This window comes from Anaerotignum sp., assembly GCF_030625865.1.
Classification (GTDB): Bacteria; Bacillota; Clostridia; order Lachnospirales; family Anaerotignaceae; genus Chakrabartyella.
In genome coordinates this window covers 1-57,671 of the sequence record NZ_DAOUQB010000011.1, presented here as the reverse complement: position 1 = coordinate 57,671, position 57,671 = coordinate 1, and the positions used below count along the sequence as shown (strand labels likewise).

The 57,671-nt window shown below is 37.6% G+C and carries 57 protein-coding genes and 1 tRNA gene (1 of these 58 running past the window's edge); 9 read left to right on the top strand and 49 right to left on the bottom strand.

Annotated elements, in window-relative coordinates:
- The 4 genes in view from P9Q65_RS04910 to P9Q65_RS04895 are tightly spaced (at most 58 nt apart) and all read right to left on the bottom strand, a layout consistent with a single transcriptional unit that may run on beyond the window.
- Window positions 1–963 carry the 5' portion of a GerMN domain-containing protein gene (locus tag P9Q65_RS04910; RefSeq protein ID WP_304508256.1) on the bottom strand. Its footprint begins 45 nt before the window's first position, so only the first 963 of its 1,008 coding nucleotides appear in the window; it begins with the start codon at window positions 961–963; its stop codon lies off the left edge, out of view.
- Window positions 964–1,021: 58 nt separating this feature from the next.
- A complete protein-coding gene (locus P9Q65_RS04905; protein ID WP_330695220.1) occupies window positions 1,022–2,518 on the bottom strand; it encodes a sensor histidine kinase in 1,497 nt (498 codons plus the stop codon).
- A complete protein-coding gene (locus tag P9Q65_RS04900) occupies window positions 2,466–3,155 on the bottom strand; it encodes a response regulator transcription factor (protein ID WP_304508254.1) in 690 nt (229 codons plus the stop codon). The genes P9Q65_RS04905 and P9Q65_RS04900 overlap by 53 nt, the downstream gene beginning before the upstream one ends.
- 14 nt (window positions 3,156–3,169) lie before the next feature.
- A complete protein-coding gene (locus P9Q65_RS04895; protein WP_304508253.1) occupies window positions 3,170–3,565 on the bottom strand; it encodes a ComEA family DNA-binding protein in 396 nt (131 codons plus the stop codon).
- A 294-nt stretch (window positions 3,566–3,859) separates the two neighbouring features.
- Here P9Q65_RS04895 and P9Q65_RS04890 point away from each other — a divergent pair, with 294 nt between their 5' ends.
- Entirely contained in the window at window positions 3,860–5,221 is a 1,362-nt protein-coding gene (locus tag P9Q65_RS04890) for a D-alanyl-D-alanine carboxypeptidase family protein (RefSeq protein WP_304508252.1), read from the top strand.
- A gap of 307 nt (window positions 5,222–5,528) precedes the next feature.
- Here the strand turns inward: P9Q65_RS04890 and P9Q65_RS04885 are convergent, their stop codons facing one another.
- Both P9Q65_RS04885 and P9Q65_RS04880 read right to left on the bottom strand, forming a co-directional pair.
- Window positions 5,529–6,638, bottom strand: coding sequence for a C40 family peptidase (locus P9Q65_RS04885; RefSeq protein WP_304508251.1), 1,110 nt, complete (start codon window positions 6,636–6,638; stop codon window positions 5,529–5,531).
- A gap of 575 nt (window positions 6,639–7,213) precedes the next feature.
- The gene (locus P9Q65_RS04880) at window positions 7,214–8,623 is read right to left on the bottom strand and encodes an aminotransferase-like domain-containing protein (protein ID WP_304508250.1); all 1,410 of its coding nucleotides are present in this window, start codon (window positions 8,621–8,623) and stop codon (window positions 7,214–7,216) included.
- 312 nt (window positions 8,624–8,935) lie between these two features.
- Here P9Q65_RS04880 and P9Q65_RS04875 point away from each other — a divergent pair, with 312 nt between their 5' ends.
- Window positions 8,936–10,375 (top strand): MATE family efflux transporter, encoded by a 1,440-nt coding sequence (locus tag P9Q65_RS04875; RefSeq protein ID WP_304508249.1) that lies wholly within the window; start codon window positions 8,936–8,938, stop codon window positions 10,373–10,375.
- A 205-nt stretch (window positions 10,376–10,580) separates the two neighbouring features.
- Here P9Q65_RS04875 and P9Q65_RS04870 read toward each other — a convergent pair.
- The 9 genes from P9Q65_RS04870 to P9Q65_RS04830 all read right to left on the bottom strand — a co-directional run bounded on the left by P9Q65_RS04870 (window position 10,581) and on the right by P9Q65_RS04830 (window position 18,097).
- Window positions 10,581–10,664: transfer RNA gene (locus P9Q65_RS04870), tRNA-Leu, on the bottom strand.
- A gap of 117 nt (window positions 10,665–10,781) precedes the next feature.
- Window positions 10,782–12,587: a sensor domain-containing diguanylate cyclase gene (locus P9Q65_RS04865; protein WP_304508248.1), complete on the bottom strand. Its 1,806-nt coding sequence runs from the start codon at window positions 12,585–12,587 to the stop codon at window positions 10,782–10,784.
- Between the two features lie 679 nt (window positions 12,588–13,266).
- Entirely contained in the window at window positions 13,267–13,623 is a 357-nt protein-coding gene (gene spoVAE / locus P9Q65_RS04860; protein ID WP_304508247.1) for a stage V sporulation protein AE, read from the bottom strand.
- Entirely contained in the window at window positions 13,623–14,654 is a 1,032-nt protein-coding gene (spoVAD, locus tag P9Q65_RS04855; protein WP_304508246.1) for a stage V sporulation protein AD, read from the bottom strand. Before spoVAD ends, spoVAE begins: the two co-directional genes overlap by 1 nt.
- Before the next feature lie 7 nt (window positions 14,655–14,661).
- Window positions 14,662–15,108, bottom strand: coding sequence for a stage V sporulation protein AC (gene spoVAC, locus P9Q65_RS04850; protein ID WP_304508245.1), 447 nt, complete (start codon window positions 15,106–15,108; stop codon window positions 14,662–14,664).
- A gap of 209 nt (window positions 15,109–15,317) precedes the next feature.
- A complete protein-coding gene (locus P9Q65_RS04845) occupies window positions 15,318–15,743 on the bottom strand; it encodes a stage V sporulation protein AB (RefSeq protein ID WP_304508244.1) in 426 nt (141 codons plus the stop codon).
- On the bottom strand, window positions 15,740–16,366 hold the full coding sequence (locus tag P9Q65_RS04840) for a stage V sporulation protein AA (RefSeq protein WP_304508243.1): 627 nt from the start codon (window positions 16,364–16,366) through the stop codon (window positions 15,740–15,742). The genes P9Q65_RS04845 and P9Q65_RS04840 overlap by 4 nt, the downstream gene beginning before the upstream one ends.
- Window positions 16,367–16,475: 109 nt before the next feature.
- Window positions 16,476–17,180 (bottom strand): MgtC/SapB family protein, encoded by a 705-nt coding sequence (locus tag P9Q65_RS04835; RefSeq protein WP_304508242.1) that lies wholly within the window; start codon window positions 17,178–17,180, stop codon window positions 16,476–16,478.
- A 119-nt stretch (window positions 17,181–17,299) separates the two neighbouring features.
- Window positions 17,300–18,097 carry an undecaprenyl-diphosphate phosphatase gene (locus P9Q65_RS04830; RefSeq protein WP_304508241.1) on the bottom strand — a complete coding sequence of 266 codons (798 nt, stop codon included), beginning with the start codon at window positions 18,095–18,097 and terminating at the stop codon, window positions 17,300–17,302.
- 315 nt (window positions 18,098–18,412) lie between these two features.
- Between P9Q65_RS04830 and P9Q65_RS04825 the strand changes: the two genes are divergently transcribed.
- A complete protein-coding gene (locus P9Q65_RS04825; RefSeq protein WP_304508240.1) occupies window positions 18,413–20,029 on the top strand; it encodes a DEAD/DEAH box helicase in 1,617 nt (538 codons plus the stop codon).
- A 261-nt stretch (window positions 20,030–20,290) separates the two neighbouring features.
- Here the strand turns inward: P9Q65_RS04825 and adhE are convergent, their stop codons facing one another.
- Together adhE and P9Q65_RS04815 are read right to left on the bottom strand one after the other, a co-directional pair.
- Window positions 20,291–22,933, bottom strand: a complete 2,643-nt coding sequence (adhE, locus tag P9Q65_RS04820) for a bifunctional acetaldehyde-CoA/alcohol dehydrogenase (protein WP_304508239.1) — start codon at window positions 22,931–22,933, stop codon at window positions 20,291–20,293.
- 742 nt (window positions 22,934–23,675) lie between these two features.
- Window positions 23,676–24,611 (bottom strand): LysR family transcriptional regulator, encoded by a 936-nt coding sequence (locus P9Q65_RS04815; RefSeq protein WP_304508238.1) that lies wholly within the window; start codon window positions 24,609–24,611, stop codon window positions 23,676–23,678.
- A 264-nt stretch (window positions 24,612–24,875) separates the two neighbouring features.
- On the opposite strand from P9Q65_RS04815, the gene P9Q65_RS04810 reads away from it, so the two are divergent.
- Both P9Q65_RS04810 and asnB read left to right on the top strand, forming a co-directional pair.
- Window positions 24,876–26,255, top strand: coding sequence for a citrate transporter (locus tag P9Q65_RS04810; protein ID WP_304508237.1), 1,380 nt, complete (start codon window positions 24,876–24,878; stop codon window positions 26,253–26,255).
- Window positions 26,256–26,274: 19 nt separating this feature from the next.
- Window positions 26,275–28,125 (top strand): asparagine synthase (glutamine-hydrolyzing), encoded by a 1,851-nt coding sequence (asnB, locus tag P9Q65_RS04805; RefSeq protein ID WP_304508236.1) that lies wholly within the window; start codon window positions 26,275–26,277, stop codon window positions 28,123–28,125.
- Window positions 28,126–28,228: 103 nt separating this feature from the next.
- On the opposite strand, the gene P9Q65_RS04800 is transcribed toward asnB, so the two are convergent.
- The 6 genes from P9Q65_RS04800 to P9Q65_RS04775 all read right to left on the bottom strand — a co-directional run bounded on the left by P9Q65_RS04800 (window position 28,229) and on the right by P9Q65_RS04775 (window position 34,260).
- The gene (locus P9Q65_RS04800; protein ID WP_304508235.1) at window positions 28,229–28,924 is read right to left on the bottom strand and encodes a superoxide dismutase; all 696 of its coding nucleotides are present in this window, start codon (window positions 28,922–28,924) and stop codon (window positions 28,229–28,231) included.
- Window positions 28,925–29,077: 153 nt separating this feature from the next.
- Window positions 29,078–30,103 (bottom strand): hypothetical protein, encoded by a 1,026-nt coding sequence (locus tag P9Q65_RS04795; RefSeq protein WP_304508234.1) that lies wholly within the window; start codon window positions 30,101–30,103, stop codon window positions 29,078–29,080.
- A 1-nt stretch (window position 30,104) separates the two neighbouring features.
- A complete protein-coding gene (locus P9Q65_RS04790) occupies window positions 30,105–31,703 on the bottom strand; it encodes an MBOAT family O-acyltransferase (RefSeq protein ID WP_304508233.1) in 1,599 nt (532 codons plus the stop codon).
- A gap of 20 nt (window positions 31,704–31,723) precedes the next feature.
- The gene (locus P9Q65_RS04785; RefSeq protein ID WP_304508232.1) at window positions 31,724–31,951 is read right to left on the bottom strand and encodes an acyl carrier protein; all 228 of its coding nucleotides are present in this window, start codon (window positions 31,949–31,951) and stop codon (window positions 31,724–31,726) included.
- 19 nt (window positions 31,952–31,970) lie between these two features.
- Window positions 31,971–32,762 carry a GNAT family N-acetyltransferase gene (locus tag P9Q65_RS04780; protein WP_304508231.1) on the bottom strand — a complete coding sequence of 264 codons (792 nt, stop codon included), beginning with the start codon at window positions 32,760–32,762 and terminating at the stop codon, window positions 31,971–31,973.
- Entirely contained in the window at window positions 32,743–34,260 is a 1,518-nt protein-coding gene (locus tag P9Q65_RS04775) for an amino acid adenylation domain-containing protein (protein WP_304508230.1), read from the bottom strand. The genes P9Q65_RS04780 and P9Q65_RS04775 overlap by 20 nt, the downstream gene beginning before the upstream one ends.
- Before the next feature lie 574 nt (window positions 34,261–34,834).
- On the opposite strand from P9Q65_RS04775, the gene P9Q65_RS04770 reads away from it, so the two are divergent.
- Window positions 34,835–35,308 (top strand): YbaK/EbsC family protein, encoded by a 474-nt coding sequence (locus tag P9Q65_RS04770; protein ID WP_304508229.1) that lies wholly within the window; start codon window positions 34,835–34,837, stop codon window positions 35,306–35,308.
- A 10-nt stretch (window positions 35,309–35,318) separates the two neighbouring features.
- Window positions 35,319–35,756 carry an RrF2 family transcriptional regulator gene (locus P9Q65_RS04765; protein ID WP_304508228.1) on the top strand — a complete coding sequence of 146 codons (438 nt, stop codon included), beginning with the start codon at window positions 35,319–35,321 and terminating at the stop codon, window positions 35,754–35,756.
- A 198-nt stretch (window positions 35,757–35,954) separates the two neighbouring features.
- Here P9Q65_RS04765 and P9Q65_RS04760 read toward each other — a convergent pair whose 3' ends face one another.
- From P9Q65_RS04760 to P9Q65_RS04690, 15 genes are all read right to left on the bottom strand, one after another.
- Window positions 35,955–36,377, bottom strand: coding sequence for a DUF2000 domain-containing protein (locus tag P9Q65_RS04760; RefSeq protein WP_304508227.1), 423 nt, complete (start codon window positions 36,375–36,377; stop codon window positions 35,955–35,957).
- Window positions 36,370–37,284, bottom strand: a complete 915-nt coding sequence (locus P9Q65_RS04755; protein WP_304508267.1) for a DMT family transporter — start codon at window positions 37,282–37,284, stop codon at window positions 36,370–36,372. The genes P9Q65_RS04760 and P9Q65_RS04755 overlap by 8 nt, the downstream gene beginning before the upstream one ends.
- A 27-nt stretch (window positions 37,285–37,311) precedes the next feature.
- Window positions 37,312–38,127 carry an AraC family ligand binding domain-containing protein gene (locus P9Q65_RS04750; RefSeq protein WP_304508226.1) on the bottom strand — a complete coding sequence of 272 codons (816 nt, stop codon included), beginning with the start codon at window positions 38,125–38,127 and terminating at the stop codon, window positions 37,312–37,314.
- A 308-nt stretch (window positions 38,128–38,435) separates the two neighbouring features.
- Complete coding sequence (locus tag P9Q65_RS04745; protein ID WP_304508225.1) at window positions 38,436–39,644, bottom strand: BTAD domain-containing putative transcriptional regulator; 1,209 nt, start codon at window positions 39,642–39,644, stop codon at window positions 38,436–38,438.
- A 234-nt stretch (window positions 39,645–39,878) separates the two neighbouring features.
- Window positions 39,879–40,952, bottom strand: coding sequence for a type IV pilus twitching motility protein PilT (locus P9Q65_RS04740; protein ID WP_304508224.1), 1,074 nt, complete (start codon window positions 40,950–40,952; stop codon window positions 39,879–39,881).
- Between the two features lie 14 nt (window positions 40,953–40,966).
- The gene (locus tag P9Q65_RS04735; protein WP_304508223.1) at window positions 40,967–41,419 is read right to left on the bottom strand and encodes a hypothetical protein; all 453 of its coding nucleotides are present in this window, start codon (window positions 41,417–41,419) and stop codon (window positions 40,967–40,969) included.
- On the bottom strand, window positions 41,412–41,813 hold the full coding sequence (locus P9Q65_RS04730; protein WP_304508222.1) for a hypothetical protein: 402 nt from the start codon (window positions 41,811–41,813) through the stop codon (window positions 41,412–41,414). The genes P9Q65_RS04735 and P9Q65_RS04730 overlap by 8 nt, the downstream gene beginning before the upstream one ends.
- Before the next feature lies 1 nt (window position 41,814).
- Window positions 41,815–42,294 carry a DUF4860 domain-containing protein gene (locus tag P9Q65_RS04725; RefSeq protein WP_304508221.1) on the bottom strand — a complete coding sequence of 160 codons (480 nt, stop codon included), beginning with the start codon at window positions 42,292–42,294 and terminating at the stop codon, window positions 41,815–41,817.
- 8 nt (window positions 42,295–42,302) lie between these two features.
- Window positions 42,303–42,611, bottom strand: coding sequence for a hypothetical protein (locus P9Q65_RS04720; RefSeq protein WP_304508220.1), 309 nt, complete (start codon window positions 42,609–42,611; stop codon window positions 42,303–42,305).
- A 12-nt stretch (window positions 42,612–42,623) separates the two neighbouring features.
- A complete protein-coding gene (locus tag P9Q65_RS04715; protein ID WP_304508219.1) occupies window positions 42,624–43,667 on the bottom strand; it encodes a type II secretion system F family protein in 1,044 nt (347 codons plus the stop codon).
- A gap of 68 nt (window positions 43,668–43,735) precedes the next feature.
- On the bottom strand, window positions 43,736–44,761 hold the full coding sequence (locus P9Q65_RS04710; protein WP_304508218.1) for a transglutaminase-like domain-containing protein: 1,026 nt from the start codon (window positions 44,759–44,761) through the stop codon (window positions 43,736–43,738).
- 293 nt (window positions 44,762–45,054) lie between these two features.
- On the bottom strand, window positions 45,055–46,251 hold the full coding sequence (gene coaBC / locus P9Q65_RS04705) for a bifunctional phosphopantothenoylcysteine decarboxylase/phosphopantothenate--cysteine ligase CoaBC (protein WP_304508217.1): 1,197 nt from the start codon (window positions 46,249–46,251) through the stop codon (window positions 45,055–45,057).
- A 93-nt stretch (window positions 46,252–46,344) separates the two neighbouring features.
- Window positions 46,345–47,145: a DUF4397 domain-containing protein gene (locus tag P9Q65_RS04700; RefSeq protein ID WP_304508216.1), complete on the bottom strand. Its 801-nt coding sequence runs from the start codon at window positions 47,143–47,145 to the stop codon at window positions 46,345–46,347.
- A gap of 214 nt (window positions 47,146–47,359) precedes the next feature.
- The gene (locus P9Q65_RS04695; protein WP_304508215.1) at window positions 47,360–47,872 is read right to left on the bottom strand and encodes a ferritin; all 513 of its coding nucleotides are present in this window, start codon (window positions 47,870–47,872) and stop codon (window positions 47,360–47,362) included.
- 50 nt (window positions 47,873–47,922) lie between these two features.
- Window positions 47,923–48,825: a hemolysin family protein gene (locus P9Q65_RS04690; protein WP_304508214.1), complete on the bottom strand. Its 903-nt coding sequence runs from the start codon at window positions 48,823–48,825 to the stop codon at window positions 47,923–47,925.
- A 220-nt stretch (window positions 48,826–49,045) separates the two neighbouring features.
- Between P9Q65_RS04690 and P9Q65_RS04685 the strand changes: the two genes are divergently transcribed.
- Window positions 49,046–49,747: a hydrolase gene (locus tag P9Q65_RS04685; protein WP_304508213.1), complete on the top strand. Its 702-nt coding sequence runs from the start codon at window positions 49,046–49,048 to the stop codon at window positions 49,745–49,747.
- Between the two features lie 124 nt (window positions 49,748–49,871).
- Here P9Q65_RS04685 and P9Q65_RS04680 read toward each other — a convergent pair whose 3' ends face one another.
- From P9Q65_RS04680 to P9Q65_RS04665, 4 genes are all read right to left on the bottom strand, one after another.
- On the bottom strand, window positions 49,872–50,054 hold the full coding sequence (locus P9Q65_RS04680; protein WP_304508212.1) for a FeoB-associated Cys-rich membrane protein: 183 nt from the start codon (window positions 50,052–50,054) through the stop codon (window positions 49,872–49,874).
- Between the two features lie 12 nt (window positions 50,055–50,066).
- Window positions 50,067–51,221 carry a radical SAM protein gene (locus P9Q65_RS04675; protein WP_304508211.1) on the bottom strand — a complete coding sequence of 385 codons (1,155 nt, stop codon included), beginning with the start codon at window positions 51,219–51,221 and terminating at the stop codon, window positions 50,067–50,069.
- A gap of 247 nt (window positions 51,222–51,468) precedes the next feature.
- A complete protein-coding gene (locus P9Q65_RS04670) occupies window positions 51,469–52,389 on the bottom strand; it encodes a pseudouridine-5'-phosphate glycosidase (RefSeq protein WP_304508210.1) in 921 nt (306 codons plus the stop codon).
- Window positions 52,386–53,486, bottom strand: coding sequence for a PfkB family carbohydrate kinase (locus P9Q65_RS04665; RefSeq protein WP_304508209.1), 1,101 nt, complete (start codon window positions 53,484–53,486; stop codon window positions 52,386–52,388). The genes P9Q65_RS04670 and P9Q65_RS04665 overlap by 4 nt, the downstream gene beginning before the upstream one ends.
- A 137-nt stretch (window positions 53,487–53,623) precedes the next feature.
- Here P9Q65_RS04665 and P9Q65_RS04660 point away from each other — a divergent pair, with 137 nt between their 5' ends.
- Window positions 53,624–54,205 (top strand): polysaccharide deacetylase family protein, encoded by a 582-nt coding sequence (locus P9Q65_RS04660; protein WP_304508208.1) that lies wholly within the window; start codon window positions 53,624–53,626, stop codon window positions 54,203–54,205.
- A 33-nt stretch (window positions 54,206–54,238) separates the two neighbouring features.
- Here P9Q65_RS04660 and P9Q65_RS04655 read toward each other — a convergent pair whose 3' ends face one another.
- The 7 genes from P9Q65_RS04655 to P9Q65_RS04625 all read right to left on the bottom strand — a co-directional run bounded on the left by P9Q65_RS04655 (window position 54,239) and on the right by P9Q65_RS04625 (window position 57,488).
- Window positions 54,239–54,406 carry a hypothetical protein gene (locus P9Q65_RS04655; RefSeq protein ID WP_304508207.1) on the bottom strand — a complete coding sequence of 56 codons (168 nt, stop codon included), beginning with the start codon at window positions 54,404–54,406 and terminating at the stop codon, window positions 54,239–54,241.
- A 127-nt stretch (window positions 54,407–54,533) separates the two neighbouring features.
- Window positions 54,534–54,785, bottom strand: coding sequence for a helix-turn-helix domain-containing protein (locus tag P9Q65_RS04650; protein ID WP_304508206.1), 252 nt, complete (start codon window positions 54,783–54,785; stop codon window positions 54,534–54,536).
- Window positions 54,786–54,896: 111 nt separating this feature from the next.
- On the bottom strand, window positions 54,897–55,658 hold the full coding sequence (locus P9Q65_RS04645; RefSeq protein WP_304508205.1) for a DNA adenine methylase: 762 nt from the start codon (window positions 55,656–55,658) through the stop codon (window positions 54,897–54,899).
- A gap of 128 nt (window positions 55,659–55,786) precedes the next feature.
- A complete protein-coding gene (locus P9Q65_RS04640; protein WP_304508204.1) occupies window positions 55,787–56,176 on the bottom strand; it encodes an ATP dependent DNA ligase in 390 nt (129 codons plus the stop codon).
- Complete coding sequence (locus P9Q65_RS04635) at window positions 56,098–56,427, bottom strand: hypothetical protein (protein ID WP_304508203.1); 330 nt, start codon at window positions 56,425–56,427, stop codon at window positions 56,098–56,100. Before P9Q65_RS04635 ends, P9Q65_RS04640 begins: the two co-directional genes overlap by 79 nt.
- 134 nt (window positions 56,428–56,561) lie before the next feature.
- Window positions 56,562–56,837, bottom strand: coding sequence for a CD3324 family protein (locus P9Q65_RS04630; RefSeq protein WP_066050855.1), 276 nt, complete (start codon window positions 56,835–56,837; stop codon window positions 56,562–56,564).
- A gap of 201 nt (window positions 56,838–57,038) precedes the next feature.
- A complete protein-coding gene (locus P9Q65_RS04625) occupies window positions 57,039–57,488 on the bottom strand; it encodes a helix-turn-helix transcriptional regulator (protein ID WP_304508202.1) in 450 nt (149 codons plus the stop codon).
- Window positions 57,489–57,671 lie beyond the last annotated feature (183 nt).

Genomic DNA, 57,671 nt, shown 5'->3' with positions numbered 1-57,671 from the left:
CACATTTTGCGTCGTGTTTACAGTTTTTAAGCTTTTTACAGGTACAAAAGGTGTACTAAAATCAACATGTCCTTTAAAGGCATCCATCTTTTCCCCTTCGATTAAAAACTGGACTTTATTAACATTTTCCATTTCTGCCAGAGAATTCACAATGGAATAGATGGTAAGTAATTCTCCCGTGGAACCGCCATTATGCTTTGTTACAAACTCTTGACTTAAGTTTACATAACAAACACCATCGCTGGTTGTGGTGATATCCATGATTTTTGTTTCCGCAGGTATGGTTGCATAATGACCTGCTTCCTTAGGTCCCGAAATCAGTTGCTCCAATATGGTTCTTTCTCTGGGTTGATTTGCATTAACCTCAACCACACGGTCTTCCACCACCAAATCAGATGCATCTGCATTGGAAAAATACAATTTTAAAATAGCATATTCCGTTGTCGTAGATGAAACTACCGGATCTATTAATACATTTTGCCGGCTCATTACTCCATAGGCTTCTCCATCCTTTGACTGCAAAGGCATGCCTTCCACAGTAAATACAACAGAATCCAAAAAGTCCAAGGAGGTTAACGACCATACAATAGAGGAACGACAAATCACTTCCTCCACACTGCTTAGTCCATAATATCTGGAACTAAAATCTATGGTAACGATATTATCCATTGTTTCAACAGTATTAATCTTAATATTTTCAGGAATCGTGGGCTTTATTCCATCCGCCTTCATTCCCGATTGCAATTCTTCCAAAATAGAGTTTATCATATCCAACTGGGAATCTGGCTGAACCTCCAACTGAATGGCTTTCATTTTTCCATTAGCGCCCATAAAATAAAGTTCAGCAGCACTTTTACCACCATCTAAAAAATGATCCTTTAAGAAAAACCCTCCCGGAATTATTATCAACAACGTGAATATAATTAAAATAAAACTCACAAAAATTTTCTTTTTTCTTGCCAAAAGACAACCTCCTTTCTTTTGTTTTGATGATTGTAAAAGAGGATCACGCTTGACATATTTATAAGATATTTTGACGTATAGGAATACGCACCAAAATGGTCGTTCCCTCGTCCTCCTTACTGTAAACCTTAATGCTTCCATTGTGCATCATAATGGTACTATGGGTAATCGAAAGTCCAAGCCCCGTACCACCTGTTTCTCTATCCCTTGTTTTGTCTACACGATAAAACCGTTCAAAAATCCGGGCAACCTCGTTATCAGGAATCCCAATCCCCGTATCCGCAACACTGATAAAAGCATTTTGATGATCCGCGTCCAAATTAATCTCTACCTTGCCATCTTCTGGCGTGTATTTTATTGCATTGTCCACCAAATTTGCAATGGCTAATGTCAATTTCATTTCATCAGCCATAGCCGTAACATCTTTTCCCTTTTCATACTGAATACTGATATTTTTTGCTTGAGCCAAAGGAAGCAATCTTTTTATGATACCTTCCACTACACCATTTAAATCTGTTTCTTTGAAATTCAAAGGTATCTCTTTTTGATCTAGTTTAACCAATGTTAAAAGGTCATTGATGATGGCCGCCATTCTATCGACCTCAGAATTAATATCGTGGAGAAACTCCACATACATTTCTTTCGGCACATCTTCCTGAAGCAAAATAGATTCACTTAATACCTTGATAGAACTTAACGGTGTTTTTAACTCATGGGAAACATTGGAAACAAATTGCTGCCTAGTTGACTCCACTTTTTCCAACTGATCCGCCATATGATTACACGCCAATGCCAAATCCACTATCTCATTATGGATTTGAGAATGAACCTGCACCCTTTGCTCAAAATGCCCCTCGGACATTTTTTGAATTACCTTAATCATTTTTTTGATAGGCTCAGTAAAAATTTGAGAAATAATAATCATCATAATTATAACGATGATGGCCAGACCTGCCAAAAGCAAATTACCTTTTCTTGCAATATCAACAACGGTATCTGCAATATCCTGCATATCATCAGAAACTAAAACAACCCCAACACGAGTATTGCTACTTCCGGAAATGGATACGGCTGCATAAACCATGCCGTCTTCCTGCGTTCTTGCAATATCTTTATTCTCCAAAGCTTCAAAAACCTCAGGGATTAAAACTGTTTTTCCAACATCGCTATAACCTGTATCGTATACAACCAAACAGGAAGAATCCAAAACCAAAACACGAAAATCATGTTCCTGGCTCATCTCCAGCATTGTTTCTTCTAACGCATCTCTATTTGCTTTGTCACTCATATACTCATGAGAAGTGATCTGCCCGGAAATTACATTTGCCTGACTTAACAATTCTTTTTTTCGTTCCTCAATAAAGTAGTCCTGTACAGAGTGCAAAATAGTACTGGCAATTAAAAGCAGAGGAACAATCCCTACCACAACATAAGTTGCCAAAAGAATCCATCTTAAGCTAAGAAAATGGGAGCCCTTTTTTTTGATTGTTGGCTTTTCGCTTTTAATTAAAATAATAACCAACTCCCCATTTTGTAAAAATATATTTGGGCTCACTGGGATTAGCTTCAATTTTTTCTCTCAAGCGGCGCACATGAACATCAACCGTACGCACATCCCCCGGATAGTCATAGCCCCACACAGTATCAAGTAATTTTTCACGACTGTAAACCTTCCCCGGGTTCTCCATCAAAAGCTCTAATAAATCAAACTCTTTTGCGGTTAAATTCACTTCTTTTTCCTGAACAAACACACGTCTGCTGTCATAGGAAAGTTCTAAATCTCTTGCTTTCAAAACATTTTTGTTTGCGCCCTCTGCAGGGACCTTTTTCACGCTGCGACGCAAAATCGCCTTGATTCTGGCTTTCAGTTCCAATATATTGAAAGGTTTTGTAATATAATCATCTGCACCATATTCCAATCCCATAATTTTATCCATATCTTCCCCTTTTGCGGTAACCATGATAATAGGTATTTGCGAAAACTCTCGTACCTGTTGGCAAACCTGTAAACCGTCCATCTTGGGTAGCATGACATCTAAAACAACTAAATCGAAATTAGAATTTTTAATCTGCTGCAATGCCTCTTCCCCATCATATGCAGGGGTAACCTCCATACCATCCTGCTCTAAAGAAAACTTAATCCCTTTTACAATAAGTTTTTCATCATCTACTACCAAAACCTGAAATGCCATATTTTCCTCCTATATTATTCCACTCTAATAAACTCTTTCATCTGATTTAATTTCTTAATACCAATGCCGGAAACTTTTACAATTTCATCTGTTGTTTGAAAAAGACCATGTTTCTCCCGATAAAAAATGATTTCCTGCGCAATTTTTTCTCCCACACCAGGCAAAGCCTCTAAATCTTTTTGGTCTGCCGTATTTATGTTTAACTTATCTACCATACCAGGTAAACATAATTTATACTCCTGGGACCATCTTGTTTCCAACATTTCTGGACTAACAGCTGTACCCATCTGTAAAGAATTGTTCTCCTTCACAGATGCAAAAGCTAGTCCCAAAATGAAAAAAAATACGATTACTAACATAATTTTCAGTGTTTTTCTTTCATTCCACAAATTTTCCCGTTTTCCATTCAAGTTGATTGAAACCCCTTTTGTTTTACGTCCATATTTGCTATAATCAGAAAGTATGCAAAAACCAATTACATAACTTTGTAAGATTTTTTCTTATCTTACGTCAGAACGCTTTCATTTATTTCTATTTTATCACAAAAATAGGGAGTAGGATACAAATTCCAGTTGGCATTTTAGCCTTGCTGGAACAAGAAATGTTGTAGCCTAAACTCATTTTCTTATAATGCTTAACTCCCTTGAGGCTTATTACATTTTAACACAATTTTTAGAAAAGTAAAAGTTATATAGGAGATGCCAATGAAACAAACAATTTTAGTTTTTCTCTTGTCTTTTTTCTTAACCATGCCTTGTTTTTCTGCTTTTGCCCAACCCCTTCAAGAAATGGAATCAAATAATACAACCACAAATAATATTCCTCCTGAAATTTGTGCCGAGGCTGCCATTCTCATGGATGCAACCACCGGAGAAATACTATATGAAAAAAATAGCAGGAGTAAAATGTATCCTGCCAGCATAACAAAGTTAATGACAGTTCTTTTAGCCTTGGAAAATGGAAAATTGGATGATACCATTACCTTTTCCCACGAGGCAGTTTACAGCATTGAGCCAAACAGCGCTCATATCGCTATGCAGGAGGGGGAGCAAATCACGCTTGAACAGGCATTATATGGTATTATGCTCCGTTCTGCCAACGAAGTTGCCAATGCCGTTGCTGAATATGTTGACGGTTCCGTTACTGCATTTGCACAACATATGACCAAAAGAGCGAAGGAATTGGGTTGCGAAACAACAAATTTTGTAAATGCCAATGGACTTTTTCACGAAAATCATTATACTTCAGCCTATGATATGGCTTTAATCGCCAAGGAATTATACAAACAAGAGGCATACCGTAATATGATGAGTACGACATATTACGAAATTCCTCCCACAAACAAACAGACTGAAATTCGTTATTTACATGGACAGCATCAGATGCTAAATCAAAACTCCATTTATTACTATGAGTATGCTACCGGAGGAAAGACAGGCTATGTGACCGAGGCACTAAACACACTTGTCACCTTTGCAAAAAAAGGAGATACTCAACTCATTGCTGTTGTTTTGAAATGCAATGGTGCGCAACACTATATTGATTCAAAAGCATTATTTGAATATGGCTTTCAAAATTATCAGACAGTAAAAGTTTTTTCTGCCAAGGATTACACAAAAGACGTTGAGGTAGAAGAAACCTATAAAAATAAAACATCACCCTTAGGAAGCGTTACCATTGTACCAGAGGAAGATATCTACAAAACGATGCCTATTGATACAAACTTAGCCGATATTAAAATTGATGCGGACTATCCAGAGACAGTCACCGCACCCGTTACACAAGGTCAGGAAATTGGTACCCTCACAGTGAAATCTGGAGATGAAACGATTTCCACGGTTTCCCTTTTGGCTAATTCCGCCGTAGAAGAAACCTCCCAAGAGGCTCACTTAGCCCAAGAAAAAGAAGCCCGAATAAAGCTACTGAAAACCGTAGGTACAATTTTTATAGGTATTATCCTTGCTTTCCTGCTTCTTCTTTTTGTCACCCGTACCATAGGCTATATCAAAAGAAAAAAGCGAAGAAAACAAAGACTTTTGCGCAGAAAAAAACATAGAAGATACTAAAATAAAAGCTGATTAACATGCACTTTCCCTTAATACATGCTCACTAATCTTCAAAATAATACATTTAATTTATTCCCAAACCCTTATACAAGTTCAAAAGGTTTTTCCACAAGCTAAGAGGTTATTGAAGATATTTGATGCCTCTTTTTTATTTATAACAAAGAGATTTCCTCCTAATCTACATCGTATAAATTTTAAAACACTTATCATTTGCAAAACAACACTATGCTTCTGTTTTTGCAACATAAAAAAGGACAGATCACAAAATATAAATCTGTCCTAAAATTCTTTATTCATTTAATTCTTTCTATCTTAATACTCGCCGTGCTGTTACATAAGTTCTTGCGCTATAACTGCTACTTAAAGAAGTGATCGTAACACCATAAGCCGCGCCATCTGTAGAATGAATGTAATCACCATCACCCATATAAATACCTACATGGCAAATACCACTATTTCCACCGCTGTTAAAGAAAACCAAATCTCCAGCCTGTAATTCCGCCTTAGAAACTTCTATGCCATTAGCCACCATAGAAGAGGAAGATCTATTCAAATTAACACCGAAATTTTTCATAACAGAATAAACAAACCCAGAGCAATCTACGCCTTTTGATAGATTAGTTCCACCCCAAACATAAGGGGTTCCAATAAATTGTTTTGCATAATCAATTACCTCTGCGCCTTTTGAAGAAGCATTGGATCTGTTGGTACGTTCTCCTTTACGGACGGAAAGAAACTCTGCACTTACATATCCCTTCACACCATCATCGGTGATAATTCTTACCCATTCTTGACCAACACGATCAATGTTAACTTCTGTACCATAGGGTAAAACTGTTAAAACAACGGAAATCATAGATGCTTCCTTACGAAGCTTTAAACCTGTAGTTGCAGTAACTACACCATATGTATTTTCAATATCCTGTCCCGCATTCTCCGCCGCCACAGAAGCAACCGCAGTCAGAAGTTCCCCTGAAATAAAATCCTTACTTACATAAGCCACTTCTCCGTTATAAGAAATACGATACCAATTTCCATTCTGCCCTGTTACAACAACAGCTTCTCCTTCTTTTAACTGACCCAAAGAATCCCCATCAGTGGAAGGAACTTTTCTCACATTCACATCGTTGCCTATCGCCACTGCATCCGTTTTTGTTAATTCAAAAAAATCAGCAGAAACAAAAGCATTTTCACCTTCGTAAGAAATTTGATACCAATCTCCGTTTTTTCCTACTACCGTATATTCAGATCCTTTATCAATTTTGCCAACTACATCGGCACCCGCACCGGCTTTTCCTCTAATATTAACGTTTGACCCAGTAGCCTGTCCCGCATCCGCAGCAAAAGCAAGGCTGGAAGCAGCCATTACCATTGTTGTTGTGATACAAACCTGTCTCAGCGCTTTGGAAATCATCATTACAAAATCTCCTCCGTAACTTTTTAAATAAAATTGTTACATAATTGTTAACTTAAGTATAAATAAAATTAACAATTTTGTCAACTCAAATCTTTCAAAAATACGCATATTTTTTATAAAAAAACATAGAATAGATGTGTTTTTTCTTTTTTCTGCAGGAATTCAAATAACACTGCATCCTTCTATAAAAATGTACATTATTTCGTACAAAATTATTAAGAAATGAAATTGTTTTTAAGCCTTCTTGTGGAAAACTTCCGGTCTTCTCTACCTATTTTAACCTAATTCTGTTCATGATATTGAATCAAGACAACAAAAAAAGACTGGATACAACCAATCTTTGTTCGTAAGTTCAAGTCCCCGCATACGTAATAGCTATTTTGTACAAGAAATATTCTACTCTAGCATGCATTGGCTATTTTCTTTTTATTTTAACAAGTTTTTTTTGCCACAAAACGATTCCCTCAAAGCAACGTCCAATTTTGCACCTCATTCTGAACACAAAGATTGTATAATTGAAATAGCGTGCCAGGAATGATGTAATATGTACATAATCTACATTTTATAATTCATACTCAAACAATAAATTCTTCCTGGGGAATAACCGTCTGATTTTCCTTTATAAGTTGTTGTATGATTTTCAAACCGCTTTCCAGTTCGGCCATTGTATGAGGGGAACAGGTAGCTATACGGATTGCAGAAAGTTGTGACGAATTTCCCACAGCAAATCGGTCTGAACATAGTACCTTTACGCCATGATTTTTTGCCTGCACTTCAAACCGGTAGCCGTTACAGCCTGCGGGGAGCAATAGCCACTGAAAAAAGCTGTATGGATTTTGTGCTGTATTGTCTGGAAAATACTTTTGATACAATCGATTCCGTTCTTCCGACAGCATACATTTCTTTTTTATGATTTCCCTTGCAGTTCCTCCCCCTATCAGCTCACTTGCAATCTCTGCATTGAGCAGCGGAATTTTCAAGTTAACGTTGTTCGCTGTGTTCATAAAAGCTTGCTGTAAATGGTGTGGAAAAACCAAATATGCAATGCGTAATCCGGCAGACAGGGATTTTGACATACCATGCAGGTAAACGGTATGTGCAGGTATCATTGCAGCCATAGGGGGAACCTTATTGTCCGCAATAAAACCATAGGTATCATCTTCAATTAAAATCAAGTCTTGTTTTTTTACAATATCACTGATTGCTTTCCTGCGATTTAATGGCATTGCAATTCCCGTTGGATTGGTGCAGGACGGCATTAAATAAACCCCTTTCAAGTCAAGCAGTTTGCATTGTTTTCCCAACTCTTCCGGCAATATACCCTGTTCATCGGTTCCTATGGGAATTAACTGAATGTGAAGCTGTTTGGCAAGACTAATAAAATTTGAATAGGTAAAGGTGTCCGTAGCAATCTTATCCCCACCTCTGAACAATGACACTAATGTAATGGCAAGGGCATTCTGTGTGCCGGAAGTCAAAATAATATCCTCAACCGCAGCCTGAATATGAAACTCCCAAAGCCACTTCTGCGCTATTTGTCTGTGCCTGCGATTTCCCAAAGTGTAACTGAACTCAAACAACTTATCAGCATTGGGGCCTTGCAAAATAGCCCTCGCCGTGTCCGATACAATAGAATTAAACTGATAGTAGGGCCGAATTGGACCAAGCTCTATGAAAGCATCCGTGTCAGGTGTGCCGGGATTTGGCAGAGCGGCATTGGGTGAAACAAACGTCCCTTTTCCGATTGTTGCATATATCAATCCCTTTGTTTCGCACAGCTTAAGGGCGCGGGTAATTGTGCTTAGATTTACGTCCAAATAGTCCGCCAACTCACGCTGAGGCGGCAACTTTGTATTTGCTGGCAATCTGCCGCTTACTATATCCTGCTCCAACAACTTCGACAGAGAAATATAGATAGGAAACTTTAACAGCGCCTTACTCGGTTTCCATGACATCGGATAATCTTCAAAAGAATTTACCGGCATGATGTACCTCCTTAAAACATTGTCTTGCATACAATATTAGCATTGAAAGCACACAAAGTCAATGCTATTGTAATGATTGTATTAGAGCAAGAAGTCAAACATATCGGAATATGCTCCATATGTTATATCTGTGCCCCTTATATTGCATCCATGACTCCATCTGTAAAGTATTAAGTACCGTCAAAAACACATCGTAGCAGAGTACAAAAATCAATCTGCTATTACGTTCCACCCAGCGCTTACAGATAATTTAGAAATCCATAATTTTTTTGTCAAAAATGCTGGAAAATATAGCCAATTGGGAGGTTAACAATGAAAGATTTAACGCAGGGGAATGAACTGAAAACTATATTTTTCTTTTCACTTCCAATATTGGTAGGAAATTTGTTTCAACAGCTTTACAACGTGGCAGACAGTATAATTGTGGGGAATTTTTTGGGGAAAGAAAGTCTGGCAGCGGTAGGGTTCAGCTATCAGATTAATTTCCTGCTGATTGCCCTTTCCACTGGAATTTCTTTAGGTTCAAGCGTTCTGATTTCCCGTTATTTTGGGGAAAAGGATATGTGTCTGGTAAAAAAAGTGATCGACACCGGCTTTCTTTTTTCGGCAATGCTGTCCATTCTCATAGCGATTGCCGGCGTGTACTTCTCGTACAATATTTTAGTGTTATTTCGTGTGCCGGGCAATGTACTCACCATAGCGAGTACATATCTACGGATTATATTCATCGGTGTAGTACCCACCTTTGCGTACAATGCCCTGACAAATATTCTGCGGGGCGTCGGAGATTCCAAGACGCCAACCTATATTCTGATAGCGGCCACGCTTATGAATATCGTTCTGGATATTTTCTTTGTAACAGGTATTAAGCTGGGCGTCGCTGGAGCAGCAATCGCAACGGTCATTTCCCAGACCTTTTCCTTTGTAACCTGTATGATTTACATGAGGCAGCACTATCCTGACTTGTTCATCAATTTTGGACATTTAAAGCTCGACCGACACGAGCTAAACAAAAGCCTTGTGATCGGCACACCCGCCATGCTCCAGCAGGTATTTGTCAGTGTGGGATTTATGTCCATTCAGTTTTTAATCAATGGCTTTGGAACCGACTGCATGGCCGCCTATACCGCTGCGTCAAAAGTGGATTCCTTTGCAGTAATGCCCGCTCTGAATTTGGGGCAGGCCATGACAAATTTTACAGCGCAAAATTACGGAGGGAAAAAATTAGATCGGGTTGTAAAAGGCGGAAAATCGGCTCTGATGATGGGCATAGGCGTTTCTGTACCGATTTCCGTCGTAATTTGCCTATTTCCCGCGTTCTTTATTTCCCTGTTTAACCGCGACCCCGCCGTTGTCCTAATCGGCAACAGCTATTTGCGTACTGTATCAGTTTTTTACTTGATTTTTGCCGCTATGCAGATATTAAATGGCCTGTTGCTGGGATATGGAAAAGCTTTTGTTCCTATGATAGCGTCTATTGCTTCCCTTTGTCTTTTACAGGTACCAACCGCCATATTGCTTTCACATACGAGTTTAGGCTATAACGGCATTTGGATTGCCGCGCCGATTGGCTGGTTTGGGGGCCTGCTGATACGATTCTTATATTTCAAAAAAATTGCAAGGAAACAACGCACATTAACAAAACATAATGAGGAAAATCATGCAGCAAAATATGACACACAGAAAACCCCTGACAATATTGATGAGATTTCCCCTGCTGTTGCTCATGGGGAGCCTGATACAGAATCTTAATATAATTTTGATACTGCTATCGTTTGGAATGTTTTAGGAAAATACACGCTGGCGGCAATAGGAAATTCCTATGTACCAACGCTCATTATCAAAAGTATTATTATTCCCTTTACCCATAAAGGCACCACCTCCATAAAAAAGAGATTCTTCTGGAAATAAAAAAAATCAGTACAAAAAGGATATCCTTCTGTACTGAAAATTAAAGTGCGGATGGTGGGACTCGAACCCACACGATATCACTACCGCCAGATTTTGAGTCTGGTGCGTCTGCCAGTTCCGCCACATCCGCAAGGAAAACTGCTTGACTATATTAACATGTTTTCCACTTAAATGCAAGTATTTCTTTAAAAAATTCTTATTTTTTTACAAATTTTTAAATTACAGACAATGACTGAAGCTAATGAAATCAGTCCACAATGCAATAATTGTTCTTGCCTGTTCCTTTCACTTTATATAAGCCTCGGTCTGCACGCTGATAAAGCTCATTAAAATCGATCCCATCCTTAGGAAAACAGGCTATACCAATACTGCAGGTTACCATAGCCTCATTAGATTTCATTTCGGCTCGTTCAAGAGCTTCACAGATTTCTCCTGCTTTTTTTGCAGCCTGCTCTTGACTTACACTCTTCAAAAACACTGCAAATTCATCCCCGCCCAAACGTCCTACATAATCACTGTTTCGCACACAGGTCTTCAAAATCGCAGCTGTTGTAATAAGCGCATGATCCCCTAATACATGCCCATATCCATCATTTATCTGCTTAAAATCATCCAAATCCAATAATAACAAAGCATGGCAGTCCCCTTCCAATTCTCCGCTAAAACAATGATTCGCGTAAATCTCAAATGCCATTCGGTTCAGTACACCGGTCAAAGGATCTTTCTCTACCTGCATTTGCAATTTTGAAATTTCTTTCATTTGCTGATCAATGGGAATAATCATCCCATAACATTCCTTAGGTAACCCATGTCTATCAAACCATACACGATATACAAACTGATGCCAGTGGATACTTCCATCCATAGCAACGAACCGATATTGTGCATTGCCCTTTTCTTTCCCCGCAATTAATTCTCCGCCCATCTTTAAAAAGACCTCTTGATCTTCCTGTAAAATAAAAGGATGCGGTTTGCCTAAATCACTTATTTTCGCTGCAAATGGATCTCTTCCAAACAGTTCGAAATAATTACCGTTAATCACAAAGGTATCTTTTTTGTAATCCCCCCTAAATGATATTGCCCCCGCAACATCCTGGGCCATTCTTAAAAACTCATTTTCCTTTTTAAGTGCTGCTGCATTTCGAAAAAATAAATAAACAAAAATAACCCCTGCAGCAAAAACAAGGAGCATTTTCACAAGAAAATCAGTCCCGAAAGAATCAAGTTCACCTTGAGCACTTCCTATTGCGTTATTGGGTGTCATACAAAATACATACCAGTCATTTATTCCAAGGGGCATGTATGTAGTGTTCCAGTTTTTTTCTCCGTCATAATAAGTAAATGAATTATTCACATGATTGTTCATGTTCTCCATGATTTGCGCTGCGTTTACATTCTGTGCATTAAAATATACAAAAATATTATTTTCGGCTAAAAAATCATCATACCGATAGCTTAAAATATTCCCTTGATTATCTGTTAAAAAAACAAAATCGTTTTCCCCATGAGAATTAAAATTGATTTGTTCTTCCAAAAAATTCCCACTAACCGTGGCAATTAATACATCCTCTATATCCCCGTCATTAAAAATAGGTGTTGCAAATATCAAGGTGCTGGTTGTGTCCATGTCCTCTAAAAAATAATCAATGCTGGGATTTCCTTGCAAGGCATTTTGATAATACTTTTTATTTGAAATATTGATGCTACTGCCATCACTAAATTTCACTATTCCCGTTTTGTTATTAGCAATGCCCATTTGCTCAAAATCGTGTGTTAAATTAACATCTTCTCTGAAGTCAGAATCCAACTCTATTGAAACTTCATCTTCTTTTGCGACGTATTCTGCGAAAGAATCCAATAATAGCAATCGCTCTTCCAATCGTTGACGAAAATCGTTGCGCACCATTTTTGCCTGCTCCTCAAGGGATACATAAGTTTGCTCTTGAATGAAACTTTTACTATGCCCAGTATAGTCAACCACCAGAAAAAAGGTTGTCACAAAAAAAACAATTATAATGAAGAAAGTTTTCCAAAAAATCTTGTTGCCCTGCATATGCTGTCCTCGCTAACTAGTGTTTTGAAATAAGCTATTTGTATCTAATATAATATACCTTCTTTTTGCTTTGAAAACAAGGAAATGTTAACAGAAAACACAAAGTAAATTTTCAATGCTTTTACAATTACTTTTATTGGAAATTCAGTGAACCAGATTTTCTCATCGCTGTTTCTCATGAATCATTTCATTGTAAAAAAATCCCTTCCGAGTCAGCTTAATCTGCCGCTATTTGTTCATCGCCACAAAAGCAGTGATTTTTAAGCTAACTTCGAAAGGGTACAAAGGAGTTTTTCTTATAGGCAATTATTCTTTTTGTTAAGCCCCTACCAAACTTACAAGAAATTTCTACTTTTATTCTGTTTTGTCTTTTTCCTTCCTTTCTTCTGTACTTACTTCATAATATGCTTATCCAAGAATATCCGTTCATTCTTGTCCTATAAAATACAATTTTTTTCAGAAAATGAGTAAAGTAATTGAACTATTAAGAAAAAAATCTAAACATACGGAAATCTTTTTCTGCCATGTGTAAAATTTAATTATTACTTTTGCATACAAAAACAAGTGGTTTGTGGATAGTTCAAATCATTGATTCCGGCTAAAAAACCACGCGTCTAACGCGTGGTTTTCTTTTCCACAACAAAGCCTTATCTTACGGATAAGACTTCACAAATACAATTTACTTTTCCTTAGGATTTGCAACCAGCGCAACAAGGAAGGCAAACACCACTGCCGCCGTTACGCCACCCGCTGCTGCTTTCATTCCTCCTGTAAAAATCCCCAAAACACCCGAAGAGTCGACTTCTTTCATAACTCCATCTGCCAAGCGATAACCAAAACCAGTCAAAGGTACTGTAGCTCCGGCACCTGCAAAATCTTTCAGAGGCTGATAAATACCAAAGCCGCCTAAAATACATCCCAAGCAAACATATATCACTAAAATTCTTCCGGAAGTCAACTTTGTTTTATCAATTAAAATTTGTCCAATCACACAAAGAAGTCCGCCTACAAGAAAGGCTTTTAAAAAAGAAACCATTATTTATCCTCCTTTTCGCCACACCCCTCAATAACAACGCCATGGGCAATCCCCGGAATATTTTGCCCTTGCTGTGAGGAAGTTGTGCTAAGCAAGGCTCCAGTAGGAATAAAAAGCATACTGCCAATTTCTCCCGACATTAACCTGGGATAGAAATGTGCACAAAATGTAACTGCGGAGCATGCGCATCCACTTCCACCACTATGCGTATCCTGAGTGTTTTTATCAAAAATCTCAATACCACAGTCGGTAAACCGCCCATCCATGGTAAATCCTTCTTTTTTCATCAAATCTACTACCAAACCACGGCCAATCTCTCCCAAATCTCCCGTGGCAATTACATCATAATCTTGAGGTTTTCTTCCTGTATCCTGAAAATTATTTATCAATACATCAACAGCCGCTGGTGCCATGGCAGCTCCCATGTTGTTTGCATCGGTAACTCCCATATCCATAATTTTCCCTGTGGTGATTTCTGTGATACAAGGGAAGTTCCCCTTCTTTCCTAAAACAACCGCCCCGTCTCCCGTTACTGTCCATGTAGCAGAAGGCGGCCTTTGATTTCCCAAAGATAAGGGAGCGCGAAACTGTTTCTCTGCACCACAAAAATGGCTGGAGGCTCCCACTAACGTATGGTTTGCAAACCCACCATCAATTAGCATGGCTCCTAAACACATGGACTCACCCATTGTTGAGCAAGCGCCATATAGACCAAAAAAAGGAATTTGAAAATCCATAATACCAAAGGTCGAAGCAGTACATTGGTTTAACAGATCTCCGCAAAGCAGGTAATCCATATCGTTCATCTTTAAACCTGCTTTTTGCACCACAAGCTCCATATTCTCTCGAATAAAACGACTCTCTGCCAGTTCCCAGCTTTTCTCACCAAACGTAGAATCCTCGACGATTTTGTCGAAATATTTACCCAAAGGACCCTCGCCCTCTTTTTTGCTAACAGTAGATGCTGCCGCCAAAATACGAACACCTTCACTCAAGCGAACCGTTTGTTTTCCAATTTTTTTTACACCCATTCTTTCATCACCTGCCCACAAAATAATATATTAAACCTACAATCATAGATGTAAACGTTCCATAAACAATAACCGGCCCTGCTAATATAAACATCTTTGCCCCAGTACCAAAAATCAAACCCTCTTTCTTAAATTCAATTGCTGGTGAAACAACAGAATTTGCAAAGCCTGTTATGGGAATAATCGTACCTGCACCGCAATGCTTACCCAATTTTTCATATAAACCAAAGCCAGTTAAAATAGCTGAAATGGCAATCAGGGTTACAGATACCAGCAATGCCGCATCCTCCTGAGAATTTGTTTTGCTAAAGTAATCTAACAATAACTGACCAAAACCACAAATGAGACCTCCGGAAAAAAAAGCCTTTAAACAATTCGTAAAAATCGGACTGTTTGGTGATGCTTTTTTTACCATTTGGTCGTATTCCTGTTTGGCACGTTTACTTGTGTCCATCTAACGACCTCCTTCATAAAATCTTGCCTAACTATATCAAAACTTAGTATTTTCAAGTATATAAAAAAAATACTTTTTCATTGCAGCTCCCCCTTTCTGGGGGGAAATATACAATTACTGCGTTTTATAATTACCTTATAATAAAAATAAAAGCCTACAGAGAACTTTCTAAGAATTTTTATTCCCAACGGTTTTCACAGCCTATCGTTTTAAACTACATAAAATCCATCTACGTAAAAATATATTAAAGATCCCACTACCTTGCCCAACACAAAACTTAGCAATAGCCAAGGAAGTCCTTTTGTAATTCTGCCTCTTCGCAACAAAATTGGCATTACGTTTAAAACTTCCGCCAGCGCCACTGCCAAGACACCCACAAAGATTCCAATGCAAAGGGCATATCCCCCCGCCAATATGGGAATTCGAGGAAGGCGATAGTCAACAAACATGGCTGTAGCAGCAAAAAGTCCACCCAATAAAATCATATCTTCATATAGGGGAATATACTTTTCCGTCTTACTTCTTTGTGCCATGCGAGGCACAATGCCAATGGCTGCAATGAAAGCAAAAACACCTGCCGCAATTCCTGCCCCTGAGGAAAAACCAATGATAATCATTAATGCCTTGGCCATCATTTTTCTTTTCCCTCCTTAGCATTTTTCTTGTTCAGTTTATCCACAACACTTGCATTTGTTTCTTTTTCATAGGTAGTCATTTCAACCTCAATGGGTGTGGGATCATCGGTAACTTTAAATTTGGAAAAATGATTAAAGAATACTAAAACGCCAACAGCCAACCCAACGGAATACGGTATGGATAAAATGGCCGGCATATCCACATTTTCACCAAAAAACATATAATAGTAATTTTGAAAAATTAACGGTACCTGTGTATCAGTATGAAAACACATAATCGTAGTTGATGCCCCCGCAAACAAAACGACGCAAACGAAAAATACCTTTAATAACTCAACACCTTTATTTTCTTTCTTTTCCTTTTGATGATACTCCACCAAAATATCCATCTCTCCAACATTTGTAACAGTAGCATCGGGGTATTGATGATTAATGGCACGTATAATATCCAAAACCGAGATAAGATAGGTTTCATCTTTATCCTCAGGTATTTGAAAAACAACAATTGATTCAATTTCCCCCTTTGTTTGTCCGCCAATATAGACCTCTCCCACATCTTTTAAATAAACGAGCTTCCTACCGATCACCTGCGCCTTTTCCATAGGCTTGATATAAATATCCATTTTCACACCTCCTAAAGGAACCTATTTTATACAAAAAAAGAAACCCAAAACAGATTTCTCCTGTCTTGGGTTATTATGCAGTCTTTTAGAAAATTCATTCTCTAATTTCTTATATTTTAAAACTCTTTACCAATGGGTTATCTGACAAAATACTAGTCAAATCTGTACAAGTAACCATAGTGTCCCTTGTTACATCCAAAACAACGGTAGCCGTACCATCCGGATTTTTTTCCAACTCCATATGCATAATTTCAATCTTTTTGTCTTTTAATGCCTTTTTAATAGAATCAATTTCCGAAGGAATATGATAAAAAGTAATTAAAACTGTATCATCATAATTAGGCTCTTGTTTATTTAAACTGCTATGAAGCAAAATTTGAATAACGGGAATAAATATCGTAGTAAAAATGCCTATGGAATACATACCGGCACCAATGGCTAAGCCTATGCCCGCCATTGCCCAAAGCCCAGCAGCAGTAGTTAATCCTTTAATAGAAATATTTTTTACAAAAATAACCCCTGCTCCAAGAAAAGATATCCCCGTAATAACATTGGATGCAATTCTTGATACATCTACCCCTATACCTGAGGTGGAAAGCACATCATAAAAGCCATATTTTGAAACAATCATCATTAATGTTGCACCTACTGCAACAATAACATGGGTACGAATCCCCGCTTCTTTACGGCGTCTTGTTCTTTCATAGCCAACAATACCCCCACAAATACAAGCCACAATTATGCGAAATATAAATTCCACATTTCCCTGAAGCCCAAGTATAGATTCTTCCAGAAAAATTTGTTTCAGGATCATATGCCCCCCTCCTTCTACTGTTCAATAATACTATTAAATATATCAAAATATCACGTTGTTTACAATTATATTGCCCTCCGCTAATTAAATCACTTTTTTCTGGTTTCAAAAAAAACAAATCACTTTACAATCATATGTAAAAACAACTGATCTGTAATTAATATACCACCTAAAATAAAAACGTAAACGGAAAACCATTTCAGCTTACCTTTTTTAATAATGTCTACCATAAAACGAATAGCAAAATAACCGGAAACCGCTGCCGCAATAAATCCTGCTATCATAGGCAATATACCAAAAGCCTCCGTTAAAGCAACTTCACCAGTTATCATATCCTTCACCGTAAGCACCATACCGCCTAATATCGCAGGTATAGAAAGTAAAAAAGAAAATCTTGCGGCATTTTCACGGTCTACATTTCTAGCCAAGGACGCACTGATGGTCATACCCGAGCGGGAGATTGCCGGTAAAATAGCAACACCTTGCATCGTCCCTACAATCAAAGAATCAAAAATAGACATATTGCGAATTTTCTTTCTTCCACCTTTGCAACTATCTGCATAAAGAAGAATTAATCCGGTAAAAATGAAGTTGAAACCAATAAATTTTCCAGCGCCGAAAATAGCATCAAAAGTATCATTAAATAACAATGCTATAATCACAGTAGGAATTGTACCGGCAATCAAAAGTGCTGTTGTACGCTGAAAAGGATGGCATATCAACGCCCAAATATCTTTCCAGTAATAGACAAATACCGCAACCAATGTTGCTACATGCAGTAAAATAGAGAACGCCTGTGTTGCTTCATGTATGCCAAAAAGGTTCTCAAAGAGCACCAAATGTCCGGAACTGCTAACCGGCAAAAACTCTGTCAGCCCTTGGACTAAGCCCAAAATAATAGCTTCAAATATCTGCATTATCAAAATTCCTCCTATTTCTGAGTATTTCTTGTATATTAGTAACAATTCATTATATAACAGACAATTGCCCCTTGCAATTACTATTTTTCCTTGTTAATATATAGCGTATGGTTTTTGTTGAACCCTATTGGAAAAACAGTGCTTTAAAAGGGATATAAACAGGTATATTTAAAAAATCTTAAGAATATGCCATTTGCGAAAGCACTTAAAGTTAATTAAGCAGTCGAAAGAAAACGTGGAGGATTTCCTCTGACAAGCAATTTCCTTTTTTGTAGTTCTCTTCGGCTCAGGAAAGAAGAAAGGAAACAAAGAATGGAACATTTAAAATTTCAAGACATGGACTTATCCCCAGAAATCTGTCAAGCTGTATTGGATATGGGGTTTGAAGAAGCAACACCCATTCAGTCTATGGCAATTAGTGTAGTAAAAGAAGGCAGGGACGTAATCGGTCAATCTCAAACAGGTACCGGCAAAACAGCAGCCTTTGGTATCCCCTGCTTAGAACGTGTAAACCCAAATGATAAGCGTTTACAGGCATTGATTCTCTGCCCAACCAGAGAATTAGCAATACAGGTTAGTGAAGAATTCAGAAAACTTTTGAAATATAAAGAGAATATTCGTGTTTTACCAATCTACGGCGGACAACCTATCGACAGACAGATTGCTGCATTAAAAAAAGGTGCCCAGGTAGTGATCGGTACACCCGGCCGCGTCATGGATCATATGCGTCGTCGTACTTTAAAAATGGAAACAGTACAAATGATGGTTTTAGACGAAGCCGATGAAATGCTGGATATGGGCTTTCGGGAGGATATCGAATTAATCTTGACCAAAATCCCCGAAGAACATCAGACCCTACTGTTCTCAGCCACCTTATCTCCCGAAATTCTGGATATTACCAGAAGATTCTTAAAAAATCCGGAGTTTGTTAAGGTAGTGCGTAAAGAATTAACAGTTCCAAATATTGAACAAGCATACTTCGATGTAAAGGAAAAAACAAAGCTCGACGCTTTGACCCGTATCATTGATGTATATGATCCCCATTTGGCAATGGTATTTTGTAATACAAAAAAACGTGTTGACGATTTAGTAGAACTTCTTCAAGGTCGTGGCTACTTTGCAGAAGGCCTTCATGGGGATTTAAAACAGCCTCAGCGTGATAAAGTTATGCAAAAATTCCGTAATGGAACCATTGAAATCCTGGTTGCAACTGACGTTGCGGCAAGAGGGATTGACGTTGATGACATTGATGTTGTTTTCAACTATGACGTTCCTCAAGATGAAGAATATTATGTACACCGTATCGGACGTACAGGCCGCGCAGGAAAAGCGGGAAAAGCATTCACATTCTGCGTTGGCAAAGAAATTTATAAGCTGCGGGATATCATGCGCTATACAAAAACAAAAATTGCCCAGCAAAAACTGCCTACATTAAGCGATGTAGAAGAAATGAAAACCAACATCTTCTTAGAAAAATTAAAAGAAATTATAAACGACGGACATTTAACAAAATATGTTAATCTAGTAGATCGTCTTATGGAAGAGGATTATACTGCCATTGATATTGCAGCAGCATTATTGAAAAATCACCTTGCTGATGTTAATGTAGACGAATTGGATGTTTTGGATGACATAAATTTAGGCGGAACAGAATTCTACGGCGGCGATCATGAAAAAATGGTGCGTATGTTTATTAACGCTGGTAAGAAAAACAAAATTCGCGCCAAGGATATCGTTGGTGCCATTGCAAATGAATCCGGCGTGCCCGGTAAAGTCTTAGGCGCCATTGACCTTTATGATGACTATACCTTTGTGGATATTCCAAAGGATTATGTAAAAGATGTCCTTGTGGGTATGAAAAACGCAAAAATTAAAAACAAACGAATTCATATGGAAATCGCAAAAAAAGAAAAAGGAAAAAGAAAATAATCTCTGATTTTCAAAACGGATTACAACCTAGACGTTGTAATCCGTTTTTTATCCATTATTTGACTATATCATGTTGGCTAAATTTATTTTAAAGGGTAACATTGTTTTTTAAGTTCTATTAAAAAGAATGAGTCTAATAATTCAATATTATCATATGAGACCAAAGAGAAAATTTTCTAAGAATAAATGTGGGAAGCCTTTGGTTTCAATTTAAAGACCGCATATCTCTATGCGGCCTTTATTAATATGGGAGTATGTTGATTATTTGCCGTAGTAAGCGGACAAATACATTTCTCTGATTTCGCTCATCAAAGGATATCTAGGGTTGCTTCCTGTACACTGGTCATCGAATGCTTCTTCACACATAACATCCAGTTTATCCAAGAATGCTTTTTCGTCAACGCCATGTTCTTTGATAGAACTTGCGATACCAACAGTCGCCTTCAATTCTTCAATTTTAGCAATCAGGCTATCCACTTTTTCTTCATCTGTCTTGCCGGGAAGTCCCAAGTATGTAGCAACCTCAGCATAACGAGCACGAGCATGAGGATACTGATATTGAGGGAATGTACCCATCTTTTTAGGAACTTCAGCCGAGTTATATTTAATTACTTCAGTGATCAACAATGCATTGGCAACACCGTGCTGTACATGGTGATGTGCACCAAGCTTATGTGCCATGGAGTGGCAAACACCCAAGAACGCATTCGCAAATGCCATACCAGCGATTGTGGAAGCATTCGCCATTCTTTCACGTGCTTCTATATCATCACGGCCGAATTTGTAAGCTCTAGGCAAGAAATCAAATACCAGCTTCGCAGCTTTTAAAGCTAAACCATCTGTATAATCCGTAGCAAGCATAGATACATATGCTTCAAGTGCATGAGTCAATACATCGATACCGGAAGAAGATGTTAAGCCTTTAGGCTGATCCATCATCATATCTGCATCACTGATTGCCATTGTAGGCAACAATGCATAGTCAGCGATAGAGTATTTTGTCTGTGTGGAAGGATCTGTAATGATGGCAAAAGGTGTAACCTCGGAACCAGTACCGGAAGATGTTGCGATACATACCATCATTGCCTTTACGCCCATCTTAGGGAATACGAATACTCTCTTTCTAATATCCATGAAACGCATTGCCAAATCAGCAAAGTCAGCTTCGGGATGTTCATACATGATCCACATGATTTTCGCAGCATCCATTGCGGAACCGCCGCCGATTGCGATGATTACGTCAGGCTCAAATTCCTTCAGTGCAGCAGCACCGGCTTGTGCACAAGGCAAAGTAGGATCGGGAGTTACCTCGAAGAATACATGGTGCTGAATACCCATTTCATCCAACTGATCTGTTACAGATTTTGTGTATCCATTTTTGTATAAGAAACTATCAGTTACAATAAATGCTTTCTTTTTGTTATATACTTCCTTTAATTCTTTTAATGCAACAGGTGTGCATCCTTTCTTAAAGTATACCTTCTCAGGAGTTCTAAGCCACAGCATGTTTTCTCTCCTCTCAGCTACAGTTTTGATATTGACTAATTCCGAAATACCAACGTTGTGAGATACAGCGTTGCCTGCCCAAGAACCACAACCCAAAGTAAGAGAAGGAAGAAGTCTAAAGTTATAAAGATCGCCGATACCACCCTGAGATGATGGAGTATTGATTAAGATACGGCAAGTTTTCATTCTTTCTTCAAATTTTTTGATTTTATCAGGAACCTTAACCGGATCAGCATATAGTACGGATGTATGCCCAACACCACCATCAAGAATCAATCTGTCTGCGATATCCAAAGCTTCTTCAAATGTATTACCACGATACATAGCAAGAATTGTAGAAAGTTTTTCATGAGCAAAAGGCTCTTTTGAAACATCAACCTCTGTAACTTCACCAATGAGAACTTTAGCATCTTTAGGACACTCAAATCCTGCCAATTGAGCAATCTGAATAGGACTACGCCCAACGATTTGAGCATTGATATTTCCAGCTGCATTTAAAATAACTCTACGAACTTTTTCTTTTTCTTCCTCATTCAAGAAATAGCAGCCTCTTTCAAGAAATTCTTTTTTACACTTTTCATATACTTTATCCACAATAACTACAGACTGTTCGCAAGCACAAATTGTACCATTATCAAATGTCTTGGAGTGTATTACAGAGTTAACCGCCATTATGATATCTGCTGATTCATCAATCAATGCAGGTGTATTACCATTACCTACACCAACAGCAGGTTTTCCTGAGGAGTAAGCAGATTTAACCATTCCAGGACCACCAGTAGCCAATACCATATCTGCATCCTTCATTACCTCAACAGACAATTCAATGGAGGGCTCATCAATCCAAGCAAGGATTCCTTCAGGTGCACCAGCCGCAACAGCTGCATCCAATACCGTCTTAACTGCAGCAATTGTACATTTCTTTGCTGAAGGGTGAGGGGAAAAGATCATACCATTTCTTGTTTTTAAACAGATCAAGCATTTAAAAATTGCAGTGGATGTAGGGTTTGTTGTAGGAACAACTGCCGCAATAACACCGATAGGTTCATAAATTTTCTTAATGCCAAAAGCAGGATCTTCTTCTAAGACACCACATGTCTGAGAATTTTTGTATGCATTATAAATATATTCGGAAGCAAAGTGGTTTTTAATAACCTTATCCTCAACGACACCCATTTTTGTTTCTTCTACCGCCAAACGTGCCAAAGGAATTCTGTTCTTGTTAGCTGCAGTACACGCTGCCAAGAATATTTTGTCTACCTGTTCTTGTGTATAGGTAGCAAATTTTTTCTGTGCCTCTTTTACCTCAGCAATTCTGTGCTTTAAGGTTTCGACGTTGTTTACAACTTCAGGTCTTTTTGTTACAGTGGCTGCATCTTTTTTCTTTTCAGCTGACATTTAAAGTCCCCCTTACAATAGTTTAGTGTTAGTTTCTAGTATCCTTTATTTTAAAGTGCAGGAACGGTACTGCACAAACTGCCGTTTACCCCATCTGTTTTACATATATAAAATATGAAATTGAGATGGGGCATTAAATTGACACAGAGAGCAAATAAAAAGAAAAAATTACCACTATTGTGCATATTATATACTTGACAAATGAATACACAACCAATATTGTGCGTTTTTTCTTCTTGGTGCTAATGTTAGCACCTTAAATCCATTTAATCAATAAAAAAATCCAAAAATATATATACCAGTTTAGCGAATAGCCTATATCATTTTTTATATGGACATAAATTATGGTCATATTTTGCTACCACTCAAAAGAATGAATAAAACCTATGTTTTTTCCATCAAAATTGGTCTATTTGTACATTTATATGTACAAGCAAACACATTTTATAAAAATGTGCTTAAAAACTCCCCCACAAACCTCTGAATCAACTTGTATATTTTTTTGTTTTTCTTGCTTTGAGAGAACATTGGCATCCACCAGAAAAAAAATATAAAACTCGATTTTAATTTAATTTTCAAATTCAAACATGCATTCCCCTAAATTTCGACAATCACTAAATCAAAAAAAGATTCACACTTTATTCAAAATGTGAATCTTTTTACTGTATTAAACAGATTAACTCTTTATATAATTTAATAAACATGTCTTTCTTTTTCGCCTTGGCACAAATAATTCGTCAAATTAAAAGTAACACCCAAATTCACGAGCCTTGTCCCTTAACATATCTACAAGTTGCTTTTCATATTTCTTTGGTACATGATTTTCCTTGAATACCATAACATCTTTCATATATTTAGCATATGCACCACAGCGCAATTGTACCAAGCCATATTTTTCAAGGATGTCATCAGGTACAGGAGATACCCACATATAGGTATTGGGTACAGTGGAAAGAATTTCATATTGACTGCCCCGCTCATAAATATAAAGAACCTTTTTCTGATAGCGTTCCTCTCTTTCATTATCCGTGAGATCAATGTATCCCCCCGTTGGGAGCCTTTCATCTCCATGAACCACCTCAATACAGCCCTCTAAATCCGAATCGGAGCGAATATATTTATCAGCAATAATACTATCTTTTGAGGTTAACAGCAAATAGTCAAACTCTAAAATTAGTCTGTACGCCAGATCTTTCAGTTTAAATAAAGACAAATAATAACCCTCATGCATAACATTATAACGAATAATACCAATATCATAATGATAATCTAATACATTTTGAATTGTTCTACTGGAATTTGTTTCACAATAGTGAATCCTCAAATTTTCTTCATCAATCAGTGTCATCAAAAAATTAGAGACCACCTCAGAAATATAACTGGCCCTTGGCACAGAAATCTTCAAAGCCACACCACGATCGTTAAAATCAGAATATGCATTTGTCAAATTGTTTACTTGATATTGTATTTCCTTTGCATGGCGCAAAAAACGCTGGCCTTCTCGGGTAGTGATTACTCCTTTTGGCGTACGCTTAAAAATAACAATATCAAATTCTTGTTCCAGTTCTTTTACCGCACGGCTTAAATTTGACTGGGCAACGTATAAATTTTTTGCTGCCAACGATATAGAGCCGCACTTATCAATTTCAATGACATATTTCAAATCAGTAAAATTCATCAAAGCCCCCCTCAATATGATTCATAGGTATTATCTCAAAAAAGTACAAAAAAATCTATAAAAAAACATATTATTTATTATAAAAGAAACTTGTTTAAAAATCTACACAATCCACTATTCTTATTACTTTTTCTATAAAAACCCAAAACTTGCACAACCTATTGTGTTTTTCTCCTTAAAAAACAGTCACCCTCCACTACCCCTAGCACATTTTTAATGAAAATGAATATTGTATTTTATATCATTTAACAGGGGGTATCGCATATGCCAAGCTTATCGGTTCACCTTACACCTATTCATTTTATCTATCTCATAGGCGTAATAAGCATTCTAGCAACAATGATACTCAGAAAAGATACACCCATAGTCTGTATCATTTTTATATTTATATTGGGACTGGTAAGCAGCCATAACTTAGCAGGCGGTATCCAATCCGTTTTTCATGCCGTATTATATGCCTCAAAGGAATTCATGGAAATCATTGCTACCATTGCCCTAGTTACTTCTTTATCCAAATGTCTGTCTGATTTAGGCAGCGACTATCTGATGATGCGTTCCATGTCTAAGATTATGAAAAACACCTATATTACTTGGTGGATTTTGGGGATTACCATGATGATTTTCTCTCTGTTTCTGTGGCCATCCCCTGCCGTTGCGTTGGTAGGCGCCATTTTAGTTCCTTTGGCTGTAAAAAAAGGATTGACTCCTTTGGCTGCCGCAATTGCCATGAATCTATTTGGTCACGGCATTGCTCTTAGTTCGGACATTGTAATTCAAGGAGCCCCTGCAATTACCGCTTCCTCAGCAGGAATAGAGCCACAAAATATTCTACAAACCGGAATGCCTCTTTTTCTTACCATGAGCATTGTTACCGTAGTTTCCGCTTTTATTTTGAACCGAAAAAATATGGTGGGTAAAAGCGGCAGCACCTTATATATGCAGAGCAACGAAGAAGTCCCGCTGAATAAACCAACAAAAGGGGCAATTTTTATTGCTATTTTTACCCCGCTGGCCTTTGTAATAGATATTATTCTAATGTTTGTGTACGATCTAAAAGGTGGAGATGCCACAAGTTTAGTTTCCGGAACAGCGATGATGGTCATGATTATCGCCTCCATTGTAGGCTTTAAGAAAAAAAGCCTTGAAAAGGTTACGGAATATATTAAAGATGGATTTTTGTTTGCTATAAAAATCTTTGCTCCCGTTATTATTATTGGCGGGTTTTTCTTCTTAGGCGGAACGGGTATTACCTATATTTTAGGGGAACAATATCAAAGCGGCATTTTAAACGACTGGGCAATTTGGCTTGCAGGTGTAACGCCGTTAAATAAATACGTTGTTGTTTTCATACAAATGTTTATAGGGGCATTAACAGGTCTGGATGGCTCAGGGTTCTCCGGTCTGCCTTTAGTAGGCGTATTGGCAAATACCTTTGGCACCACCATCAATTGCTCTATTCCTATTTTGGCAACCCTTGGTCAAATTTCAGCAATTTTTGTAGGTGGCGGTACCATTGTTCCGTGGGGGTTAATTCCCGTTGCCGCAATTTGCAATGTGAATCCCTTAGAATTAGCTAGAAAAAATCTACTTCCTGTGGGGATTGGATTTTTATTTACCTTTATCTTAGCTTGTATATTAATTTAGCATTTAGGAGGCGTATACTATGTGCGGCATTGCCGGATTTTTTAATCCTCAAAAGAACTATCTAGAACAAAAAGACTATTATACAAAAATACTGGAAGAAATGTACACGGTACAGCGTCATAGAGGCCCTGATGACTGTGGCACATTCTTAACGGCAAATCTTGGTTTTTCCCACGCAAGGCTTTCCATTATTGACTTAAAAACCGGTCATCAGCCAATCACAAAAACTGTGGGCAGCAAAACTTGGGCTATTGTTTACAATGGAGAGCTTTATAATACCCAAGAACTACGCGGCGGACTTTTGGCAAAAGGCTGGACTTTTGAAACGAATTCTGATACCGAAGTCATTTTAGTTAGCTATATGGAATATGGCGCTGATTTTGTAAAACAGCTCAACGGAATTTTTGCCTTTGCCATTTATGATCCAACTAAAAATATGATGCTCCTCTACCGAGATCGTTCCGGAATAAAACCGCTGTTTTACTCTATTTTTGATAAAGAAGTTGTATTTTCTTCTGAAATCAAAGGCTTGTTTGCCTACCCGGGTATCGTACCCCAATTGGATAAAGAAGGGCTCAACGAGGTATTTAGCATTGGCCCGGCAAAAACCTATGGGAAAGGTGTGTTTAAGGGCATTGATGAAGTGCTTCCCGGCCATTATATGACATTTTCTCCCTCAGAAATCCAAACAAACTGCTATTGGAAGCTGGAGAGCCATGTCCATGAGGATGATTATGAAACAACCGTTGAAACAACAAAAGAGTTGCTGATTGATTCCATCAAACGGCAAATGGTATCCCATGTACCCATCTGTACTTTTTTATCCGGCGGCGTAGATAGTAGCCTTGTTACTGCCGTATGCGCTAAGGAATTGGCAAAAAAAGGCGAGCAGCTTAACACTTTTTCTTTTGATTTTGTTGGTAATGATAAATTTTTTAAAGCCTCATCCTTTCAACCATCGCAGGATAGACCTTTTGTAGATATTATGGTGAAATATTTAAACACCAACCACCGCTATTTGAATTGCAGTATTCAAGATCAAACCAATTGTCTAAAAGATTCCGTGGATGCCAGAGATTTGCCTGCAATGGCAGACATAGATTCTTCCATACTTTATTTTTGCTCAAAAGTAAAAAAATATAATAAAGTTACTTTAACCGGGGAATGTGCCGATGAAATTTTTGGCGGTTACCCTTGGTTTCATAAAAAAGAATGCTTTGAAGCAAATACCTTTCCTTGGACCATGGACTTGGAAGCACGAAAAGTATTGTTGAAAGATGATTTTATTGAGTATCTTGATATGGATGATTATGTTGCCAAAACCTATGCAAAATCTGTAGGTGAAACCCCAAAATTGGCAGAAGATACCCCAGAAGAAGCCCGCAGACGGGAGATTGCATACTTGAATCAAAAATGGTTTATGCAAACGCTATTGGATCGTATGGATCGAACCAGTATGTATAGCGGCCTGGAAGCAAGAGTTCCCTTTGCAGACCATAGACTGATTGAATATGTTTGGAACGTCCCATGGGATATGAAAACAAGAAATGGTGTGGTAAAGTCATTATTAAGAGAATGTGGCATAGGGCTGATTCCTGATGAAGTATTATTTAGACGAAAATCACCTTATCCCAAAATTTACGACAAAAACTATGAAAACCTTTTGTCATCCATGGTATTGGAAATTATGAAAGACTCTACTTCCCCCGTATTACAATTTTTAGACCGCAAAAAGGTGGAAACCTTCATCACAAGCCCATCTGATTATGGAAAACCATGGTATGGTCAGTTGATGGCCGGCCCACAAATGTTAGCCTATGTTGTTCAAATTAATTATTGGATGAAAAAATGGAACATCAAGGTCGTGTAAATCTTTTATTGTTTCATTAATTGGGAAATATAATTGCAGCTATGCCTCTCTATATTTAAAAAATACGGCACAAAACGGATTTTCTACCATCTTGTGCCGTATTTTATCTTTCCGTCATTCCATTATTGAAGCCCTTGCCTTGATTTCTTCTTCTTATCCCAATTTCTTGATAATCTATAAGACATTCCAGATAAAGTTGGTTTGCCTTTTCCCAATTAACTACCCTAAACCAATCATCAATATAGTTCCCTCTTAAATTATAATGTTGTAAATAATAGGCATGCTCCCATACATCTAAGGCAAAAATGATACAATATCCTTGCGCAATGGGACAATTCTGATTTGGTGTTGTTATTACTTTCACTTTTTCTTTATCAAAGACCAACCATGTATAACCGGAACCAAATACACCCATCCCTGCTTTTTTAACAACATCCTGAAAATTATAAAAATTTCCAAACTGGCCATTAATTACTTCCAATAACGTATTCTTTGGTGTTAAATCCGAAGGCCTTTGCAGCCCATCAAAGTAGAAGCGATGATTGTATACTCCGCCAGCATAGTTTCTTATCGGTATTCTTAGTCCTTCCGATAGGTTATCGGCATTTATAATTAATTCTTCCAGTGTCATTTGTTGCAAAACAGGATAATCCTTCAAGATCAAATTTAGTCTGTCGATATAGCTTTGTAACTGTCGATCATGATGTATTTCCATGGTTCTTGTATCAATATATGGCTCAAGTGCATCATAATCATAGGGTAATGGTAAATTAACAAAGGGATACATATTATTTTCCATATCTTATCCTCCCTATTCTCATATTACTCTAAAACTATTCATAAAAAACCTATCCTATGCCGGAATTTAGTTATTAATTCGCACAATAAAAAACCTGTTCAGACCAATGTCAAAACAGGTTTTATTCTTTCAAATTTTCTGTTATTTAAATAATTATCCTTTGGTTCGTTCAGCATACACTTGATAATCCTCTAGCCATCTTTGAAAAGCATTGTCATTTCTATGATCAGGCAAGTCATAAGTGTTATCCAAATAGGCTCCAAACCATTGTGAAAGCTTTATAGAGCCCGATAAATTCATATGTCCTTGGTCATAATAGTCCTTTGCAAGGTCTAAATTTAATTGACTTCGGATTTCCTCTGTGTCACAATCCAAATATTCTACACCCATTTCTTTTGCAAACCCCTCCACTGCCGCACTTTGTTCATAACTCCATGACATTTTGGGCAAATGAAGGATCATAACGGGTATATTTTTTTCCTTGCAAAGATTGATGGTTTTTTCTATATAGCCTTTCGCAGCTTCATTAAAAGCAGGTGCAGCTACACCGGAAGGCTCCATAAAATTTTCCGGATATGCCAAGGGATCACCGCCACGAAGATAAACATTTCCTTTTTTAAAAGAATGCTCCATTAAAGGTGTTGGCTCTGCCTCAGCCCAATCAACCTCTTTCCATCTTTCATGGTAACGAAACAACGGGAACATATAGGACAACAAGGTTTGCCTGTCATCCGCTGCCGTAACCTCTTGAATGATTTGAAATTTATACTTGGACATTTTCATACCATCCAATGACCGTCGCAAATCCCCTTCTCGTTCCGCATAATCATAATCCAGAAAAATATTGTCGCATAAAAGCACAACTAATTCTGGGGTTTGATATTCTAAAGATTCCTCCAAAAGCCCATAAGTAACAGATGGCGCCTGTAGCGCAGATGCCCGAACATAGCTGGTAAACCCATCCTGCTCCCACATGACCATAGGAGACACCCCTCTTAAAATAGGACTGCTTCCCATAAATAATACATCAATGGAATCCTTGGGTTCATCATAAAAAGCATGAATTTCGTCAGACTCATCATCCGGGCGACGCAAATAATCTGACATATTGGAAAATAGCATAGAAAATATTACAAAAAAGGCAACACACCTTGTCACAATTTTTAAACATCCTTTCATACTAAAACCCCCTATAAATAAAGTCGGAGGCGTTATAATTCAAACCATATACGCCAAACAAAATTAATGAGAAAATTGCTGCCAAATAAATGATCCAACGAAATAACAAATTTTGTTTGGATAGCGCTTCTCGAATTTGTATTCCAGACTCTTGCAGCAAGCTGATGCACAAAAGAACAAGGGTTGAAAATAGCAGCACCCACAAATCTTGTGTATCAAGCCCCAGCTTTAAAAGTCCACCATTGGTCAAAATATCGGCATCCCAATTACGCACCATGGAATGCATCAAATAGGCAGAAGCACTGACTCCGGGCGCTCTTGTAATAATTTTACCCAAGGCTACTAAAATAAACGTTCTCAGCACTTGAAAAAAATGCCAGCTGAAGCATTCTGTCTTGATTTGGAGTTTTTCCATGAGCTTTTTTAAAGGCTGATCAAACAAAATTCCCAAAACAATTAACGTACCGTTGTAAAAGCCAAAAGCAATATACTTCCATTCTGCCCCATGCCAAATACCAATTAGAAAGAATACGATAAACTGAGGAATTAATACGGGCAACAACTTCCCTATGTAATTCCCAAAAACCTTACGTCCTTTTTTGCCTACCTTCATAAAAAACTTGGACAAAGACAGCGGGTAAAACACATAATCTCGGAACCACGCACCCAAAGTAATATGCCATCTACGCCAAAAATCCGGGATACTGGTAGCCAAATAAGGTCGCTCGAAGTTTTTTTCCAATTGGATTCCTAAAATCTGTGCCGCACCCGTGGCAATATCAATCCCCCCGGAAAAATCTCCATAAAGCTGTATACAATAAATCACAGCCGCTACTGCAACATAAGTACCCCCAAAAGTTTCGGGAAAACCAAAAACCGTATCCACAATAACTTTGGCCCGATCTGCAATCACAAGCTTCTTAAAAGCCCCCCAAAGCATGAGCTGTACACCGAACTTTACCCGTTCAAAGGAAAAAGAATTGGGACGATACAGCTGTTCCGCTAAATCGTTAAATCTGCCAATTGGTCCCTGAACAATCTGAGGAAAAAAAGAAATAAATAAAGCAAACTTCGCCAAATTACGTTCAGGCTCATATTTTTCTCTATAAACATCAATCAAATAGGCTACCGACTGAAAGGTATAAAAAGAAATACCCAAAGGCAATAAAAAACTTCGTATGGGAATCTCAACACCCATGGATAATTTTGCAAACAAAGCGTTCAAATTTATTCCCACAAAACCCGAATATTTTAAAACTGCCAAAATACCAAAGTTAAAAAGCAATGCAGGAATTAAAACTCTGCGTTTCTTTTTTGTAAAGTTGGACTTCCAAGCTTTTTTTTGCTCTTTATCCAAGTCTTTCTTTGCAACGGCAAAGGCCGCCTTGTTTTTTGCAGCCATATTTCCCAACTTAAGTCCTGCAAAATAAATTGTTATTGTCGTTGCCAGTAAGTATATAAAATACCATGCCCCCGCCATAAAATAAAAGATATAATTAACGATCAAAAGCGTTACCCAACGGTAACGCTTCGGGGTCAGGAAATATGAAGTGGCCGCCAGCAACAGAAAAACCACAAATTGTACCGAAGTAAACGCCATAACCCAATCTCCTTAAAAAATCAATCTTCCTGTAGTCTTTCCACCAAAGCCATAATCGCCTCAACAGAATTAAAATTTTCGGGAACAATGTCCTCTGCGCCTACTTCAATATCATAAGCATCACACAATTCCCCAACCAAAGATACAATGTCAAAGGAGTCCAACTCACCGCTGTCCACCAATTCTTTGTTCTCCTCAAAATCTACATCTGGTCTTAATTCTACTAAAATTTTCATTAATGTTTCCATGTCCTCATTATCCTTTCTATTATGTGGTTTTTATCATTACGGGTGCTACCCTACCATCAGGCAGAAACCCAAGTTTCTCATACATTTGCAGAGCCGGAGGATTATCCGTTCTTACCCAAAGAAGGAATTTTTTTGCTATGTCCCTTTGGGCTGTAAACCAATCTTTTACCAGTCCTTCTCCAATTCCCAGGCCTCGTGCCTGGGGCATGACCGCAATATGCCAAAGCATACTCCCTTGTTTTATATCACCAAAATGTAAAAATCCTAGAAGTTTTTGATCTTTACATGAAATCAACACATTTTGCTTTTGAATATCCAAAAGCAGCTCCTCTTTTGTAGGCAATGCAGATGAATAAGGCTCAAAACTATCCTGCATCAACTGAAAAATTTCTTCAAGCATCTCCTCAGATGCAAAAGTAACCTTTCGTTCTTCAAAAGTAATATTTTTCGACGCCAGATACATTCGTTTCCGCTGCAAATAAGGCTTAAATCCAATCCTTTGCCAGCTATCCTCGGAAGGAACACGTTCCTTGGCAGCCAAAAGCACTTCTTCCAGTATCATTGGTTTCCCATACTCAGGCAGTACCTCTGGAATTTTTCCCTTTTCCAAAAAGTAATATAACCGATAGAAGGATTCTTCTTCTATAAAAAAATACACGCCACCCGTAAAGTCCACCCGACTGATCTTCTTATTTCCAACGAAAAAAAGCGCTTCCTCCTCAGAAAAAAAGAAGTTTGTTCGTTCTCCCTTTGAAATCCTGTTGATAATTTCTTGCCAAAAAGCCTGTCCATCAATCATCTTTTTTATCATAATACTCCTTAAGGCGCAACCTGTCTATCTTTCCATTTAAAGTATGAGGCATTTCCTCCAACAAAATCATAATGTTGGGAAACATATATTTGGGCACCTTATCCCGTAATTTGCCAAGAATATAGCGTTGTGTTGCCTCCTGACCACAATAGAACAATACAATTTTCTGGCTATCCGTATCATAAATACATGCACCGCTTGCCACCAAATCAATGGAATTCACTGCCGCTTCAACTTCTCCCAACTCAATGCGATGGCCCATATGTTTAATTTGATGGTCTTTTCTTGCCAAAAAAACAATTTCCCCATATTCGTTATACTTTGCCACATCCCCAGTTTTATATATCTTTTCCGGATAATGGGGATTCAAGGGATTTTGAATGAAAGCTTCATCTGTTTTCTCTGGGTTATTATAATACCCAGGTGCAAGACATCTACCACGGACGCAAAGTTCCCCCGTTTCTCCCTCTCTTGCCAAATGATCCCCATTTAATATAAAAATATCCGTATTTCTGCAAGGGAATCCAATGGGCAAAGGTTCATCGTCTGCAAATTCCCTGTCAACAATATAATACGTGCAATCCACAGTCGTCTCTGTAGGACCATAAATATTTGCAAAAAGAGCATTCGGATATTTTGCCCGCCACATATTATACTGCTTTGTGGGCATAATTTCACCACAAAAAGCAATTTTTTTCAAAGATTCTGGGGCGACTTTTTCTAATGCCCCTGTGTTTGCAACAATACAGAAGGCGGAAGGTACCCAATCTACATAATTCACTTTTTTTTCTGCCACATATTCCATCAGCTTCATGGGAAACGAAAACAACTGCTTCGGAATAATTTCCATAGTGGCACCTGTTTTTAAAACAGCATAAATATCTTTGACAGAAGAATCAAAATAAAAAGGTGCTTGATTCCCTATAATTTCTTTATCTGAAATATCAAAAGTTTCCGTATACCATTCTGTTAAGTTGATGACAGATTGGTGAGTAATAACCACCCCTTTTGGTATCCCCGTGGAACCCGATGTAAATAAAGCATACAGAGGATCCGCATCGATAGCAGTTTTGCGAACCTTTTCTAAGGCTTCTTCATCCACCTTGGTTTCCACGATTTCTTCAAATACAATCATTTCCCCCTCGTATCCCAAGTAAGTTGCTGCCTTTTTGCTCTTCTCATCTATCAGAAGCACTTGGGGATGTAAAGTCTGAAATATGGAAAGAACTCGCTCCTTTGGCATCAAAGAATCAATAGGCGTGTAAAAATTACCGCTGTACGCACAGCCCAGAAAAGCAGCCACGGAGGAAGGTGTTTTTTCCATCATAACTGCCACCGGCGCATTTCTTTTTCCATATTTCAATAAAAAAGTTCCTATCTTCTTGCTAAGAGTCAATAGTTCTTGAAAAGAAAGGGATTCTTCCTTACCGGAAAAGGCTATTTTTCCAGGAAATTTTGCGGCTATTGCCTCTAAATATTCCAAAACATTTCTAATCATATTTTCTCCTCGATCCATAAAAGGTGTTCCACTGTAAATAACAGGAATAACTCGATTTTGAGTATAGCATTTTGATTATTCCTCGTCAAGACAAGAGAGCAAAACGGCGTAATCTTTCAAAAATCCAAACAAATGAAAAATCCCGGGGACGAGAAAAATCAAATGCTAACCGACTTATTTTAAAAAAATGAAGCGCTACACACGGGGAGTGTATACGCTTCAATATTCGTATTATTGCTCTGTCTCTCGCATGGTAAAACAAGACTTTGCATAAATAATACCTTTTCAAATCACAAATTTTTGTAGTGATATTATTAGATTTATTGGGGTTTGTCATATTGTAGGAAGCTCATTTTTTCCATAATCAAATGAAATGAGTCTCCCCTAAAAATCCACAAAAACGCAATAAAACTGCTCAATTACATACTTTTTATTTTGCACGTTGAAAAGTATATCATATGGCTCCTTACATGACAATAGTTTTTTCCCTCCCATTTCCTTGCAAAATCCCCTGCTTTCTGCTATGATTTAATTGTATAATTTTATATAATGTCATAAAGGAGCTGTAATTATTATGTCCATTGATAAAGTAAGGGCATACTTTAAAGAAATGAATTGCCCTCATGAAGTATTAGAATTTACAACATCCAGCGCTACTGTTGAATTGGCAGCGCAAGCAGTTGGAGTTATTCCTGCACGCATCTCTAAAACCCTTTGTCTCATGTCAAAAGAAGGGCCTATTGTCATTGCAGTTGCAGGTGATGCCAAAATTGATAATAGAAAATTTAAAGATACCTTTGGTTTAAAGGCAAAAATGCTTACACCGGATGAAACCCTGGAAGCCACCGGACATGCTGTTGGAGGTGTTTGCCCTTTTGCTCTGCCCGAAGGCACAAAAGCATTTGCGGATGTCTCAATGAAACGTTTTGAAACCGTTTTTCCCGCTGCAGGTAGTAGCAACTCCGCCATCGAATTAACTTGTGACGAATTATTTCACTTCGGAAAATGCAATGAATGGGTAGATATCTGTAAAGGCTGGGAAGAATAGAGGTGAAAAAATGAAAATTTCAACCAAAGGGCGTTACGGTATTCGCCTAATGCTTTCGTTGGCAATTCATTACGAAAAGGGAACCCTTTCCTTAAAAACCATTGCCAACGAGCAGCAAATTTCAGAAAAATATTTAGAACAGATCATCAATCCTCTTACCAAAGCAGGGTTGGTAAAAAGCTTTCGAGGAGCACAAGGCGGGTATATCCTTTCTCGCCATCCAAAAGAAATTACAGTCGGGGAAATTTTACAGGTCTTGGAAGGCTCTCTTTCCCCTGTGTCTTGTGTAGACTCGCCCACCTGCCCTAACTCTGACAGTTGCGTATCCCTTTCTCTTTGGAAGCGAATGAAAAATGCTTTGGATGAGGTTGTAGATAATACAACGTTAGAGAGTATGGCAGAAGAATATTTGGAAAAAGAATTAGGAAACCCTAGGAACAATAAATAAGTCCATTCAAGGAAACTTTTGAGCTTTTTTTTGAAAATCCTATAAAAGTCAAGAAACAAGAAAAAACTTCTTACATTCTATCGCCTTAAGTATGAAAAACCCTTTTTTATGGCAAATCTTCTGCCAAATAAAAGGGGTTTTTTATTCTCCAGTTTCAGTAAAATTCTATGGTCTCCCAAAACATATAAACAAAACTTATTATCTTAGTAAGGGCATAAATCCCGTCAATTTATTAACCTTTTTCTTTCCTCCATAAATTGCAACTCCCAAATAAGTATGTTCTCTTTCCGGTATGCCTGCTGCTTTGGTAATATACTCACTGTACAAATTACAGCTTTGCGCCACGTCAGAAAAATCAACAACCACTAACTCATGAAACTCAGGCGCATATAACCGTTCCCTTAATTCCTTTAATATGTCCTTATTGCCTTTTAACATTGCAATTGGCGTTGTTATAATTCCTAAATGTTTTTTGCCTGTAGCATCTGTAACATCTCTTCCCACATTTTCAGGAGTATACTTCCCTAACGTTACCCCTAAAATAGCAGAGGTATTGGCTATGACACCCATTGGCAATTCTGAATCAATTATCATAACACATTTCATGGCGGAATCATTCATTTTGTAGGACTCCCTCTCTCTTTAATACAATTTTGTTCTGTGAAATAAACAGCCCAGCCAATGTAAGTAAAATTCCCAATACTGCTGTAGCAGTGACCTTTTCGTTTAAAATAATGATAGATGTAACAACCGTTACAACAGGAACTGCATAAATATATACACTTGTTTTTACTGCGCCTAATATTTTAACCGCTACGCTCCAAGTGGCAAAGCATACCGCCGAGGCACCCAATCCTAAAAATAATATATTGAATAAATTTACAGGCTGAATAAGCAAATGAATATCTGGGTTAAATTTAAAAATATATAGGGTTGGTATCATAAAAACAAGTCCGTAGAAGAAAATTCTACGAGTTGTTTGTATTGTGTTATATTGAAACTCACTGATTTTCTTAATTAAGATTGAATAGATGGCCCAGACTGCAGATGCAAAAACAGCCAAGATATCTCCATAAGGGTTTAACTTTAGAACATGAAAACCGTTAAAGCTAATCAAAAAAATCCCCACTAAAGCAACAAGGAAACCCACAAAAAATTGTATTTTCAGCTTTTCACCATCTAAAAACAAATGGGCAAACAGCGCAGTAAAAAAGGGCGCAACTGAAACAATAACGCCAACATTAGAAGCAAATGTATACGTTAATGCAATATTTTCTAATAAAAAATAAAGTGTAACGCCACATAAACCCGCAGCGGCAAAATACAGTTCTTGTTTTCTCTCACTAATTTTAAGCCTGTGAGGATAAGCCACTGACAATGCAAACAATCCAATTGTAAAGCGCAAAAAAAGTATTTCAATGGGGGTAAATGCCTTTAATAGCACCTTTGTTGATATAAAAGTAGTCCCCCAAATTAAAATGGTAATCATGGACAACACATGTCCACCAACTTCTTTATTTTTATCCATAATAATCTCCTCTGCATTCATAGTTAACTACCCCTTATCCTTAAATATGTTTCCATATTGTTTTGGAGTCAGACCTATGAATTTCTTAAAAAAATTTGAAAAATGGCTTTGATCACTAAAACCGGTTTGAAACGCCACATCAATTGGCAAAACACCTTGCTCCAAGAGCTTTTTCGCTTTGTCTATGCGAATGGTCTCCAGATAGCTATAAGGCGAAATTCCTTTTTCCTTTGTAAAAAATCGTATTAAATAATATTTACTTAGTCCGGTCAAATCACATAAATCATTTAGCATGATGTTGTTCCTATGATTTTTCTCCAAAAACTCACATATTGCTTTCACTTCCACGCTTTGCTCTGCTTTTGATGATAGCATTTTGTCAGTATACTCTTCAATCAACTGCTCTAAAAGCAAAAAAAATATTTCTTCCTTTCTGAAATCTTTCTCTTCCTGCATGATAATCAAATGCAACTCCTTTAGCATAGGAAACAATTCACTATGAAACACCACAGGTGTTGCAAAATAAGGCAAATCCTCCTGACCTGTTATCTCACAAATAATCTTTCTCATAATTTTCGGCTGAATATTGATACAGCGGTAATCTAAGGTTTTACCATCAATTTGTTCACAGGTATGGTTATCTCCGGGGTTGAACAGCAACAGATCCCCCGGCTCTATGGTATAATCCTTGTTTTTACAAAATAAATGCCTGCTTCCCCTTTCGATAAATCCAATTACATAATAATCATGAAAGTGGTTGGGAAATTTTTGCATAATTCCTTGAAAATGATAGGCTTCCACCTTGAGCTCAGTATCAAATTTAACTGTTCTTATTTCTTTCAATGGATTTCCTCCTTTCTAGTAATTTTTATGAAGTTTACCACATACCCTCGTTTTTTTCTTGCAAGATATTGCTTTTTTTGAATAACAAAATCCTCCCATGGCTTTTCTTTCCATAGAAGGATTTCCCATATGAGCTATATTTAAGATTTACTCACGATCCAAAATGCAATTTATATCTTTTTATCAGGATCCACTATCTACTCCTTCATAAGTCATAACTTTCTACAATTAACTTGTATAAAAACAAATAGGTTTCTTATTCTTATTGTAAAATTTTCATATTTTCACATAACTTTGCATGAAATTATTTATTGGCGATCTGCACTGGGTGTTATTTGCTGAATGGAATATTTTAAAACAATCTGAATATTGGGAAATTCTCTTCGAAAAGTTTTCAATAATCTCTGCGCAACCATATTTGCCGATTCACTATTGGTATTAGGCAACATAATCAAGTATTGATTTACACTGTACCTGGCAAACACATCTCCACTTCGTACGTTAAACTGAACCGTTGTTTTTAAGGCATCCATGGCTCGATTCAAAACTCTCCTGGATGGAATACTAATTAAATTTTGATCCACCACGGAAATTAAACATAACGTAGATGAATCTCCAGTTCGCCCTATACTTCGAGACTCTAAATGGTAAACAAGTTTAAAAAACTCATATTCACAAAAAACACATCCAATTTCTCCCTTGCTTTCATCCAACTTGTTTTTTATAACATTCAAATCCAACTCTGGCGTCTTTATTGTCTTCACAACGTCCTTATATAAAGCCAAAAGTTCCTCAGAAGGACTCACTCCCAGCTCCCTCATAAACAACTCAGTCACATGATGATATAAATCCAAAGCCTTCTCCAATTGTCCGGTACAAATTAACACTTGAATTAAATAAATATACAACTGTTCCTCATAGGGTTCCAATCCAATGGCTTTTTGACAAACAGAAGATATTTGATCATACTTTTTATGTTCCAAAAGGATTTTAGCCAGTTCCGTCACCACCCGATTATACAAAGAACGATAATAGGTGGCTATTGGTATAACCCAGCCTTCCGATGATTTTTTTTGCAAAAAATGACCTTGATATAAATTTTCGGCTTGTAGCAGCAAAGACATTTTCCTGGAAATATCCTCTGTTTCCTGTTCGCTTTCATAAATAAGCCTTTGAAATTCATCTGCGTCCATAATACATTTATAATCTTGATTCCATCCATAGGCTCCATTGCGATATAATATCATTTGTCGGCTATTTGCAAAATCCAAATCATCTAAAGTGTCACGAACACGATGCATCAACACCTTTAAAGTATTGATTGGATCACGAGAATTGCTCTCCGGCCAAAGTAATTCTATCAACTCATCTTGAGAAACAAAGCGCTTTCTATGCACAATAAGATATTCCAGCAGTGTCCACACCTTTTTCGAGCGGTTCGTTTGATCGGAAATAATGCTGTCACCATATTCAACTGTAAACTCTCCAAACAAAGTTACTCTAAATTCTTCGTTCACCTGTCTCCCCCTTTTTGTCCTCCACCATTTGAAAAATATCCATGCAATAAATAATATGAAAAAATACATCCCTCTCCTTGTTTACCTGGCACTTATCTAATTTAAATCGTTTAAATATTGTAGTACGCATTTTAGTTTTTATTTTAATCAGTGAGGGAACCTGCTTCTTAGCAGAACATTGTTACTTGTTACGCAATTTAATAAAGAAACACCGTTTTATATGAGACCGCCGCCTTACCGTTTCTGATTCAAACGAAGGCGTTTTTCCAAAAGCTCCGGATGAAGGGCATACTGTAATGCCGTTTCTACGGTTATTTTTCCACTTGTGACAAGTTCATATAAACTACTATCCATAGAAACCATGCCTTCTGCACCTGACATTCCAATTACTGATTCTATTTGATACACCTTAGATTCTCGAATCATATTACGAACAGCATTGTTCATATGCATTATTTCAAAAACAGGAATCAATGTGCCATCCACAGTAGGAATCAATTGCTGAGAAACCACAGTTTGTAGTACCATTGACAACTGAACACGCACCTGTTGTTGCTGATTTGGCGGAAAAATATCTATAATACGGTCAATGGTATTGACGGCCCCCACCGTATGAAGGGTAGAGAGAATGAGATGGCCTGTTTCCGCAGCAGTCATGGCAATTTGTATCGTTTCATAATCTCTCATTTCTCCAACTAAAATAACATCCGGGGATTGCCTTAAACTGGAGCGTAGGGCAGAAACAAAATTCGCTGTATCCAGACCGACTTCCCGCTGGCTAACAATGGATTCCTCATTGCGATATAAAAACTCTATGGGGTCCTCCAAGGTTATAATATGATCGCTTCTTGTCTCATTAATCCTTTGCAAGATACAAGCTAGAGTTGTAGATTTGCCATTTCCCGCAGAACCTGTTACTAGGATCAACCCCTTTTGCTTTGTTGCTAAATTCACAACTTCTTCCGGTATTCCAATAGCCTGATAATCCGGTATTCCATAGGAAACAATGCGCAGGACAGCAGCCAACGATCCTCTTTGCTTATAGCAATTCACCCTTAGTCTGGCTAAATCGGGAACAGAAATGGCAAAATCATCATCCCCATCCACTGACAAACGACTTAGCTCCCGGTTTGCAAACTTATAAGCCTCTTCCACCAATTGCTTTGAATAATCGGGCATTACCTTTTCATCATTTAACTGAAAGATCATTTTCCCTTTTTTATATGACAATGGTTTGCCGGCAACAATAAAAATATCCGATGCACCAAGTTCCTTTGTTTGCTTTATTACTTCTAAAAATGAAAGCATAGGCTGCCCCCTAATCATTCAATACTTTCCCCATCCCAAACTTGTAAATCCTCGTTGGCAACCCATTCTTGGGTGGCCTGAACACTCCAGCGCTCAATTGAAAAAGTATCACCCACGGAAATAGTTACAAACAGAGCCTGACTTTCATCAATTGGACACCAATATGAAAAGTATATCTCATTTTTTTCCAGTTGGCAATCCACATTATTCTCCTTAGCGAAATCCTGCAACTGAAAACTGCTTTTATTTTCTTTCCAAAGTTTCCCTATATTATTGGCAATCTCACTGCAATATGTTTCTGCCTGATAATAATTCTCTATTGCTCTTGCAGATTTTTCAGCTAATTGCTTTTCGTTAATGGCAGTGCCCAATGTAATAACAGAAAATATTGTAAGACACAAAACAGTAAGAATTACCACCATAGACACAATACCGATACTAATTTTAGGACTTCTTTTCTCATTCACCAAAAATCACCGCCTCGGTTTTTAAAGAAAAAAGTTCTTTTTCTTGATCCTGTATTTGGATATCCGCATTTGCACCTGCAATTTCCATGGTAAGGGTAAAAGCAGCATTCTTTTTCGTAAGGTTCCAATCCTCGTCATAAAATAATTGCAACTTGTTATCTTGCAAGCTTGCCTGCAAAAGCTCAGCAGTTTGCTTCAAATCGCCCTTTGTATTCTGCCAGTATTCTGCCGCCTTTTGGGTCTCCAAGCAGGCTTTATCTAAATTATAGCTATCCTCTGATATTTTTTTCCCTTCCACAAAAACTTTTAGGCAAATGCTTGCGGAAATGGCAAATACCAATAACATAATCACTACTTCCATTAAAAATAAAGGGGTTTTAGATCGTGTATTCATTTCAATTCCCCCTTTCCTTGCTGTGTATATCTAGAACAGTTACTTCTTCCTCCTCCTTACAAGTACAACGGACAAATAGCATCTGATTTTCTAAAGATATCTTAAAATTATCAATAGGCATGATCTGTTGTCCATCTTGGGGGAGAAACTGCCCATCTGCACTGCAAAATAATTCCATTAAATACCCATCAAAAGAATAAATATACGTAACATATTCCTCCCCATCATAGGTATCATAAAGGGCCAGTGCATCAACAGACTCTAACCTTCCCATGCCGATTCCATCCTGCTTATCATAATGGCGAACCTTTGCCGAAATATAGTTTATACAAGTTGTTGTGGAAAACTGAGCATCCAAAACAGAGGAAACTCTTTGGTAAACCCTCGCCCCTGCAAGCAACGTTGCCAACATGCAAGCAGTAAACAGAAAAAATAACAAAAGATTCGGTATCGTTTCTAAAAAACGAGTTTGTTTTTTCATGCTTCCCCTCATTTCTCAATTACAGTAACATCCGGCATCATATTTGATGCAAAAATATCGTAAAATATCGCATACTTTTCCTCGTCAATTTGAATGCCGTAATTCTCTTTCAAATATTCATAGCTTGGCGGATAGACCCCCTCTAACGCATAACATCGAATTGCGCCATTCATAATACTTTCTTTTGCAATTCTAAGTGCCTCCTGCTCTTGCACCATTTTCGTCTGATGCAAACCAAAAAAAATAAATCCTCCCACTACAAAAAATAAACAAAAGGATAAACCATATTCTTTTATTATACCTAGGCTTTTTTTCATTCTTCTCACCTCTTATCCCAGAGAGCTCATGATGCCTACTAAGGGGAACATCACAGAAAGGAGTAGAAAGCCGACTAACAACGATAAAATAACAACCACAGCAGGCTCTACCATAGATGCTGTTTTTGTTAGGAGCAAAGAGGAATCCTCCTCCGTTCTCCTTGCAATTTCCAATAATATTTCATCAATATTACCGCTTCTTATGCCTATAGCAAGCATACGGCAATACATTGGTTTTAATAACCCTTCCTCCTCTACCGCCTCTGCAAAAGGCATACCGAGCTGTGTTTTTTCTTTACATTCATGTATTTTCGTCCAAAAAACAGTTTCTGCACAAAACTCTTCCGCTATTTCCAAGGCTCTGTTTGTATCCAAACCACTGCTTATAGTCATAGACAAGACCGAAGCAAACTGAGCTTCCGCTGAAAATCTTCCCAATTTCATTTTTGCCAAACGGCGTTGAGAAAAGTTTTTTATTCTACTTTGAACCCATTCAACTCTCCATGCTAAAACTGCCAAAACAACAAAAATTCCTATAATCAGCAATAATAAATTCTTACTTTGTTTTAAGGCTACACCCATATGCAAAAAAAACATAGCACTTGCCGGAAGGGTTCCACCTAATTGGGCAAAAACACTCTGAAAGATTGGCAAAACCTCTGTCAATAAAAGAATCACAACAGCTAGCATCATCACAAAAAGCACCAAAGGAAACATCACTGTTTCCTTAAGCAACCTGTGGGTTCTAATCCTCTGATCGTAGTAGCAAGACAAAGAGGCAAAACATTCTTCCAAATGTCCTGTTTCCTCACCAATATAAATCAGCTTTAACAAATATGGAGGAAATACTTCCCCTTCCAGCATAGTCTGATGGAGAGAAACACGTTGTATTGTTTTTTCGTATAAAGACAATAAAAACTTCTTTTTCTTTGACTCCTGTTCATTTTCTGATAGGATAGAAAAACCTTCCGCAACGGACATACCCGCCTTTAAAAGCAATGAAAACTCAAGGCAAAATGCGGAAAGCTCTTCATTTGACCAATATCTTTCTTTCATAAAAAAACCCCCATATACACAACGAACCGCTGAAACTCAGCGGTTACGTTTATCCCGTACTATTAAAATTAATATAAATATTTTTCCTTATAGTTCTTTGCATCCCCGATATATTTCATAATCGCATCGCTGGAATTCCCGCTGGAAGCAAAGGTAGGATCCATCAGCCGCCAAGTGGTACCATCGAAGAAAATAATCCCTTCAACCCATCCGGTTTCCGCCGTATAAGTAGAAATCCAAGCATGGTATACCGAACCGGTATAGCCTGTAACCAGTTTTGTGGGAATCCCCTGGCTTCTAAGCATAGATGCCATAACTGCTGCATAATCAAAGCAAATACCCTTTTTTCCATTCAAAACATCATCAACAACAGGAACATACCCACTTTGTACCGTTTGTGCCTTTTGTTTGTCATAAGTTATATTTTTTACAACATAATCGTAGATGATTTCAACCTTCTCAATATCATCGCTGCAATCCTTCACGAGAGAAGAAGCCAAACTTACCACCTGACTGTTTTCGTTGTAATTTACATATTGATTTGGGCGTAAAAACGGTGCAAACTCATCTTTCAACGAAACCTGAAAATTTTTGGAAAATAATGTGCTATACTTTGTGGCTGCAATATTCTTATATACACCAAGGGAATATTTCCCACTGCCATCTGAAAGGATAAAAGTCTCATAATTTCCCTTACTACTTAAATTGTAGGTATACTTCACACCACTTGGGCCAGTCAAAATCACCTTTAATTTTGAAGATGCATTGCCTGTATACTTCACCATAACATACCCATCAGCAGTATTGGAAGCATCCATGGTAACATCATTACTCCCACTAGCTGTATATACTATCGTGCCTGATGCCTGAGGTTGCTGAAAAACGTCAGCCTTGGGATCCCCCGATAAAGGCACCATAGGCTCAGCCAGAGCTTCCTCCAACTCAAAAGAATCCTTCTGATTATATAACTCTATCGGAAACTGGGCAGTTTCTTCTTCCTGTGTATTCGTAGCAGTAGAACTTCCACAACCCGAAAGAAGCAAACCCATCAAAGAAAAAAACATAATGAAATTTTTAAAATTATTTTTCATCATCTTCTCACCTCATTTCCTTACCTATATTTACTAAATTTTAGCACAAAATAAGTAAACAGTCAATGAAACCCATCGTTTTTTGCCTTGCTAAAATATTTTTATTTCTGCCTTTTGCCCTTTGAATTTTTTAATGGCAGACATCTTTTTTTGTAAAAAATATATGGATTTATTCAGGTTAATCTTCTAACAAATATTTTCACAAAATCAGCCATTTCCTTATCTTGATAACGAAAGTCCTCATCAAAGGCAATATACAAAAAGCGCATCTCTCCATACGAGGATACGCTTTATCATTAACCCTTTAATTTCAAAATTTCATCAATAATTTTATGAGCAACCATTTCTTTTGTTAGGAGTTCAAGCTGAATCTCTTCCGCCTTGGAAATCATTGTTACAACATTTGTATCTGTTCCAAAACCACTGCCTGCAATCTTTAAGTTATTTGCAACAATCATATCTATATTCTTTTTTTCCAGCTTGATTCTGGAATTTTCCAGCATATTCTGCGTCTCCATGGAAAAACCGCAAAAGAACTGTCCCTCTCTGCGATGCTCACCCATATACTTCAAAATATCCTGAGTACGATCCAATTCAATACTCATTTCTCCGTCTTTTTTCTTCATTTTATCATCTGCAACAGTTTTCGGTTTATAGTCTGCAACGGCTGCTGCCTTAATGATGATATCATTCTCCAAGAACCTCTCCTTCATAGCTTCAAACATATCTCCGGCGCTCTTCACCTGAACATACTCTACGAAAAGAGGTCTATCCAAAGATGTTACACCACTTACCAATGTAACCTCTGCCCCACGAAGCATCGCCGCGTTGGCAAGCTCATAACCCATTTTCCCTGTAGAGTGATTTGTAATATATCTTACAGGATCAACGCTCTCTTGCGTAGGCCCTGCAGTAATGATTACCTTTTGCCCTGCCAAGTCCTTTTTGCAAGCAATTTCCCGAAGAATATGCCCAACCAAAATTTCTTCTTTGGGCAACTTTCCATCTCCGCTATCTCTGCACGCCAAAACACCGCTTTCCGGCCGAATGATATCATAACCGTATGCAACAAGCTTCTTCAAATTATCTTGTAAAATAGGATTATAATACATATTGGTATTCATAGCCGGTGCTACAATTTTTTTTGCATTACAAGCCATAGCTGTCGTTGTAAGCATGTCATCTGCAATTCCGCCTGCCAATTTGCCGATTACATTAGCCGAAGCCGGCGCTATTAAAAATACATCTGCTTTTTTTGCTAAAGAAACATGAGCAACATGGAATTGAAAATTACGATCAAATGTATCTACCAAGCATTTATTCCCTGTTAAAGTTTCAAAAGTTATAGGAGTAATAAAATTGGTTGCGTTTTCCGTCATAATCACATGAACGTCACATTCCATTTTTACCAGCATACTGGCCACATTTGCCATTTTATACGCAGCGATACTCCCTGTCACACCTAAAACCACTGTTTTTCCTTTCAGTAACATAGCATACTCCTTTAGTTCCGTATTTGCATATTATCTTTGGGCATATTATAACAAACAATTCTATTTACTACTAGCCTTTTTCTTAAAATCTATTTAAAAACTCAAAAACGCCATGCCCTCTTCCTTAACTAAAAGTTCTAATCCATCTTCAACATTCATATTGCCGATTACATACGCTGTATATACATATAAACTCTCTAATGGAACGGCACCTTGTTCCAGCAAAACACTTTTTTTAACATAATCCTTCAAAGTTAATTTTGCCTTTTTAGAAGGTGTTAATAAATAGCGACTGATTTCACGAAAATCAACCTCTGTCAAAGCAAGAAAGTCATCAAAAAAAGCGTCCATTACTGGTGCATTGGGTGATAACTGAACAAGACGCAGTGCCGCTTTTTCATCCGGAATAGTAAAGATTCTATCATTCAGCAATTCTAAAAAAGCCTTAGTTTCTATTCCTGTAATAGCAGCTGTATAAATGAGATAACCGATCAAATGAGTACAGGTAACCAAAAGAGGTTTTTGGGTTTCCCCTGCCGCAAAAATTTGAATACGGTAATATCCTGGAAAAATCTTGTAATATTCCGTAAAGGATTTATATTCTAAAGCAGAAGCAACCTTTTTGTTATTTATATAAATGTCTATTTTGGGTACACAGGAAAAGGCATTAAAAAGCCTTAGATAGCTATACAATGTAATTCCCGGCACAATTGGTATTTGAACATCTTTCACATTTGGAACAATATTGGCTTGTGGGCAGAGCCTCCGAATTACATCACTGTTCTTTTCCACAGTCATATAATCATCATATTCTTGAATATCTTCCTCTGATAATGGTAAAGGCATCATCATTTTGTCACTTGTCTCGATAGGATTGCTATTATTTTCAGTCATAGCCATACCCCCACCATTCTTTTTTATTTTACAATATGGCAGGACAAAATTTAGTGTGAATGATTCGAAAATCTTCCATATACTTGAAAAAGGAAGCACTCTTACTGCAAAGTAAAAGCGCATACAAATTCGTATACGCTCAAAACAATTATCATTTATTCCCCGCAAACCTTCCGTTTGCTAATTAAACTGATTTTTCTTAACATTCGCTGTATTAAAGAACCAATGATGGTGCAGCGTAAACTCTTGCTTTTAATTCATTATCCAGCATATAAAGACCTTTTGCTTCACTTCCAAACAACTCCATTTTGGTAATCAAATTATTTGCATTTGTTTCTTCTTCGCCCTGCTCTTTCACAAACCAATCTAAAAATTGAATGGTACGATAGTCATGCACTTCTTGTGCCGCTGTATAAATTTTGTGAATAGAATCAGTAACATATTCTTCATGTGCCAAAGCTGCCTTTAATGGATCCATTAGGCTTTCCATGGGAACATCGGGTTTTGCAATAGCCTGAAAATCCACGCGCTGATTGTTGTTTTGCATATACTGATAAAAGAGCATAGCATGATCTCTTTCTTCCTGCGCCTGTACCTTATACCAGTTAGCAAACCCTTCTAAGCCTTTGGATTCATAAAAATTTGCAAAGTCCAGGTACAAATAAGCGGAATAAAATTCCTTAGTGATCTGAGAATTTAAAAGTTCTATTACTTTGTTATCTAACATGATTATCCCTCCTAATATATTTTTCATATTGTGAAAAGGACTTTTGTTTATTATTCCTTTTCGGTGTTCACTTCTTCTTGTGTTTCTAGATAAAAAGCCAATACCTTTTCGATTCGCTTTTCTTCTATATTCTCTATACGAAAAAGCCAATTACCCACTGTAACCTCTGGTTTCTCTTCCTCTTCAGGAATTCTCCCCAATTGTCCAATGAGATACCCGCCTAATGTATCATAATCTTCTTCGTCCTCAAAGGAAATTCCAAGAAAATCCGCTACATCTGTCAAATCTGTCGTTCCATTAATCTGATAGGTTTTTTCATCAATCACGCAAATATCTTCTTCTTCTTCCAGATCGTACTCATCAAAAATGTTACCAACGATTTCTTCGATTAAATCCTCCATGGTAACTAACCCCGCTGTTCCACCGTACTCATCGATAATAATGGCCATATGTACCTTATCTCTCTGCATTTCCCGAAAAAGTTCATCCGTTTTTTTGGAAAAAGGTACAAAATAGGGCTTCTTAATAATTTCTTTTAAATCAAATTTGTTTTTATCATTGTCATCAGAAAGAAAAAATTTCACAATGTCCTTTACATGAATCAAACCAACAATGTTATCTATATTATCATCGTAAACAACAATGCGGGAATATTTTTCCTCAGCAACAACCTTCATAATCTCTAAAAAGGAAGCATCATAGGCAATTCCAACAATATCCGTTCTATGCGTTGCAATTTCCCCAACATAGGTATTTCCCAATTCAAAAATATTATTAATCATTGTTTTTTCTGTTTCATCAATACTTCCATTATCCCCACCGGCATCCACCATCATGCGGATTCCTTCTTCTGTAATAATCGCACGTTTTTTTTCTTCCCTTGTTTTCCAAAGTAAAAAAAACAACACGATATTCAAAATTAACGATATGGCTAAACCTATTACGGTTCCCAAATAAAATCATCCTCCAAAAAATACTAAAATATTCTTCTAAATGTAGTTTATTATCAAACCTCATCTATGTCAAGTTTTGGTTTATATTTTATACCTTTGACAAATTAATTTCTCTTTCATTTTTCACAAATATTATTGACAAACAAGAGAAATAATTGTATAATTATAACAACTTTTCTATAAAGTTATTTATTTCTTTTATCGTGAAAGGAGCTAGAATATGGCTGAAAAAAACATCCCCCGTATTGACAGCAGATTAAGAAAACATATTGTAACAATGCCTGAAGAAATATGGAGCGCCAGTGGTATTGTTATCTGGGGAAAGCGTATTAAATCACTAATATTTTCAACCGACATCGCAATTATCCGTAACTGTAATGCGGACGCAGTTTTGGCAGTATATCCTTTTACACCTCAGCAAATCATTGCAGATGCCATTGTTTCCGCCTCAAGCATCCCCGTTTTTTGCGGTGTAGGTGGTGGCACAACTACAGGCCCTCGTGTCGTAATGCTAGCAAAAGATGCAGAAGCGCTTGGTGCTATGGGTGTTGTCGTAAATGCACCTACCAGCAATTCTGTAATTCAACATATTCATGAAATTATTGACATACCTATTATCGTAACAGTGTTAGATGCAGACAGTGATATAGACGGAAGATTAGCCGCCGGTACAAGCATTTTGAATGTTTCAGCCGCAAGTCGTACACCTGATGTAGTTTATGCAATTCGCCAAAAATATCCTCATGTTCCCATTATTGCCACAGGTGGTCCGACAAGAGAGAGTATTAAACGTACCATTGAGGCAGGAGCGAATGCAATCAGCTTTACTCCTCCAACTGCTATGGAGTTATTCCACGGACTCATGAGCCGTTATCGTACGGAACACGAACAACAACAAAAAGCAAAATCAACTGAAAAATAAAAAAATAAAGCCCCTTTGAGAAAAACCTCAAAAAGGGCTATTTTTTATAAAAAACTTACATGGGAAATTTGAAAAATTATTTTTTCCTAACACGCAAATGTCTTGCAATGTAATAAAAGATAAATTATTCTTCTTCCTTTTTTTCCGGCTTACTGCAACTGGTGCTATGGGCACACCCACTGCAACTGCCACTGCATCCGTTTTTCATATTCTTCAAATTTTTCTGCATCTTACGCATATTATAATACACAATGGAAATCACCAAAATTATGGGAATTACCTTGGTAAAAATCATTTCTGCTTCCAACTCTTCATCTCCTTAAATATATCTGTCGGTAAAACGATGGAGCAAGGCCTCCCACTCCTTATCATCAACAATATTTTTCGACATCTCCTCTATCCGTGACTGATCTGACGGTTGTAGTCGGTATAAATACTTCCAATCCAATGGAAACCCCATTCGCCTTGCCAGCTGATATTTCTTTTGCTCCAACTCCGGAAGGGCAAAGAAAGAATCAATATATTCCAGCATCCAAGGCAAATCCTGATCCATATATCCCGTTACCTCCTGCAAAAGGTTAATGATGTGATCACTGGCTATTTTACCGTGAGCCTTCTTTGGATCAATATGGGCAAGCATCTTTCTAATTTCCAGAAGCTTTTCTATATCCCTTTGTTCCTTATACATACCCGAATCCCGAAGTTCCTCCATCAAGGATCCTGTTCTTAACACGAAGGTACGCAAGCGTACAAAATCCGGATTCACTTCATTGATTACCTTTGCCGTTTCCATTGCATTTTCATTAGATAAGCTTTTACCGCCTACCCCCGGCATAAAATAAATGGAAAGCTCAATTCCCGCCTCTTTTACTTTTTTACCGCCAATGATTTCATCTTCCTGGGTTGCCCCCTTTGAAATCATAGTCAAAACCTGATCTGATCCGGATTCATAGCCGGAATGAATACGATCCAACCCCGCCGCCCGCAAGTTCTTGAAATCCTCCGGAGAAATACGAGCCAAGGTATTTGCCCTGCCATAGGAGGTAATCCTTTGAATTTCCGGCAAGCGTTCCCTTACATAGCTCACAATTTCTATCAACCAGTCAGGGCGCAAAACCATGGTGTTTGCATCCTGTAAAAAAATTGCCTGTTTATCCCCTTCTGTCATCCATGTAAAAACCATTTGATAGCAGATTTTTGCCTCATCACTGGGCAACAACAGGTATTCCTGTTGAATTGCCTCCATGTCATACTCACCATTATGTTCATGGGCGAGAATTCTATCTCGATATTCTGCCATAACATCAATATCTTTTTTTACATCAGCCACTGATCTGGTATGAAAATCATTTTTCTTATAAAGCATACAAAATTTGCATTTATTCCAAGGACAATTTTCCGTTACCCGAAGCAATAAGCTGTTTGCCTCACTGGGGGGACGAATGGGCCCAATTTGAAATACGCCCTGTTCCATAACTTCACTCCTTTCGAAGAACCACCGCTCTTTCTTGCATTTTATATAATCTCGTACAAAAAAGCAAGTCGAAGTTTATTGGTATCACAACAAACAGGCTTTTTACAAAAAAACCTCCTCTTTATAAAAAAATGGCTCATTAAATTCATATAACCGTCTTCTCCGAATAAAAAATGCCCATTTCCAGACAAATTTCATGTTAGGCAATGGGGCATTTCCTTTATTTATAATCCTTTTTTCAAGGCTATTAATCCAACCTTGCAAGTTCTACGGCAATTTTTGAAGCAACTTTTGCGTTATTGTAGGCCAACTGCAAATTTGACGCAAAAGATACCCCTTCTGTCATATCTTTAATATGCCTTAATAAGAAAGGTGTGGTATCCTTACCTCGAATACCTTGTTCTTTTGCCAACTCCAAAGCACGGTTGATTACGCTTTCCATTTCATCAAAATCCAACTCATATTCTGCTGGAATAGGATTTGCAATCAATGCACCGCCTTCAATATTTAAATCCCATTTTGTTTTTAAAATCTTGGCAATAAGCTTTTCATCTTTTGCATTAAAGTCTACTTTGTAACCGCTTTTTCTGCAATAAAAAGCAGGAAAATCGTCAGTGTCTACACCAATTACAGGTACTCCCATAGTCTCCAAATATTCCAAGGTAAGGCCGATATCCAACAAAGATTTGGCCCCTGCGCCAATCACCGCTACCGGTGTATGTGCCAATTCCTGCAAATCCGCGCTAATATCCATAGTTTCCGTTGCACCTCTATGCACACCGCCAATCCCCCCTGTAGCAAAAATACGGATACCTGCCATGGCTGCAATCATCATTGTAGTAGCAACTGTAGTAGCTCCCACTCTTCCTGTTGCCAAATATACTGCAACATCACGACGACTAACCTTCCCCACGTTTTCTCCTTTACACATAATCTCAAGCTCTTCGGCGGTAAGTCCAACCTTCAGTTTTCCATTAATAATTGCAGTTGTGGCTGGTATCGCACCCTCTTTGCGTACAATTTCCTCTACCTTATGAGCAAATGCAACATTTTCAGGATAAGGCATACCATGACTTAAAATAGTGCTTTCCAACGCAACAACAGGTTTCTTAAGATCAATTGCTTCTTGAATTTCAGGAGTAATGGTTAAATATTTTTTTAAATTCATAGTATTCTTTCCTCCAATATTTTTTCGATTAATTCTACACTCATATTCGGATTGATGGTTGCTTTGTTAGAAATGGCTGCAACTCCTGCTGCCAAAGCAAATTCCAACGTATCATTCACTTCAAAATCAAATAATCTTGAATATAGTATCGCCGCCATGAAAGCATCTCCGCCGCCCGTAGCATTTTCCATCTGTTCCAGAGGCTTAAGTGCCCGTTTTATTTTGACTCCGTCCCGGTTCATATAAAAACATCCCTCAGAGCCAAGGCTGATATAAATATGCTTCAACCCTTTTTCTAAAAGCAAATCTGCTGCACGCTCCAAATCCGTATCATTACGAATTTCAATCCCGCTTATCACTTCTGTTTCCATTCGATTAGGCTTTAGTGTGTCAACCTTCCCAATCAGATGCTTCAACTTTTCAGCATAAGTACAAGAAACAGGATCAATAAAAACAGGGGTCTGCATTCCATAAACGTCTAAAATGCCCTCTAAAACCTCTTCCGGAAGACCGGCATCGCAGATAATATATTTAGCTCCATTGATAATGCCCGATTTCGTTTTTAAAAAATCCATGTTCATCCGCTGCAACACAGACATATCGGACATAGCGACAAACATATCGCCCTTTTCGTCCAAAATTGAAATATAGGTGGACGAAGGATGCTTTTTCACCACCATACTATGGGAAAAATCAATACCGGCGGCAGTACATTCATTTCGAATCTGCTCAGCATAAATATCATCCCCCAAGGCAGTAATCAGCTTTATCGGCGCTCCAAGTCTGGCAAGATTTTCCGAAACATTTCTTGTTACACCACCTGCGGAAGAATTCATATTACCAGGGTTACTGTCCCTTAAAATAATACTTTTTTTGCTTTTCCCGTGGATATCCACATTTGCTGCACCGATTCCAATGATATAATCCTGTTCCTTCAACAAATAGCCCCGACCCAAAATATACCCTTTCTTCTGTAGGTTTGCGATATGCACAGCCACAGAACTACGGGTTATATTCAGCTTTTGGGCGATTTCGCTTTGCTCTGCCATTGGCATTGCACGAATAATATCATATATTTCCCGCTCTCTTTGTGTCAACTCATCACCTTCTTTATAAGTGCTTACATTTTAAACATATATTTATATTATTCTTATTTTTTACGATTGTCAAGTCGTTTCTTTCATATTCTTACTTATAAATTGATATATTGGTAAAAAAGCTCGGAGGTAGCATAATGAAGTTATTCAAAGCAATACATATTAGAAAAAAACATATTTTAGTGGCTTTAGCCGCAGTTGCCTGTGTTGGCGTTTGTAGTTATTTTGTCCCCCCTGCGGCCGCAAAGGTCTCAGCCATTGTTTCTGCAAAAACAGAAAGAAAGCTTCCAATTTACTGTGTGGAAACAGAAAAACCTCAGGTTTCTATTAGTTTTGATGCGGCTTGGGGCGCTGAGGATACGGATCAGTTGCTGCAAATTCTTGCCGACAATGATGTAAAGGCAACCTTTTTCCTTTGCGGCTATTGGGTAGCGGATTACCCGGAAGAAGTGAAAAAAATTGCCGAGGGAGGCCATGATTTAGGGAACCATTCTTCTACCCATCCTCATATGAATCAAATGTCCGCAGAACAAATTTCAAAAGAACTGGCTGACTGCCATAAGGCAGTAAAAGATTTGACAGGGATTGAAATGGATTTGTTTCGCCCGCCCTTTGGGGAGTATAATAACACGGTAGTTGAAACATCTTTTGCTAACTCATACTATCCCATTCAATGGGACGTCGATACACTAGAAAGAAAAATAACTGCCGGGATTTAAGGATTCTCAGGCAGTTATTTAATCTAAATAATTTCAAAACTTAACTTTTTCCGACTCTATGCCTCCACCCTTTCCTGCCCCATACACATGAATAAAATGAGTTTCAGTTTCATAAGCATATCCAATTTGATTCCTTATGTGTAAATCGTCTACCCATCCAGGTAAGGTGGTCTTTGTGTTTTTGTAGCATATAGAATTCATAATAGTCCTCCCATTAATCGTCTCTCAACTTCGTATAATGGTACAAGAAAGATTAGATTTTTTGTCTAACAAAAGGGGTTCACTTCAAAAGAGGGATTTATTTAAAACCTTAGACTCATCTTCATTTTTACTTAACTTTTTTCTTTTGAGGCCTTCTTCTATGTTCATAATATTCTTCATCGGGTATGTATTGGAGCAAATCTTCCACCCGACAATCCAGTGCTTCACAAATTTTACTCAAATGCTCCAAATTAATTCTGTCAATCGTTTCATTATAAATAGCATTTATTGTAGCCGCACGAATGCCCGTCTTTCTTGCAAGTTCAATCTGCGTCATTCTTTCCATTCCAAGAATAGTAGATAAATATATCTTAATCACCGGGTTACCTCCGTTCATTACCAATTATGTAATAATAGTAACAGTTTTTAAGATATGGTTGCAATTTAAGTAATATAATTGCGTAATATGTAATTTTCACTTTAAAAAAAATTAGAAATTCTTGATTATCAATTCTTTATACCGACTGCCCGCTTCACCTATGGCCGTTTTTAAATTATGCGAACGCTCTACCTCTTCAATAACAAAGTCCTTATAAAGTTCTCTGATAAATTCATCATCGTTATATGATAAAATAAATTTCCCTTTGATGCCCTTTAATGTATCCCGTAGTAAGATGTGCATTTCTTCATTGAAAATGTCCTCACCAGTATCATAATACTTTTCTGTATTGTGATATGGCGGATCGCAATAAAAGAGGGTTCCTGGTCCATCCTGGGCAGGAATCAATTTTTTGAAGCTCTTATTTTCAATAAGTACACCAGAAAGACGTTCTTTCACTTTATGTAAAACATCAAAATTGACCGATTCTCTGGCTCTGCACCCAAAGGAGCGCACCGTGGCACCATAAGAAAGCTTTATCAAATACAAATATCTAGCCGCCCGCTGGATCTCCGTCATTTGGCTAACATCCGCCGCCTTGTATTTTTCAAAAATCTCCCTAGCACTTAATGTAAATTCCAACTCTTTGGCCACCGCTTCCGGATGATATTTTACATTCTTAAACAAGTTCACCAATTCAGAATTGATGTCGTTATAAACCTCTTTTTCTGCGTGTTTTTCTTTATAGAATAACACCCATCCTGCGCCGCCAAACACTTCCACATATTTTTTGATGCTCTCTTCAGGAAATCTATTTACAATTTTCTTTCTTAATAATTTCTTTCCGCCTACCCAAGCAATAAAACTATCCATAAGTCTACCTCCATATTCCTAACCTATAATTCCGACTCATTTTTGTTTTATTGTTTTTATTTTTTTCTTTTCAATAGTTAAAAGCTCCTCATAAAAGAGGAGCTCAACCAAAATTCATAATATTTCATTTACTTAATTTTGCATTCTTTTGCTTCAATATCATCCCTAACCCCTTTAAATACAGCCTGCCGCAAAGAATCTTTTGTGTTTGGCATATATTCCACAACTCCCACCAAGCTTGGTTCAAGCCAAACAACACCCTCATTTCCACTTGGCGTTAGCGTAAACGGTGAAAAATCCATCCTGTTGCACTTATGGTCCTGCAAAAAATCCAGTTTCACCCCTAAGGTAACATGTCCTCTATAAATCAGCCTTTCTTTGCTGTATTGACCTAGCACTAATGTATTCATGCCATTATCTTTTTGAATATACCCACAAATCACAAATTCCTCATCTGCCATTCGTTTAAACTTAATCCAATCTTTCGTACGCTTATCAAAGTAATACTTACTATCCATTCTTTTGGCAACAACACCCTCCAGCTCTTTATCTTCAGACACTTCAAATCAGCGGCGTAAACCTTAAAGCCATAATCTTTTGCCAGCATAACGCTTGTTAGCCCTTGCCCACTTCCAAGGTCGCAAACACTACTACCATCAGGAATTTCATGATTTTGAAGCATTTCTTCCTGTAATTTAAAGGGGTTAGGCCCCATGATTTTGGCCATCAATTCTGGGGTGTTGTACTTTTGACTTTTTGTATACTCCATTGTAATTCTCCTTATCATTATTTTCTTTTTATCATAGTTTCATTATACTTCCCTGCTTTGGTAAAAGCTTCCTACAAAATAGTGCAGAAATAAAAAAGCGACATGCGTTTTCAATCCATGTCGCTTTCTATGATTCACTTGTTATTTTTCATGCTAGACAATATCTTATAGACAGTTTTTGGAGATAAAAAATATTTGTTGGACAGCTCCTTCACAGTCATACCACCATTATATTCTTCGAAAATAACAGCATTTCGCTTGGCATATAATTGTTTGCTGTTTTTAAGCTCTCCCCATGCCTTTTTATTCTCACCTTTCCGTGGAATATAAAGATATTCTCCATCTATATGTTGCTGTATTGCCGTAATTAAATTGTCTGGCAATACACAAATTGCATTTTTATAGTCCATTGTGCACCTCCTAAATATTCAGAAAATAGGATTACGCAAGGACTATCTTCATATTTTAATTATGCGATAGCCCTTGCTACGCACAATACCGACTCCAATGTTCCTTTTTTGATAAGACAATGCCCCTTTCATATTAAGCTACTGTTTGCCTTTAATAAACCATTCTAACCTATAAAAATACTGACGGCTGATTATGCCAAATCAATCATTCAACTCCTCCTCTCCGTAAAGATATTTTTTCCTTAAATAATTTGCTTGTTCTTCTGTGAGACAGTCTGACCAAAAGTCTGCATTGATAGAGCCATATAGTTCTCCCCACAGACAATCCATGTAGGAAACTTTGTCTTTTTCTCCCTGCTCATAATCTTTGATCGCCTTTGTTAATTGCGGAGACAAGTTTGTTTCCAAATATGCTTTATCCGCCGGCTTCCCTGTTTTTTCGGTTTTAGAATACTCTGGTTCCAGCTTCAGTATTCCTTCAATGGATAAATTCAGTGCTTTAGACAGCTCTGAAAGTGTCTCTGCACTGCATCGGTTAAGGCTTGTTTTGCCAGAACAAATATCTGCAAGGGTTGCCCAAGGGACACCGCTTGTCTTAGATAAGCTGTATCGTGACAGTCCCTTTTCTTTTAATAATTCCATTATCGTCATTGTATATCACCCATCTTCAATATATCGGTAACCCGATACATTGTCAAGGTGATTTCTCCATTTTAATTTCTCCTCGTAACGACAAAAATCCTTTTACCCATTTTTTTCTCTAATGGTCAATAGAACACTTGCATCTTCTCTTAAATATCTTGTTGACCATATTTTCTTTATTATCTTCCACCT

Bases quoted from the DNA above. Each gene is read 5' to 3' on its own strand.
- P9Q65_RS04900 (WP_304508254.1), bottom strand. From the start codon at position 3,155: ATGGCATTTCAGGTTTTGGTAGTAGATGATGAAAAACTTATTGTAAAA.
- P9Q65_RS04890 (WP_304508252.1), top strand. From the start codon at position 3,860: ATGAAACAAACAATTTTAGTTTTTCTCTTGTCTTTTTTCTTAACCATG.
- P9Q65_RS04885 (WP_304508251.1), bottom strand. From the start codon at position 6,638: ATGATGATTTCCAAAGCGCTGAGACAGGTTTGTATCACAACAACAATG.
- P9Q65_RS04880 (WP_304508250.1), bottom strand. From the start codon at position 8,623: ATGCCGGTAAATTCTTTTGAAGATTATCCGATGTCATGGAAACCGAGT.
- P9Q65_RS04875 (WP_304508249.1), top strand. From the start codon at position 8,936: ATGAAAGATTTAACGCAGGGGAATGAACTGAAAACTATATTTTTCTTT.
- P9Q65_RS04865 (WP_304508248.1), bottom strand. From the start codon at position 12,587: ATGCAGGGCAACAAGATTTTTTGGAAAACTTTCTTCATTATAATTGTT.
- spoVAE (WP_304508247.1), bottom strand. From the start codon at position 13,623: ATGGTTTCTTTTTTAAAAGCCTTTCTTGTAGGCGGACTTCTTTGTGTG.
- spoVAD (WP_304508246.1), bottom strand. From the start codon at position 14,654: ATGGGTGTAAAAAAAATTGGAAAACAAACGGTTCGCTTGAGTGAAGGT.
- spoVAC (WP_304508245.1), bottom strand. From the start codon at position 15,108: ATGGACACAAGTAAACGTGCCAAACAGGAATACGACCAAATGGTAAAA.
- P9Q65_RS04845 (WP_304508244.1), bottom strand. From the start codon at position 15,743: ATGATGGCCAAGGCATTAATGATTATCATTGGTTTTTCCTCAGGGGCA.
- P9Q65_RS04840 (WP_304508243.1), bottom strand. From the start codon at position 16,366: ATGGATATTTATATCAAGCCTATGGAAAAGGCGCAGGTGATCGGTAGG.
- P9Q65_RS04835 (WP_304508242.1), bottom strand. From the start codon at position 17,180: ATGATCCTGAAACAAATTTTTCTGGAAGAATCTATACTTGGGCTTCAG.
- P9Q65_RS04830 (WP_304508241.1), bottom strand. From the start codon at position 18,097: ATGCAGATATTTGAAGCTATTATTTTGGGCTTAGTCCAAGGGCTGACA.
- P9Q65_RS04825 (WP_304508240.1), top strand. From the start codon at position 18,413: ATGGAACATTTAAAATTTCAAGACATGGACTTATCCCCAGAAATCTGT.
- adhE (WP_304508239.1), bottom strand. From the start codon at position 22,933: ATGTCAGCTGAAAAGAAAAAAGATGCAGCCACTGTAACAAAAAGACCT.
- P9Q65_RS04815 (WP_304508238.1), bottom strand. From the start codon at position 24,611: ATGAATTTTACTGATTTGAAATATGTCATTGAAATTGATAAGTGCGGC.
- P9Q65_RS04810 (WP_304508237.1), top strand. From the start codon at position 24,876: ATGCCAAGCTTATCGGTTCACCTTACACCTATTCATTTTATCTATCTC.
- asnB (WP_304508236.1), top strand. From the start codon at position 26,275: ATGTGCGGCATTGCCGGATTTTTTAATCCTCAAAAGAACTATCTAGAA.
- P9Q65_RS04800 (WP_304508235.1), bottom strand. From the start codon at position 28,924: ATGGAAAATAATATGTATCCCTTTGTTAATTTACCATTACCCTATGAT.
- P9Q65_RS04795 (WP_304508234.1), bottom strand. From the start codon at position 30,103: ATGAAAGGATGTTTAAAAATTGTGACAAGGTGTGTTGCCTTTTTTGTA.
- P9Q65_RS04790 (WP_304508233.1), bottom strand. From the start codon at position 31,703: ATGGCGTTTACTTCGGTACAATTTGTGGTTTTTCTGTTGCTGGCGGCC.
- P9Q65_RS04785 (WP_304508232.1), bottom strand. From the start codon at position 31,951: ATGGAAACATTAATGAAAATTTTAGTAGAATTAAGACCAGATGTAGAT.
- P9Q65_RS04780 (WP_304508231.1), bottom strand. From the start codon at position 32,762: ATGATAAAAAAGATGATTGATGGACAGGCTTTTTGGCAAGAAATTATC.
- P9Q65_RS04775 (WP_304508230.1), bottom strand. From the start codon at position 34,260: ATGATTAGAAATGTTTTGGAATATTTAGAGGCAATAGCCGCAAAATTT.
- P9Q65_RS04770 (WP_304508229.1), top strand. From the start codon at position 34,835: ATGTCCATTGATAAAGTAAGGGCATACTTTAAAGAAATGAATTGCCCT.
- P9Q65_RS04765 (WP_304508228.1), top strand. From the start codon at position 35,319: ATGAAAATTTCAACCAAAGGGCGTTACGGTATTCGCCTAATGCTTTCG.
- P9Q65_RS04760 (WP_304508227.1), bottom strand. From the start codon at position 36,377: ATGAATGATTCCGCCATGAAATGTGTTATGATAATTGATTCAGAATTG.
- P9Q65_RS04755 (WP_304508267.1), bottom strand. From the start codon at position 37,284: ATGGATAAAAATAAAGAAGTTGGTGGACATGTGTTGTCCATGATTACC.
- P9Q65_RS04740 (WP_304508224.1), bottom strand. From the start codon at position 40,952: ATGCTTTCATTTTTAGAAGTAATAAAGCAAACAAAGGAACTTGGTGCA.
- P9Q65_RS04730 (WP_304508222.1), bottom strand. From the start codon at position 41,813: ATGAATACACGATCTAAAACCCCTTTATTTTTAATGGAAGTAGTGATT.
- P9Q65_RS04725 (WP_304508221.1), bottom strand. From the start codon at position 42,294: ATGAAAAAACAAACTCGTTTTTTAGAAACGATACCGAATCTTTTGTTA.
- P9Q65_RS04720 (WP_304508220.1), bottom strand. From the start codon at position 42,611: ATGAAAAAAAGCCTAGGTATAATAAAAGAATATGGTTTATCCTTTTGT.
- P9Q65_RS04715 (WP_304508219.1), bottom strand. From the start codon at position 43,667: ATGAAAGAAAGATATTGGTCAAATGAAGAGCTTTCCGCATTTTGCCTT.
- P9Q65_RS04710 (WP_304508218.1), bottom strand. From the start codon at position 44,761: ATGATGAAAAATAATTTTAAAAATTTCATTATGTTTTTTTCTTTGATG.
- coaBC (WP_304508217.1), bottom strand. From the start codon at position 46,251: ATGTTACTGAAAGGAAAAACAGTGGTTTTAGGTGTGACAGGGAGTATC.
- P9Q65_RS04700 (WP_304508216.1), bottom strand. From the start codon at position 47,145: ATGACTGAAAATAATAGCAATCCTATCGAGACAAGTGACAAAATGATG.
- P9Q65_RS04695 (WP_304508215.1), bottom strand. From the start codon at position 47,872: ATGTTAGATAACAAAGTAATAGAACTTTTAAATTCTCAGATCACTAAG.
- P9Q65_RS04685 (WP_304508213.1), top strand. From the start codon at position 49,046: ATGGCTGAAAAAAACATCCCCCGTATTGACAGCAGATTAAGAAAACAT.
- P9Q65_RS04675 (WP_304508211.1), bottom strand. From the start codon at position 51,221: ATGGAACAGGGCGTATTTCAAATTGGGCCCATTCGTCCCCCCAGTGAG.
- P9Q65_RS04670 (WP_304508210.1), bottom strand. From the start codon at position 52,389: ATGAATTTAAAAAAATATTTAACCATTACTCCTGAAATTCAAGAAGCA.
- P9Q65_RS04660 (WP_304508208.1), top strand. From the start codon at position 53,624: ATGAAGTTATTCAAAGCAATACATATTAGAAAAAAACATATTTTAGTG.
- P9Q65_RS04655 (WP_304508207.1), bottom strand. From the start codon at position 54,406: ATGAATTCTATATGCTACAAAAACACAAAGACCACCTTACCTGGATGG.
- P9Q65_RS04645 (WP_304508205.1), bottom strand. From the start codon at position 55,658: ATGGATAGTTTTATTGCTTGGGTAGGCGGAAAGAAATTATTAAGAAAG.
- P9Q65_RS04640 (WP_304508204.1), bottom strand. From the start codon at position 56,176: ATGGATAGTAAGTATTACTTTGATAAGCGTACGAAAGATTGGATTAAG.
- P9Q65_RS04635 (WP_304508203.1), bottom strand. From the start codon at position 56,427: ATGGAGTATACAAAAAGTCAAAAGTACAACACCCCAGAATTGATGGCC.
- P9Q65_RS04630 (WP_066050855.1), bottom strand. From the start codon at position 56,837: ATGGACTATAAAAATGCAATTTGTGTATTGCCAGACAATTTAATTACG.
- P9Q65_RS04625 (WP_304508202.1), bottom strand. From the start codon at position 57,488: ATGACGATAATGGAATTATTAAAAGAAAAGGGACTGTCACGATACAGC.